Below are 51,965 nucleotides of genomic sequence, written 5' to 3' on the forward strand. Positions count from 1 at the left end.
TCGGTCGAGCCCGAGTCGTGGTCGGAGGGCGAACCGGGCGGTATCCTGCGGGAACGCATCTACCACAACTGCACAACACCGTGACAAGTAACTTTTCGCCGGGAGCGGTGGCGAGGGCGCGAAAGTGAGAGGGCGCGAAAGGAAGTGAGAGGACGCGTGAGGGTTCGGGCGGAAGGCGAAACACGGGCGAAAAACAGGAACCGGGGCCGAGTCGGCTCAGGCCGCGGGTCTGGTGCGGCGGGCGGCCGAGCGGTCGTGGAGCATGCTGCCGACCGCACCGCCGATAGCGCCGGGGATGCCCGCGAGGGCGATGATGACGACGGCCGCGGCGAACACGGTCAGGCCGAAGAACGCGCCCGCGAACAGGACGTTCATAATCACGAGGCCGATGGCGACGATAATCGCGCCCAGCGTCGTGCCGACGAGGCCGTTGAGCGCACCGTCGGCCATGCCGGTCGTGACGAGGTAGCCGGCGACGAGGCCGCCGATGATGCCCGTGAGGACGTAGCCGACCGTGGGGAGGGTGACGTTCGTGAAGGGGACCGCGAAGCCGCTGAGGATGCCGACGACTACGGTCGCGATGAACCCGTAGGCGATGGCGCGCATGTTGAACTTCATAGCGAATCTAAATACAACGCTTGAGGTAATGAATTATATTCGTCCTCGGGCGGATGATACGGCCGGCGCGAGACTCCTCGGCGACGGAGCGTCCGGTCGGTGCGACGCTCCGCCCGACGTGTTCGTCGGCGTCGGCGTCCACGTCAAGCGGGCGAAGCACTCGGGGGACGCTATCACGGCCCGCGGACGCCGGCGGTCTCGCGGGAGACCGCGGCGTTTTTGCCCGCTGACCCGGTACGTGGGATAACCGAATGGCCCGATACCACATCGAGACATACGGCTGCACCTCGAACCGCGGCGAGAGCCGCGCCATCGAGAGCGCGCTCCGCGACGCCGGTCACTACCGCGTCGACGGGCCCGAGGAGGCCGATGTCGCCATCATGAACACCTGTACGGTCGTGGAGAAGACGGAGCGGAACATGCTCCGTCGGGCCAAAGAGCTGGAGGCGGAGACGGCGGACCTCATCATCACGGGCTGTATGGCGCTCGCGCAGGGCAACGACTTCCGCGAGGAGGGTATCGACGCCCAGATTCTCCACTGGGACGACGTGCCGACCGCCGTCACCAACGGCGAGTGCCCGACTCCCGGTCCCGGCGTCGAACCCGTCTTGGACGGCGTCGTCGGCATCCTGCCAATCGCCCGCGGCTGTATGTCGAACTGCTCGTACTGCATCACGAAGTTCGCCACCGGTCGGGTCGATTCCCCCTCGGTCGACGAAAACGTCGAGAAGGCGCGGGCGCTCGTCCACGCCGGCGCGAAGGAACTCCGCATCACGGGACAGGACACCGGCGTCTACGGCTGGGACAAGGGCGACCGGAAGCTCCCCGAGCTACTGGACCGCATCTGCACCGAAATCGACGGCGAGTTCCGCGTTCGCGTCGGCATGGCCAACCCCGGCGGCGTCCACGGCATCCGCGAGGAACTCGCCGCGGTGTTCGCCGAACACGACAAGCTCTACAACTTCATCCACGCGCCGGTGCAGTCCGGCTCCGACGAGGTGCTCGAACACATGCGCCGCCAGCACCGCGTCGACAAGTTCAGGGAAATCGCCGAGACGTTCGACCGGGAGCTCGCGTACTGGACGCTCTCGACCGACTTCATCGTCGGCTACCCGACCGAGACCGACGAGGACCACGAGCGGTCGATGGAGCTGCTCCGCGAGATTCGCCCCGAGAAGGTCAACGTCACGCGCTTTTCGAAGCGCCCCGGCACCGACGCCGCCGACCTGAAGGGCCTCGGCGGGACGCTCAAAAAGGAGCGCTCCAAGGAGATGTCCGAGGCGAAGATGGACATCGTCGCCGCCGCCTACGACGAGATGGTCGGCACGGAGCGCGAGGTGCTCGTCGTCCAAGAGGGCACCGGCGACTCCGTGAAGTGCCGCGACGAGGCCTACCGCCAGATAATCGTCCAGAACGCGACCGAACACGGCCTCGAACCCGGCGACTTCGCCCGCGTGAAGGTGACCGCCCACCAGACCGTCTACGCCTTCGCCGAACCGGTCGAGTCACAGCCCGAGCCGCGCGAACCCACCGCCGCCTGAGCGGTCGGGTTCGCTTCGGACCAGCACCCCCTGAACCGACCCGACCCGACCCGAACCCCCCGAACCGGTTCTCGCTCGTTTCTCAGTTCTCGTCGCGCCCTCGGACGCCGTCCTCGCCGACCCGGAGAAACATCCCTTTCGACGCCGGCGCGGTCGGTTCGAACCCCCAGCGCTCGTAGTAGCCGTCCACGTCGGCCAGGAGGTTCACGAACGCCGACGGCGGGGCCTCGCGGTCGAGGTAGTCCACGAGCGCGTCCATCACGCGGGTGCCGAGCCCGCGGCCCTGATGGTCGGGGTGGACCGCCACGTCGACGACCTGAAAGACGGTGCCGCCGTCGCCGACGAGCCGACCCATGCCGACGACGCGCTCGTCCGAGTCGTCGCCGCCGGTCGCTCCCTCGAAGACGACGCGCACGCCGAAAATCGTGTTCGGAACGCCGCGCTCGGCGGTCGCGAGAGACCGGGGAGGCATCCCGGCGGCGTCGCGGAGAGAGACGTACGTTTCGGGGTCGGGGAACTCGGGGACGAGACGGTAGTCGTCGGTCACGAGTCGACCGTCGAGCCGCCCGGTCCTAACGGTTTCTCTCCGCCGAACCCATCAACAGATTGATAGCGACTCGCGGGGTGACAGCACCCGTGTCCGACGACAGCCCATCGGAGCCCCGAACGTTCGCGAGAGACGCGCTGGAGACGGTCGCTATCGTCGCCGCGGTCGGCGCGGTGCTCTTCGCGGTGAGCGGCGTGTGGCCCCCGATGGTCGCTATCGAGAGCGGGAGCATGCAACCGACCCTCGAACGCGGCGACCTCGTCGTCGTGACCGCGGAGGGTCGCTACGGCGGCCCCGCGGCCGACGACTACGGCGTCGTCACGGCCAACGAGAGCGAGGGCTACGGGCGGCTCGGCGGGCCGGGCGACGTCGTCGTCTACGACGCGCCGTCGCACCCCACGCCCATCATCCACCGCGCCGTCTTCTGGGTCGAGGACGGCGAGAACTGGTACGACCGGGCCAACGAGTCCTACGCGAGCGGTGCGGACTCCTGTGCGGAGCTTCTGAACTGTCCCGCGCCGCACGCCGGCTACGTCACCCGCGGCGACAACAACGACTACTACGACCAAGCGCAGGGTATCGCCTCGCCGGTCCGACCCGACTGGGTGCGGGCGAAAGGCCAGTTCCACGTGCCGCACCTCGGAGCGCTCCGACTGGAAGCGCAGAAACTGTTCTGAACACCCCCCGACGCGTCAGCGACTGTTGCCGCCGTCGGGCGAGAACATGGTGTAGCGGTCCGTCTCGTCGTCTTCCTTCCACTCGCCGAGCTCTCGCGGGTCGATGTGGACGAACACGTCGTCGACCTCGTCGATGTTCCGAATCGCCTGGACGACCCACGTCTCGATGTCGTGGGCCTCCGCGAGCGTCATGTCGCCTTCGACCTCGATGTGGAGGCTCACGTCGATTTCGGGGCCGACGTAGTGGGCGACCACGTCGTGTGCGCCGTAGACGTCGGGGTGCGACAGGGCGGTCTGGACGATGAGCGCCCGGAGATACTCCGGCGGCGCGGCCCCGACGAGGTAGTTCACGTTGTCGCGGACGATTTCGTAGCCGGTGTAGACGATGCCGATGGAGACGACCATGGCGGCCAGCGGGTCCAAGATTGGGTAGCCGAACTGGCCGCCGACCACGCCGACGAGCGCCGCGCCCGCGGTGAGGATGTCGTTTCGGTTGTCGACGCCAGCGGCGACGAGCGCGGGCGAGTTCTGCTCGCGGCCGACCGAGTAGCAGTAGCGGTAGAGGACGTACTTCCCCGCCGCCGCGACGACGAGGACGACGACGCCGAGCATCCCCGCGGACCCGCCGTAGGTTCCGGCGAGGATGCTGGACGTGCTCTGCCAGAGAATCGCCCCGCCGGCGGCGAAGATGCCGACCGCGACGAAAAGCGAGATGAACGGCTCGATGCGCTCGTGGCCGTGGGGGTGTTCCCAGTCCGGCGGCTTCGTCGTCAGGTAGAGGCCGCCGAGGATGATGGTGCTGTAGACCACGTCCGAGAGGCTGTTGACCGCCTCGGACCCGAGGGCCAGACTCCCGGTCGTCCACCACACGCCGCCCTTCCCGAGGACGAGAAGCAGGTTCGCCACGAGGACGACGAATCCGACTCGACGGATGGCCCGCTTTCGCTCCATTACCGTGGCTTTCGGGAGTGGGGTTCAAATGCGCTTCGGGCCGGAGCGGCCTATTAGACGCACTCGACGTGAGTTTTAGAGTCAGTCTAATTCGAAGCGAACCGCGTCGTCGTCGGCGTCGACGACCGCGCCGTCGAGGCCGGCGAACGCCTCGCGAAGTTGGTCGTAGGAGTCGTCGAGGGCCTGCACGAGCACTTTCGTGTCGGAGATGACCGGCATGAAGTTGGTGTCGCCGCTCCACCGCGGGACGACGTGGGTGTGGAGGTGGTCGTCGATGGAGCCGCCGGCGGCCGACCCGCCGAGGTTCTCGCCCGCGTTACAGCCGTCGGGGTCGAAGGCGGCGTCTAACGCGGCGAGCGTCTTCGATTTGAGCCGCGCGTGGTCGAGGAGTTCCGCGTCCGAGAGGGCGGCGAACTCGCCGGTGTGGCGGTACGGGATGACCATGACGTGCCCCGGCGCGTAGGGGTAGTTGTTCAGGAGGACGAACGAGTGCGGGGAGCGAGCGACGATTTTGCTCTCTCTGTCGTCGTCGCGTTCGGGGAGCGCACAGAAGGGACAGCGGTCGTCGTCCGGGTCGTCGGCATCTTGGTCGTCGTCGCGGGCGACCCACTCGATGCGCCACGGGGCGAACAGTTGGTCCATGGCGGCCCAACGGGACCGGACGTGCAAGCCGTTTCGGTCTCGGAGCGGTCGGTGTCGACCTCGATGCGGACCCCGACTTCGTCCGATTACCGCGTGAGGTTCTCGTAGCCGTCTTCGGTGACGATGATGGTGTCTTCGGCCTGTCCGACCAGCGCGCCCTCCTCTTCTTTCAGGACGGGGTAGCCGCGCAGGATGCCCTGTTGTTCGAGCCGGCGGATGGCCATCTCGGAGCGGCCGCCCTCGAACCAGCGACCCGCGAAGGGGAGCAGTTTGTACTTCTCGCGGACCTCGTCGAGCAGTTTGCGCGACATGCGGTCGCGGACCGAGCGGTCGTTGACGAGGCTGTAAATCTCGTTTTTCGAGCCCTCGGTGACCTTGCCGGAGCCGTCGGTGGCGAACGGTTCGATGGCGACCACGTCGCCGACTTCGAGTTCGACGCCGCGCTCTGCGCCGCGGTTCGGGATGGTCGGGTCGGTGTGGGCGTCCCACTGTTCGACGCCGTGGCCCGAGAGATTGAGGACGGGCGTGTAGCCGTAGCCGCGAATCACGTCCTCGATTTCCGCGCCGATTTTCCCGGTGTGTGCGCCCGCTTCGACCATGTCGAGGGCGGCGTCGAGCGCCTCTTCGGCGGACTCGACGAGTTCGTCGTTGCCCGAGAGGTCGACGGTCACGGCGGAGTCGGCGATGTAGCCGTCGACGTGGACGCCGACGTCGAGACAGACCATGTCCTCGCCGAACACGGTGTCGTCGTCGCGGCCGGGGCTGGCGTGCGAGGCCTCCTCGTTGACGCTGATGTTGACCGGGAAGGCGCAGCCGTCGGCGAGTTCGCGGATGCGACCTTCGGCGTACTCGGCGACTTCGAGGTGGGTGACGCCGGGTTCGACCATCTCGGCCGACTCGTCCAGCACCGTGCGCAGGACCTCCCCTGCCTCTCGATACTTCTCGACCGTCTCGTCGTCGAGGGGTCCGATGCTCATGGCCGCGACTTCGCGGCCGCGCCGGAAAGCGATTGCGGGATGGCCGGCGACTGAGCGCGGGCCGCCGCAGCCGACTCGGATACCGTGCGAGACAAACGCACCCACGTCTATATAGCACAACATTCCGAAACTAGCAACCCTTTCTTAGGCAGGGATGTTCTGAAATAGGAGAGAACGTTTCCAATGAGTGTCCCATCCTTCCACCCCGACGTCGCCGAGCAACACCTTCGAGTCGACATCGACGACTGGGACGACGTGTACGTCGTCGGCGACGTACACGGGTGTCTGCCGGCGCTCGAACGCCTCGTCGACCGGCTCGACCCGTCCGAGGACGACCTCGTCGTCTTCGTCGGCGACCTCGTGCGGAAGGGGCCGGACAGCAAGGGCGTCGTGGACTACGTCCGCGAGCGCGACAACTTCCTGACCGTCCGCGGCAACAACGAGGAGAAACTCATCCGCGGCACGAAGGAGATAGACGCGCTGACCGACGACGACCTCGAGTGGATTTCGAACCTCCCGGTCGCTATCACGTGGGACGGGGCCATCGTCGTCCACGGCGGCATCCACCCCGAAAAGCCGCTCGACGAACACGACGTGGACGCCCTCGAGAACACCCGGGCGATGAACCCCGGCGACAGCTACGACGGCCCGTTCTGGTTCGAGCACTACGAGGGCCCCGAGCGCGTCTTCTTCGGCCACACCGTCATGGCCCACCCCGCCGTCTTCGAGCACGCGATGGGGCTCGACACGGGCGCGGTCTACGGCGGCGCGCTCACCGCCTACGACCTCCGCGCCGACGAACTCGTCGCCGTCGAGTCCGAGGTCACCCACGAGTCCCGCAAGGACTCGAAGATTCTCGAACCGCGCCAGCCCGCGCTGGTCTGAGCCGCGCCGAGTCGGAGGCGGCGAACTAAAGGTCGCCGCCGAACCATCTCCTCTCAGCACATGTCCGACGACGAGGCTCGCGGCGGCGACTCGCAGGCCCGGCAGAGTCAGACGACCGCGCCGGTCCGCGTCCGCGAGCGCGGAGACGGCGAGTCGACCTCAGCCGACGCCGACCTCACCGACCCCGCGCTGTACCTCAACCGCGAACTCAGCGAACTCGCCTTCCACGAGCGCGTCCTCCACGAGGCGGTCGACGACCGCAACCCGCTTTTCGAGCGCGTCAAGTTCCTCTCGATTCTCACCTCGAACCTCGACGAGTTCTTCATGAAGCGCGTCGGCGGCCTGAAACAGCAGATGGCCGCCGGCGTGAGCGAACTGTCGCCCGACGGTCGGACGCCGAGCCGACAGTGGTCGCTCGTCCTCGACCGCGCCCGCGACCTGCTCGACCGGCAGTCGGCCTGCTTTCACGACCTCGTCCGACCCGCGCTCGCCGACGCGGGCATCGAAATCGTCGGCTACGACGACCTCGCGCCCGACGAGCGGGCGGCGCTCCGCGACTACTTCGAGGCCTCGGTCCTGCCGACGCTCACGCCCCTGACGTTCGACCCGGCGCACCCGTTCCCGTTCATCTCGAACCTCTCGCTGTCGCTCGCGGTCCGGACGACCGAGGGCGACGACGAGCCGACGAAGTTCTCGCGGGTCAAGGTCCCCGGCAACCGCCCGCGACTCGTCAACGTCGACGAGCGCGTCGGCGACGCGGACGGGGCGACCGTCGCCGATGCCTCCACCACCGAATCCGCCGGCTCAGCCGCTCCGGTAAGGTTCGTCCCGCTCGTGGCCGTCATCGAGCGCAACATCGACCTCCTGTTTCCGAACGTCGACGTCGTCGACACCTCGGCGTTCAGGGTGACGCGGAACGCCGAGGTCCGCCGGAACGAGGAGGTCGCCGAGGGCCTCATCGCCACGATAGAGGACGTGCTCCGCCAGCGTCGGTTCGCCACGGTCGTTCGGCTGGAAGTCCAGTCGGGCACGCCCGAGGCGGTCCGCGACCTGCTCGCGGAACAGCTCGACGTGGACGACCCCGAGGTGTTCGAGCGCGACCTGCCGCTGGACTACGGGGCGCTCACGTCGCTTTTCGACCTCGACCGCCCGGAACTCGAAGTCGAGCCGTGGACGCCGCAGCCCCACCCGCGGTTCGCCGGGCGCTCCGCCGACGACCCCGAGTCGGTGTTCGCCGAAATCGCCCGGAAGGACGTGCTCGTCCACCACCCGTACCACTCGTTTACGGGCACGGTGGGAACGTTCCTCGCGGCCGCCGCGGCCGACCCGGACGTGCTGGCCATCAAAGCCACCATCTACCGGACCGCGCCGGACTCCGAGGTCATCGAGACGCTCATCGAGGCCGCGAAGAACGGCAAGCAGGTCGCGGTGATGGTCGAACTCAAAGCGCGGTTCGACGAGGAGAACAACCTCCGGTGGGTCCGCCGCCTCGAAGAGGAGGGCATCCACGTCGCCTACGGCACTATCGGGCTGAAAACCCACTCGAAGACGGCGCTCGTCGTCCGCGAGGAAGACGACGAGGTGCGACTGTACTCCCACGTCGCCACCGGGAACTACCACTCCCAGACGGCGAAGCTCTACACCGACCTCGGGCTGTTCACGACCGACCCCGACATCGGTCACGACCTCGTGCGCCTGTTCAACTTCTTCACCGGCCACTCGCGGCAGGAGACCTACCGGAAACTGCTGGTCGCGCCGACGAACCTCCGCGAGGAGATGACTCGGCTCGTCCGCCGGGAGGCCGACCACGCCCGCGCCGGCCGCGACGCCCGCATCGTCGCCAAGATGAACTCCCTCGAGGACCCCGCGATGGTCCGCGAACTCTACGAGGCGTCGATGGCGGGCGTCGATATCGACCTCGTGGTCCGGGGCATCTGCCGGCTCAGGCCCGGCATCGAGGGGCTCTCGGAGAACGTCTCGGTGTCGAGCGTCGTCGGGCGGTTCCTCGAACACTCGCGTATCTTCTACTTCGAGAACGGGGGCGAGCCGGACTACTACGTCGGTTCCGCGGACTGGATGACGCGCAATCTCGACCGCCGGGTCGAGGCCGTCGCGCCCGTCGAAGACCCGGAACACCGCGCCGAACTCGACGCCGTCCTCGACGCGCTCCTGTCGGACAACCGCCGGCGCTGGGTGATGGACGCCGACGGTCGGTACCAGCAACTACGCCCGACAGACGACGCACAGGAAGTCGAGGCGCATACTGTCCTGATGAACCGGGCGCTGGCGGAGACCCACCGGTCGAAGAACGGCGACCACGAGTCGTAGCGTGCCCGACACGACTGGCCCGCACGTTTAGTTGGACAGAAGACATATTCTGGTCCACGTTGCAGACGAGTCTATGAACTCTCCTCACCACCGAAGACGTATCCTCCAGCGTACCGGCATCGTTCTCGTCTTCGGAATCGGTCTCGCAGGATGTCTCGCCGACACACCGACTGGTGATGGCTCACCCACCACGACACACCCCGAGACGACCGATGACCAGACGGCAACACCGGAATCCGAGACAGCAGTTCCACTCGCCGAAATTTCAGACGAGGACGCCAAAGCCCGAGCGCTCGCCGCCGAGGAAACCTATCTCGAAAACCGTCTGCAGAACGCCACCTGTCTCCTGAGTTGGGGAACGACACCGACGACGGCGAGCAAAGAAGCGATGGTCGTCGAACGCTCTGCTGACGGCGTCGTCGTCGACGTGACGCATCCGTACTGGTACGGCAAAGAAGGCGAAGAAGCGGACTCGTCCTCGGAGGCGCTCTACCTCGTGACCGAGACGGATGTCGAACGCACCAGCGGTGACGACGTCTCTCCCTGTTGACCCGAACAGCGTACCGCCGAAAAATAGCCGTCGTCAGGCGCTCGGTTGCACCCGCGCGAGCACGTCGCCGCGGTCGAAGTCGCCGCCCTCGGCGACGAGTATCTCCGTGACCGTCCCCGCGGTCGGCGCGGCCACGTCGATGCTCACCTTCTCGACCTGTATCTCGCAGAGCGTCTCTCCCTCGTCGACCGCCGACCCCTCGCGGACGAACCAGTTGGCGAGGTAGCCCTCGGCCACGTCGTCGGCGTCGTCGGGCCACGAATCGGCCGAGTTCACGTCGACCGCGTCGCTCATCGTCCGCCTCCGTCCCCGTCTGTTTCGGGCGCTCGTCTCATTCGTGGAGTTCGCGGACGGCCGCCGCGATATCGTCGGTGCCGGGGTTGACCTCGTCTTCCAGCGAGCGGGCGTAGGGAATCGGCACGTCGGGGATGGCGAGGCGCTTGACGGCCGAGAGGTCGTCCAGCGCGCCCTCGGCGGCCCGCGCGATGATTTCCCCCGTCACGCCGAACGACTGGTAGTCTTCGTCCACGACGAGGAGTTTCCCGGTCTTGCGGACCGAGTCGAGCACCGTCTCGGTGTCGAGCGGCACGAGCGTCCGGAGGTCGATGACCTCGGCGTCGATGCCGTCGTCGTCGAGCTGTTCCGCGGCCTCCATCGCCCGGTGGACGTGCAGGCCGAGGGTGACCACGGTCACGTCGTCGCCGGGGCGCTTCACGTCGGCCTCGCCGAACGGAATCGTGTAGTCGTCCTTGGGAACCCCGGTCTTCGGGCCCGAGGGCGAGGGCATCCAGCCGAGGCCCATGAGGCGCTTGTGGAACATGTAGACGACCGGGTCGTCGTCGCGGATGGCGCTGTGCATCAGGCCCTTGGCGTCGTAGGCCGTCGAGGGGACGACGACTTTCATCCCCGGCAGGTGGGCGAAGGTCCCGTAGAGCGTCTGGGAGTGCTGGCCGGCGTCGTTGTAAGTTCCGCCGACGGCCGTGGTCAGCACCATCGGGACCGAAAAGGACCCGCCGCTCATGTAGGTGTTCTTCGCCATGTTGTTGTAGATCTGGTCCATGGCGACGCCGAAGAAGTCGACGAACATCAGTTCGGCAATCGGGCGCATGCCGGCCTGTGCGGCCCCGACGGCCGCGCCGAGGTAGGCCGTCTCGCTGATGGGCACGTCCATCACGCGGTCGCGGCCGAACTCGTCCAAGAGGCCGGTCGTACTGGAGAAGATGCCGCCGTAGTCGGCGACGTCCTCGCCCATGTAGAACACCTCCTCGTTCTCGCGCATCTCCCACGCGATGGCTTCCACCATCGCCCTGCTCATGGTCAGTTCGCGGTCCGTCTCGGTCGCTTCCGTGTAGTCTCGTGATTCGGTCGCCATCAGTTGTCACCTCCCGTCTCGCCGGCGTCGTCCGGCGCGTCTGTCGCGCTCCCGCCGTCCGTCGCCGCCTGCGCCGGCGGGTTCGTAAACACGTTCTCGTACGCCTCCTCCGGGGCCGGTTCGGGCTGCTCTTTGGCCCACGAAATCGCCTCCTCGACCCGCTCGTGGGCGCGCTCTCGAATCTCGTCGAGTTCGTCGTCGGTCACGCCGTGCGAGCGGAGGTCCTCGGCGAGTCGCTCGATGGAGTCGCGCTGCTTCGCGCGGTCGATGTCGGCCTCCGGTCGATAGGCTTCGGCGTCGCCCATGAAGTGGCCCATCCGGCGGTGGACCTGTACCTCGATGAGCGTCGGCCCGTTGCCGTCGCGGGCGCGCATCACGGCCTCGCCCGCGGCCTCGTAGACCGCCGTGGCGTCGTCGGAGTCGATTCGGACGCCCGGCAGGTCGAAGCCGGCGGCGCGCTGTGCGCCGTTCTGCACGTCGGTCACGCGGTCTTTCGGCATGCTGATGGCCCAGTCGTTGTCCTCGACGACGAAGACGACCGGGAGGTCGTGGACCGCCGCGAGGTTCAGCGATTCGAGGAAGCCGCCCTGGTCGATAGCGCCCTCCCCGAGGAAGGCGACGGCCACGGCGTCGGTGTTCCGCTTTTTCGCCGCCATCGCCGCGCCGACCGCCGGCGGACAGCCCTGCGCGATGATGCCCGAACACGCGAAGTTCACGTCGGGGTCGAACAGGTGCATGTGCCCGCCCTTCCCGCGGCAGAGCCCCGTCTTCCGGCCGAAAATCTCGGCGGTCATGCGCTTGAGGTCGACGCCCTTCGCGATGGCGATGTGGTGCGGTCGGTGCGGCGCGGTCACCGTGTCGTCGTCTCGGAGGTGCATGCAGACGCCCGCTCCGGACGCCTCGTGGCCGGCCGCGAGGTGGAGCTCGCCGGGAATCGGCCCCGCCGAGATGTCGAACGCCGGCTGCTTGCCGACGAGGTACTCGTCCACCAGTCGCTCCTCGTAGTGCCGAGCGGTCACCATCTGCTCGTACATCGTCTGTAGGTCGGTAACACTCACCATAGTTGGCGTGCGGGTGTACTCCCGAGTATCTATTAACATTAATTGTGTAAGTCATGACCATCAGAACGAACGGACTGCGGATTCACGCGAAGCGACGGGTCGAGACAGGTCTAAGCCCGGTTCGAGCGTATCGTCTCGCATGAACGACACGACGACGAACCTCGTCTCGATACCCGTCGGCGACGCGGTGCTGGAGGGCGACCTCCGCGTTCCGTCCGGGGCGTCGGGGCTCGTGGTGTTCGCCCACGGCAGCGGCAGCAGTCGGAAGAGCCCGCGGAACAACTTCGTCGCCGAGGTCATCCGCGACCGCGGGCTCGGGACGCTCCTTTTCGACCTGCTCACGGAGGCGGAAGACGAGACGTACGAGACGCGGTTCGACATCCCGCTTCTGACCGAGCGACTGCTCGGCGCGACCGAGTGGCTCCGCGGCCGCGACGACGTCGCGGCCCTCGACTACGGCTACTTCGGGTCGAGCACCGGCGCGGCGGCGGCGGTCCTCGCGGCGGCCGACCTCGGCGACGACGCCGGCGCGGTCGTCTCTCGCGGCGGGCGCGTCGACCTCGCGGAGTCGCGGCTCGGCGACGTGACGGCACCGACGCTGTTCGTCGTCGGCGGTGCCGACGAGCCGGTTTTGAGCCTGAACCGCGACGCGTTCGCCCGACTGGACTGCGAGAAGTCGTTGGAAGTCGTCGCCGGCGCGGGCCACCTGTTCGAGGGGCCGGGCGAACTGGACGAGGTGGCCGACCTCGCCGCCGACTGGTTCGAGAGCCACCTCGGCTGAGGGCGTCGCCTGCGGTCGCCGGCGACCGCGGAGCGGGGGGTCGGGACGGTCAGCGCGAGAACTTGCGGTCCTTCGCGGGGTCTTCGACGACGACCCACCAGCGGACGTCCTCCTTCGGGTGGCGGCGCTCGACGTGTTCGTCGAGTCGCCCCCGGAGTCGAAACCGCGGCCGCAGCGGTTGCAGCGGTGGCGTCTGTTGGTCGTGGGTACGGATACGCCGTAGATGATACTCGACATACATGGGTGGACGCTTCCGACGCGACCGAACTGTTGTAGACGGCCTGAACCGGTACGTTTAGAACGGTTTATTCGAAAAACACCGCTCAATGACAGAACCCGAGTCGACGGAGCTCGACGAATCCGTTCGCGAGGCCGTCGAACGGTCACGAAGCGGCGCGCCGGCGGTCGGTTCGGTGGTTCGCGACCGTTTTTCGTCCGACGAGGTGTTCCAGCGCATCGTCGCGGCCGCGGACGAGGAGATAACCTCCGGGGCGCGGGAACTGTTCTTCAGCGCCCTCGCCGCGGGCTTCGCGATTACGATCACGTTCCTCCTCTACGTCTCGATGAAGGCGTCCACCGGCGGCGACCCGGTGTTAAGTGCGATGCTCTACCCGCTCGGGTTCATCTACATCATCATCGGGGGCTATCAGCTCTACACCGAGAACACGCTCCCGCCGGTCGCGTTGACGCTGGAGCGGTTGGCCAGTATCCCCGCGCTCTTGCGTAACTGGGTCGTCGTCCTCGCGGGGAACCTCTTCGGCGGGACGCTCGGTGCGGCCGCCCTCGCCTTCGGCGGCGTCCTCTCGCCGGAAGCCGCGAACGCGGCGCTCGAACTCGCTCAGAAGGGCGTCGAGACGCCATGGTGGAGTCTCTTCTTCAAGGCCGCGTTCGCCGGCCTCATCGTCGCCGGCGTCGTCTGGGTCACCTTCGCCGCCCGCGACACCATCTCTCGTCTCGTCGTCGTCTACCTCGCGTTCCTCGCGGTCCCGCTGGGTGGCCTCTTCCACGTCGTCGTCTCCTACACCGAGATGGTCTACCTCGTGATGAACGGCCAGCTGGCGTTCCTCGTCGGCCTGACCGAGTTCGTCGTCCCCGTCCTGTTGGGCAACACCTTCGGCGGCGTCGTCCTCGTCACCGTCGTCAACTACTTCCAGACGACGGAAAACCGGTTAGAATCCGCTCGTTTCGAGGGCGCGAAACGGCAGCTCTCGGTTCGCGAGTGGGTGCTGGGTGGGCTCGCGGGACGGTCGTACGTCCCGCTCATCGAGACCGAAGAGGGAACCGAAGACCACCCGGACTCCTACCGGGTCGTCGTCCCCATCGCGAACCCGCGGACCGAGTCGCACGTCGTCGAACTCGCCTGCGCGCTCGCGAAGTCGAAAGAGGACGCCATCGTCGACATCGTCCACGTGGTGCAGGTCCCCTCGCGCGTCTCGCAACGCTACGGTGCCGCACAGAACCAGCGGATTATCGCACACTCCAACGAGCAGCTCGAAGACGCCCGTGAACGCGCTGCCGGCTACGATATCGAAGCCCGCACGTCGACCGTCGTCTCACACCGCTCGTTCGAGGAGATATTCACCGTCGCCCGCCGCAAAGACGCGGACCTCGTCGTCATGGGCTGGAGCAACGACCGAATCTGGGCGGGAGGACGTGCAGAGCGGACGATGAGCGAGTTGACGAGTCGCCTGCCCTGCGACTTCCTCGTCCTCAACGACCGGAACTACGACACCAGCCGACTCCTCTTGCCGACGGTCGATAGCGCCCACTCGGCGCTGAGTGCCGAGGTCGCGAAGTCCCTCCACTCGACCGTCGGGTCGGAGGTGACGCTCCTTCACGTCGTCGACGGCCCGGACGACCGCGAACGGGGCGAGGCGTTCCTCTCCGACTGGGCGACCGAACACGGCCTGCAGGACGCGGCGCGAATCGTCGACGACTCCGGCGACATCGAACGAGCCATCGCCGACCGGGCCGACAGCCACTCGATGGTGCTGATGGGAGCGACCGAACAGGGCCTTCTCACTCGACTCCTGACCGACTCGCTGCACCTCGACGTGGTCAACGACACCGACCACGCGGTTCTCCTGGTGGAGCGCGCCACCGACCGAAGCCTCAGGCAGCGTCTGTTCGGACGCTGAGGCGGTCGGCTACTCTCCTCGCGGCCGTTCGCTCTCTGCAACTCAGTAGCGTCGGCATTCGAACTGATCGCCGGCGACCGCGCCGTTTTTGTAACCGTAGGAGAGACAAATTCGTATGAGCTCAGACGCCGACCAGGCGATAACGGTCTACTCGGACTACGTGTGTCCCTTCTGCTACCTCGGGAGGCAGTCCCTGTCGCAGTACCAAGAGACGAGAGACGAGGAACTCGACATCGACTGGCATCCGTTCGACCTGCGGAGTCAGAAGCGCCGCCCCGACGGGAGCATCGACTTCTCGGTCGACGACAGAAAAGACGAAGACTACTACGAGCAGGCGAAGCAGGGAGTCCGCCGGTTACAAGAGCGGTACGGCGTCGAGATGAACCTGGAACTCGGGACCGACGTGGACTCGCTTCCGGCGCAGGTCGTCTCGTACTACCTGAAGGGACACGCCGACTACGAGACGTGGCTCGCGTTCGACGAGTCGGTCTTCGAGGCGCTCTGGCAGGACGGCAAAGATATCGGCGACGAGGCTGTACTCGTCGAACTCGCCGAATCGGTGGGCGTCGACGGCGAGGAAGTCACGTCCGCGCTCGGCGACGAAACGCTTCGGAGCGAGGTGCGCGAACGATTCAGCGAGGCCCAGCAACACGGCGTCACCGGCGTCCCAACGTTCGCGTACGAGGGCTACGCCGCGAGAGGTGCGGTTCCGCCGGAACAGCTAGAGCGACTCGTCGAGGGCGTGTAGGGCCGGACGAGCGACCAACGAGACCGACAGCGCTCGAAGGGTCGTCGCGCCCGCCGGCGAGTCGGTTCACCCGGCGGTGTTCGTTTCGAGCATCCGACGGAGCGCGACTTCCATCTCCTCGAACTCCGAGAGTTCGAGTTCGTCGGTGGTGACGATGACGCCGCGGTCTCCGGCGACGACGCGGCCGACGAACCCGTCAGAGAAGACGCGAAGGGTGAACTCGTACTCGCCGAACTCCGGACGCTCGCCGTTCCTGCCGGCGTTGTAGGTTTCCTGCGGTCCGAACCCGGTGCGCTCGCTCTCGACGAGTTCGGATTTGGCCGCGCGCGCCGCGGCCTCGTCGCCGCCGTAGAGGTCCCGCCGGACGTACAGCACGTCGAAGTCGTCGCGGGTGAAGTGGACGACGCTTCGGAGAGCGTCCCCGAGGGTCGTTCGGCAGGTGGAGACGAGGGCGTCGGCGACGCTCCCGGTGATTGTCGGCGTTGATTCGGTCACGGGGGTAGATAGCACGCCACAGTATTTGGCCGTCTCGCCTCTCCCACCACCCGGTCGCCGCGCCGCTCGGCCCGGCGCGGTTCAGGCCAGTCGGAACCGCGTGTCGGTGAGTTCCTCCGAGACCTCCCAGAGCCGTGCGGCAGTCTCCGGGTCTCTGGCGCGGTCGCTCGACTCCGCGATGCCGGGGTTGCCGCGCATGCCGAACAGCCCCTGCGGGCCGACGTACTCCCCGCTTTCGACAGCCGGCGACGTGGCGGCGTACAGAAGCGGGAGCGCGCCCATCTCGGCCGACTGGGCGAATATCGCGTTGCCGAGTTTGCTCATCCAGTACCGGAGCGTCGACCCGGACGCCTCGGGGCCGCGGAACTGGAGGTTCGTGTCGGCGTAGCCGGGATGTGCGCCCACGCTCAGCACGTCGTCGATGCCCGCGGCGGTCAGCCGGCGGTCGAGTTCGAACGCGAAAAGCAGGTTCGCGAGCTTGCTCTGGGCGTAGGCGTCCCACTCGTCGTAGTCGCGTTCGCCCTGCAGGTCGTCGAAGTCCATCCGGCCGCGCTCGTGGAGGCCGCTCGACATCGTGACGAGCCGCGTCTCGCCGGGCGTGTCGCGGAGCGTCGGAAACAGGCGGGCGCTCAGGACGAAGTGACCGAGGTGGTTCACGCCGAACTGCGTCTCGAAGCCCTGTGCGGTCTCCCGCCGGGGAATCGCCATCACGCCGGCGTTGTTGCAGAGGGCGTGTAACGCCCCGTGCTCGGCGGCGAACTCGTCGGCGAACCCCCGGACTGAGTCGAGGTCGGCGAGGTCGAGTTCCGAGAGAGTCAGCGAGGCCGCCGGCACCGAGTCGCGGACGTCGGCCATGGCGTCCTCGCCGCGGTCGAGGCGGCAGGCCATGACGACGTGCGCGCCCTTCTCTGCGAACATGCGCGTCGCCTCGAAGCCGAGGCCGCTGTTCGCGCCGGTGACGACGACGGTCTTCCCCGAGAGGTCGGGGGCGTCGGCCGCGGTCCAATCGCTCATGGGGAACTCCAAGGACCGAACCGAGTAAACCGTGGCGGCGACCGCTGGCGCGGCCGGGCGAGCGGTCGCAGACGCCCGATTGGGACTACTTCGACGCGGTGCTGGTCTGCATCCCGTCGGAGTTGTACGCCGAGCCGAAGCCCTCGTCGTCGAGGAGGATGATGCCCGCCGACGACCCGGTGAGTTCGCCGAACTCCTCGATGGCGAGGTCGGCCGCGGTCTGGGCGTCGCAGCCGCGTTCGAGGTGGCCGACAGCGCGACGTGCGAGCGTCACGCGCGCGATGTCCTCTCCCGCTCCCGTGGTCGACGCGCCGCCCGCGGGGGAGGCGTAGAAACCCGAGCCGATTTGGGGTACGTCGCCGACACGGCCGGCGAGGGCGAACCAGCGGCCGCCGGTCGAGGTCGCGGAGGCGAACGTCTCGCCGTCGGTGGCGACCGCGCCGACCGTGTCGTGACCGGGAAGGCGAACATCGTGAGCCGAGCGGTCACTGCTTGCTGAGGTTCCCTCAGAATTGTCGTGGCCGGGAAGGCGAGCGTTGCGAGCCGGGCGGCCACTGCCTGCCGAGGTCTCCTCGCGGGCCGGCAGGTAGCCGTCACCCGCCTCGGCCGTCGGGTCGCTCGTGCTGCCGCCGAAGCGGTCCGCGAGCCACGCGAGGTGTTCCGTCGGCGACCCCTCGGGCGCGTCCGCGTTCTCCCAGCGCTCGCGGGTCTCGTCGGTGAAGAGGTCGACGCCGGTCTCGACGCCCGCGTCGGCGGCGAAGTCGACCGCCGGCTCGCCCGTCAGGAGGACGTGCGGGGTGTCTTCGAGGACCGCCCGCGCGACGGAGACGGCGTGTTCGACGCCCTCCATGCCGGAGGCCGCGCCGGCGCGTCGGTCGCTCAGCATGACGCCCGCGTCGGTGCGGACGACGCCGTCGGACTGGACCGCGCCGCCGACGCCCGCGTTGAAACGGTGGTCCGATTCGAGGACGCGGACCGCGGTCTCGACCGCCGAAAACGGGTCGGATTCGCTCGCGCCCGCGTCGGCCGCGTCGTCCAAGACGGCCTGTCTGGGTTCCGGTTCGCCGGGGATACCGCCGGCACCGCCGTGGAGGATAATTCGCATACGAGGGTGTCTTCGGAGCGTGGTCCTAAACGTATCGACCGATGAATGGAGCGATACTTGCACTTCGCCGTCGATAACGGCAGGACTTTTACACCGCACTGGAAAACCCAAATTGTTCATGAGCTACGACCAGATTGAGGTTCCGGACGACGGCGAGAAGATCACGGTCGACGAGGAGACGGGCGAGCTCTCCGTCCCCGACAACCCGATTATTCCGATCATCCACGGCGACGGAATCGGAACGGACGTCGGCCCCGCCGCACAGAAGGTCCTCGACGCCGCCGCCGAGGCGACCGGCCGCTCTGTCTCTTGGATGCGCGTCTACGCCGGTTCGTCCGCCCGCGACAAGTACGACGAGAACCTCCCGGAGGACACGGTAAGCGCCATCCGCAACCACCGCGTCGCAATCAAGGGCCCGCTCACGACGCCCGTCGGTGCCGGCTTCCGCTCGCTCAACGTCGCGCTCCGCAAGAAGCTCGACCTCTACGCGAACGTCCGCCCGACCTACCACCTCGACGGCGTCCCGTCGCCCGTGAAGAACCCCTCGGCGATGGACATGGTCACGTTCCGCGAGAACACCGAAGACGTGTACGCCGGCATCGAGTGGGAAGCCGGCACCGACGAGGTCCAGAAGGTCAAGGAGTTCGTCGAAGACGAGATGGGCGCGGACGGCGTCATCCACGACGGTCCCGTCGGCATCGGCATCAAGCCCATCACCGAGTTCGGGACGAAGCGACTCGTCCGCGAGGCCATCGAGTACGCCCTCGAAAACGACCGCGACTCCGTCACCCTCGTCCACAAGGGTAACATCATGAAGTTCACCGAGGGCGCGTTCCGCGACTGGGGCTACGAACTCGCCGAAGAGGAGTTCGGCGACGTCACCATCACGGAAGACGAGCTCTGGGAGGAGTACGACGGCGAGAAGCCCGAGGACAAGGTCGTCGTCAAGGACCGCATCGCTGACAACATGCTCCAGCAGCTTCTCACCCGCACCGCCGACTACGAGGTCATCGCCACGATGAACCTCAACGGCGACTACATGTCCGACGCCGCCGGCGCGCAGATCGGTGGTCTCGGCATCGCCCCCGGCGCGAACTTCGGCGAGGGTCTCTGTCTCGCAGAGCCCGTCCACGGCTCCGCGCCCAAGTACGCCGGCGAGGACAAGGTCAACCCGACCGCGATGATCCTCTCCGGCCGTCTCATGTTCGAGTACATGGGCTGGAAGGACGCCGGCAAGCTCATCCGCGACGCCGTCGAGAAGACCATCTCGGACGGCGACGTCACCTACGACCTCGAACGCCAGATTGAGGGCGGCAACAAGCTCGCCACGAGCGAGTACGCCGACAAGGTCGTCGAGAACATTCACGAACTCGCGTAAACGAACACACCACTTCTCTCTCGCGGCATCGACGCCGCAGTTCTTTCGCGCCGACTACAGTCGATTCGGGTCCCGCCAGCGCTGAATCCGGTTCCACAGGGGCCTGACGAACCCAAAGACGACCGCGCCGGCGGTGTCGGCGACGATGTCGACGCCCGTGTCCTCCAAGTAGACAGAGCGGGGCCACTCGACCCAGAAGCTAGTGAACAGGCGCTCGTACACCTCGAACCACGTGCCGATGGCGGCGACCGCCATCGGGAGGACGACGAGGAGCGCGACCCGCGAGTGGAGCAGGCGGGGGTTGAGGACGTAGAGGACCGCCGCGACGCCGAACCCGGAGGCGGCGTGGACGAGGATGTCCCACCACCAGATGCGGGTGTAGAGAAACAGCGCCATGCTGGTGAAGTGCGTCGCGGTGACGACGCTCCCGAACACCGCGACGGCGGCCATCTCTCGGGGGCGTTCTTCCCACCCGGCCAGCACCATCTCGTCCCAGGTGCGCCTCAGCATGCGCGGGGGAGTGCGCGAGTCGCGCCGAGTACGGTGAGGAGGGTCGGTGCCGGGCCTGCTGCGAGCGGAAGCATAGACGAGAGATAGGACATCATCGATATGTACGTTATCCCGACGGAGCAACACGTTTGGGGTTAAATTAACCCTCCCGACGGGAGCATCGCGTCCGGAGTCAGCGGTCCGATGAGGAGTCGTCGTCCGCCTTCTCGCCGCCGTCGGAGCGGAGGTGTCCGGAGGAGGGCGGCGAGTCGCCGCGGGGGCTGTCCGCCCGCGTCCGCGACCTGAGGACGCCCTCGACGAGGGCGAAAAAGCCGAGGCCGCCGACCACGTCGACCACGAGGTCTATCGCGGTGTCCTCGACGTAGTAGGCCATCGACCAGCCCCACCAGAAGTCCTTGAACAGGTACTCGTACACCTCGAACCCCGCGCCGATGGCGAGGATGATGCCACCGACGACCACCGGGGCGCGAGCGCCCCGGAAGGTCCGGGGGAACACGAGGAACAACACGCCCGCGACGCCGAAGCCCGAGAGCGAGTGGGTGAGCACGTCCCACCACCAGATACGCGTGTAGATGTCGTAGGCGAGCCCGCCGAAGTGGAGCGCGCTGACGACCGCCGCCCAGACGCCGACGAACACCCACAGCCACGGCTCGCGTGCGAGCTTCGAGTGACTCATGGTCGCCCGCTGCTCGGCGGGGTATCCGGGGTGTTCGGCGCGCCGGGCGCTATCCATGGAGGAAGTACGCGGGGGAGGGGCATAGTTAGGGACTACCGTCTACCGGATGGTGACACCGGACTGATAAATGCTTTCTCCTCATGTGTTTCGAACGAAACGTTCCGTGACTCGTTCGAGAGACCCCACCCCGACGGCCCGTAAGAGAGGTTCTAACGGGGGGTCGCACTCGGCGTCAGTCTAGCCACGGCGGATTCTCCCGCGGCGGCGAGAACACGTCGATGCCGACGACGGTCTCGTCGCCGCGGTTCTCCGCACCGTGGAGTTCGCCGCCCGCGAGCGAGTAGGCGTCGCCGGGACCGACGGCGACTTCCTCGCCCTCGTCGCCGACGAGGAACGTCAGTTCGCCGGCGACGATGTAGCCGACCTGCTCGTGCGGGTGGTCGTGAACCGGGACGGCCGCGCCGGGTTCGATGCGGAAGTGCTGGACGTTCATCTTCTCCCCGCCCGCGAGGAGCGAGAGGGAGACGCCGTCGGCCGCCTCGGCGGACGGCGCGTCGTCGAGTGAAACTCGGTCCATGGTGGCAAGCCACAGGGAACGGGGATAAATCCGCCGGGGAGGCGCGGCGGGGGTCGTCACCCGCGAGGGGCCCGCGGTCGCTCCCGCTCCCGAACGTTCAAATCCGACGCCGCGGAACATCGGCGTATGTACGCGGTCGTAGGGTGTACGGACTGCGCGAACATGTGGCTGCTTTCGGACCCCGACGGGTCGAAGACGGCGACGTGTCCGCGGTGCGGCAGGCGACACCAGACGAAGAAGCTCCGGCGCTTCTTCGAGTCCGACGACAGGGACGCCGCGCGGCAGGCGCGCTCGGCGCTGTTGGCGAAGAAACACGGCGACAGCGAGGCGTTCGCGCAGGTCGAACACGTCTCGGAACTCGACCGGCGGGCCGAGGAGTCGGGCGTCGACGACCGCGAGTACCTCGAAGGCTCGGGGCTCGACGCCGACGAGGTGTTCGAGGCGGGCGAGGCCGCCTCTCGCGGTCGGAACTCGTCGTCGGGGTCGCCCGACCGCCTGACGGTCGTTCGCGAGGCGGTTCGGGACGGCGACCGGCCGACCGAGGAGGAAATCGTCGCGACCGCGGTCGAACGCGGCGTCCCGGAGGACCGCGCCCGCGACCTGCTCGACAAACTCCGGCGGCGCGGCGAGGTGTCGGAGTCGCGGGGCCGACACCGACTGGTCTGAGCGTCGCGGCGGGCGACCGGTAGGAGGGGGCCGCGAGCGCGAGCACCTCAGAGCGCGCCGAGCAACTTCGCCACGGTCAGCGCGGAGGCGACGACGCCGAGGGCCAACTTCACCAGCCTGAGCGCGAGCGCCAACCGCCGCGCGTCGTCGTACTCGTCGGGCGATTCGGGGTCGGTACTGCGTGTAGAGAGTGGCATGGGAGGGGATGGGGTGTGGACACGCCCGCGGGTGCTGCCCGACGGACGCGTTTTCATCGTTTCCGCGGAAACGGAATAAACGCGAGCCACGGGTGCGGGGTGAAAGTGAAAGTAAACAGAGAGATGCGAATACGCTAGTATAGTGCGGGAGTGTGCTGAGAAAAGCAGTTCAGCTGTGTCCGGTGCCGGTGAAACTGAAACCCGGTTCGAGTTATCGACCGAGTTCGGCGTGGGCGCTGGAGAGGTGTCGCGAGGCGAGCGCCGAAAGGAGCGAGAGTTCGCCCGCGAGGGAGCCGACGGCGATGCACTCGGCGAGGGCGTCGGCGTTGGAGCCGGCGGGGTCGCCGCCGCCGCTGACGCCGAGGATGTCGAGGCCCTCGGACTGCGTCGGGAGCTTCGTGCCGCCGCCGACGGTGCCGACTTCGAGGGAGGCGATGGAGACCGAGACGTAGAGGTCGCCGTCCTGCACCTCGGCGGTCGTGATGGCGTTCGCGCCCTCGACGACCTGCGCCTCGTCCTGTCCGGTGGCGAGGAACATCGCGGCGACGACGTTGGCGACGTGGGCGTTGAAGCCGAGGCTCGCGGCCTTCGCGGAGCCGACGAGGTTCTTGCGGGTGTTGAGTTCGGCGACCGCTTCAGGCGTGGTGTGCAGGCGCTCTTCGACGACTTCGCGCGGGATGCGCACGTCGGCGGTGACGCTCCGGCCGCGGCCCTCGACGGCGTTGATTGCGGCGGGCTTCTTGTCGGTACAGAGGTTGCCCGAGAGGGCGACGAGCGAGGCGCTCGTCTCTTCTTCGACGACGCCGGAGGCGGCCTCGGTGGCGATGGTGGCCATGTTCATCCCCATCGCGTCCTTGGTGTCGTAGCGGAACCGCAGGTAGACCGAGTTGCCGACGACGTACGGCGTCACGTCGAGGAGTTCGCCGTGGTTCGTCGTCTCCTCGGCGGCTTCCTTCAGCGCCGCGAAGTTGTCGCGGGTCCACGAGACGAGCGCCTCGGCCTCGGCCACGTCGGCGACGCGGAACACGGGCGCGCGGGTCATCCCGGACTTGAGGACGCGGGCGGTCGCGCCGCCGGCGCTGTTGATGACCGAACAGCCGCGGTTGACCGACGCGAGGAGCGCGCCCTCGGTGGTCGCGAGCGGGAGGTACTTCTCGCCGGAGACGGAGCCGCCGTCGACGCTGACGGGGCCGGCGACGCCCATCGGCACCTGAATCGCGCCGACCATGTTCTCGATGGCCGACTCGGCGGCCTCGGCGGGGAAGCCGTAGTTCCCGACCGCATCGAGCGACGCGCCGGACTGCGATTCGACGAGCAGCCGGCGCGCCTCGGCGGCGGTGTCGGCGTCGGCGTGCGCTTCGAGTTCGTGGAGGCGGAGTTCGCCCTCCCGAACGCGGTCGGCGAGGGACGCGGCGTCTGTCATGCCCCGACGTTTCCCGCGCCGGCCCTAACGCGTTCCGGTTCTTTCAACGGTCGCCGTCTGTTCCCGTCCGAGACCACCCGGCCACCGCCCGGCCACCCCGCCGCCTCCCGAACCGTTTTGCCCTCCCGCGTCGGGGTCGAACGTATGACCGCGGCAGCGGACCTCGTACTGACGAACGCGGAGGTACACACGCTCGGCTCGCCCGACGAGACGCACGAAGCCGTCGCCGTCCGCGACGGCGAGGTCGTCCGCGTCGGCCGCGCGTTCGACGTGGAACTGCTCGTCGGCGTCGAGACGCGGGTCGTCGACTGCGGCGGCCGCGTCGTCCTCCCCGGCTTCATCGACGCCCACACGCACCTCCCGATGGTCGGCCGGTCGCTCGTCCACGCCGACCTCTCGGCCGCCGACTCCCCGGCGGAGGCGGTCGAACTGCTCCGCGAGCGAGCCGCCGAAGTCGAAGCTGACGACGGCGGAGCCGGCGGTGGTGGGGCCAGCAGCGACGGGACCGGCGACGAGACCGACTGGGTGCTCGGCTACGGCTACGACGAGAGCACGTGGGACGAATCCAGGTATCTCACCCGCGACGACCTCGACGCCGTCTCCGAGTCGCTTCCCGTGGTCGCCTTCCGCGAGGACCTCCACACCGCCGGCGTCAACTCGGTCGTCCTCGACCGCTACGCCGACGAGATGCCCGGCTCGGGCGTGCAGACCGCCGGCGGAGACGCTGCTTCCGAGGGCGTCGTCGACGGCGACGCCGCCGGCGAGCCGACGGGCGTCGTGGTCGAGGGCGCGGTCGACGTGCTCCGCGAGGCGACCGAACCGGGCCGCGAGGAGATGGCGGCGCTCGTCCGCGCCGCGCAGTCGTACGCGACCGCCCGCGGGGTCACCGGCGTCCACGACATGGTCCGCGGCTCCCGCGCGCCCGAGGTCTACCGCGACCTCGACGAAGCCGGCGAACTGGACCTCCGCGTCCGAATCAACTACTGGTCGGACCACCTCGACGCGCTCCGCGAGGTCGGTCTGCGGACGAACCACGGAGGCGGGAGCCGCGGCGACCTCGTCGCCGTCGGCGCGATAAAGACGTTCACCGACGGGAGCTTCGGCGGCCGGACCGCGAAGCTCACCGAACCGTACGCGGACGCCGCGGGTGACCCCGACGCGGCCGACGACGAGACGGGCCAGTGGGTCGTCGACCCCGAAGAACTCCGGGAACTCGTCGCCGACGCGGACGGGTCGGGCTACCAGCTCACCGCGCACGCCATCGGCGACGCGGCCATCGACGCAGTGCTCAACGCGTACGAGGAGACCGACGACCCCGACTCGGCCCGCCACCGGGTCGAACACGTCGAACTCGCCTCCGACGAGGCCATCGAACGGTTCGCCGAACTGGGCGTCGTCGCCTCGGTCCAGCCGAACTTCCTGAAGTGGGCCGACGAGGGCGGCCTCTACGACGCCCGCCTCGGCGAGCGACGCCTGCGGACCAACCGCTACCGCGACCTGCTCGACGCCGGGGTCGACCTCGCGTTCGGGAGCGACTGCATGCCGCTCGGGCCGCTTCTCGGCGTCGACCTCGCCACCGACCACCCGAACCCCGACCAGTCGCTCACCGTCACCGAGGCGCTCCGGGCGTACACGTCCGGCGCGGCCTACGCCGGCTTCGACGAAGACCGACTGGGAACCGTCGCGGTCGGCACCGCCGCGGACCTCGTCGTCCTCGACGAGTCGCCGTGGGAAACCGACTCGATTCGCGACGTCGCGGTCTCGATGACCGTCGTGGACGGTCGCGTCGTCTTCGAACGCGACTGAGCGAACAATCGCCATCGACGGGGGAGTACATTCGAAGAAAATTATTCTTCAACCGAGTAGACGGCGCTCGCGGGTTCTGAATCCAATCAGACGGAAGTACCACCGACCAATCGGAGCTGTAGAGAATCTTTACGGGTAGGTGGCGAGTATTGAAGAAAAATATTTTTCAATAAGGCCCGATGATTGGACTTCCACCGTGGTGACCAATCGTGGTTGAATTACAGTCGGTCGGGTTCGAGTCGGAGCTCAGCCTGTTCAAATACGACACGCTCGAACAGCTTCCGGAGAGCCACCGCGACCTCGACGAGGCCGCCCGCTCCCGGCGAATCGCCGCCGCCCGCGAGGAGCTCGGCGACCGAGTCATCGTGCTCGGACACAACTACCAGCGACGCGAAATCGTCGAGCACGCGGACTTCATCGGCGACTCCTACGAGCTCTCGAAGCGCGCCGCCGAGTCCGATGCCGAGTACGTCGTCTTCGCCGGCGTGACGTTCATGGCCGAGAGCGCGGACATCATCACCGACGACGACCAGACGGTGATTCTCCCGTCGATGGAGGCGTCGTGTCCGATGGCCGGGATGGCCGAGGCCGTGCAGGTCGACTCCGCGTGGGAGATGCTCGTCGAGGAGTCCGGCGGCAAGGACATCATCCCCGTGACGTACATGAACTCCTACGCAGATCTGAAGGCCTTTTGCGCCTCCCACGGCGGGCTCATCTGCACCTCCTCGAACGCCGCCGACGCCTTCGAGTGGGCCTTCGAACGGGGCGACGCCGTGCTGTTCCTGCCCGACAAGCACCTCGGGCGCAACACGGCCGACGACCTCGGCATCGACGGGGTCGTCGAGTGGGACCCGTGGGCCGGCGACGTGGCCGAGTCGATGGGCGCCGCCGGCGAGGTCGACCCCGAGATTCCCGACCTCGGCGACGCCGAGGTCATCCTCTGGGACGGCTACTGTCAGGTCCACGAGCGCTTCCGCGTCGACCACGTCGAGGAGGCGCAGGCCGACGGCGCGAAGGTCGTCGCCCACCCCGAGTGCCGCCCGAGCGTCGTCGCGGCCGCCGACGAGGTCGGCTCGACGAGCCACATCTGCGACGTCATCGAGAACGCCGACCCCGGCGAGACGTGGGCCATCGGCACCGAAGTCCACCTCGCGCGACACCTCGCGCGCTGGCACCCCGAGGTCGACGTGCGGCCGCTCTGCGGCGACGCCTGCATGGACTGCAACGCCATGCGGCAGGTCGACCCCAACTACCTGACGTGGGTGCTCGAAGAACTCGCCGCGGGCCGCGAACCCAACGTCGTCGAGGTCGCGCCCGAGGAGAAAGAACTCGCCGCGGTCGCGCTCGACCGCATGCTCGAACTATGAAGGCCGACGTGCTCGTCGTCGGCTCCGGCATCGCCGGCTGCGCCGCGGCCCTCGCCGCCGCCCGCGAGGGGGCCGACGTGCTCGTCGTCACGAAGGCGACCGAGCCCGAGGACGCCGCGTCCGACTGGGCGCAGGGCGGCATCGCCGTCACCCAGTCCGCGCCCGAGGAGTTCGCCGCCGACATCCGCCGCGCGAGCGACGACACCGCCGACCCCGAGGCGGTCGAGACGCTCGTCTCCGAGTCCCGAGCCGTCGTCGAGGACGTGCTCTTGGACACGCTCGAAGTCGAGTTCGACGCGGTGGGCGGCGGCGCCGACGGCACCGACAGCACCGACGCCGCCGACTTCGACCTCGCCCGCGAGGCGGGCCACTCCAGCCGCCGCATCCTCCACGTCGACGCCAGCACCGGCGCGCACGTCCTCCGGCCGTTCCTTCAGCACCTCTCGGCCCGCGACGGCGTGCGCATCGTCGACGACGCGACGGCGCTCGACCTCCTGACCGAGGAGGGAACCGTCCGCGGCGCGACCATCCTCGCCGACGGCGAGGTCGAACCCGTGTTCGCCGGGGCGACCGTCCTCGCCACCGGCGGCATCGGCGACTGTTACGCCCGGTCGACCAACCCCGCGGGCGCGACCGGCGACGGCGTGGCGATGGCCGCGCTCGCCGGCGCGACCGTCTCGGACATGCAGTACGTCCAGTTCCACCCGACGGCGTACGACCCCCGGACTGACCCCCAGGCCGACGACGACGCGCAACCGTTCCTCGTCAGCGAAGCCGTTCGCGGCGAGGGCGCGGCCCTGCGCGACGCCGACGGCCGCCGATTCATGCCTGACGTGCACGAAGACGCCGAACTCGCCCCCCGAGACGTGGTCGCCCGCGCCGTCTCCCGCGCTCGCGACCGAACCGGCCGCGTCGTCCTCGACGTGTCCGACCTCGACTTCCGCGAGGAGTTCCCCGACCTCGCGGCGCTCTGCGACGACCGCGGCGTCGACCTCGACGCCGGCATCCCCGTCGCGCCGAGCGAGCACTTCCTCTGCGGCGGCGTCGCCGTCGACGACCGCGGCAGGACCTCGCTGTCCCGCCTGTTCGCCGCCGGCGAGTGCGCCCGCACCGGCGTCCACGGCGCGAACCGACTCGCCTCGACCAGCCTGCTCGAAGGGCTCGTCTGGGGCGTCCGCGCCGGCGAGACCGCGGCCGACCGGGGCCGCGGCGACGCCGAGGCCGTCGAGTACGCGCCGCCGCGCGACTCCGACCCGGCGCTGCCCGACGCCTTCGCCGACACGAAGTTCGACCGCCTCGGGCGGACGATGGACGAGTTCGTCGGCATCGAACGCACCCCCGACGGGCTCGGGACCGCGCGGGCTCGGCTCCGCCGCCTGAAGGGCGAGGTCGACGCCTACGCCCGCACCCGCGTCTCGCAGTCCATCTACGAACTCCGGAACGCCTGCGTCTCGTCGCTCCTCGTCGCCCGCGCGGCCGCCGACGCGCCGTCGGCCGGCTGTCACTCGCTGGTCGACCCGGACGGAAGCGAGGAGAGCGACGACGCCGGACGGGGGGTGACCCCGCGTGCTGACGACTGAGACCGTCGAGCGCTGGCTGGCCGAGGACGTCGGCCACCGCGACGTGACGAACGACGTGCCCGGCGACACCACCGGGCGACTCGTGGCGAAGGAGCCGGCGGTCGCCGCCGGTCTCGACGCCGCCGTCGCCGTCTTCGACTACCTCGGCGTCGAGGCCGAGCGAACGGTCGAAGTCGGTGACGCGGTCGAAGCCGGGGACGAAGTGCTGCGAGTCGACGGCGACGCCCGGAGCGTCCTCCGCGGCGAGCGCGTCGCCGCCAACGTCGTCGGCCACGCCTCCGGGGTCGCGACCACGACTCGCGAGGCGGTCGCCGCCGCCCGCGAGGTCTCCGACTCGGTCCGGGTCGCCGCGACCCGCAAGACCACGCCCGGCCTCCGCGGCGTCGAAAAGCGCGCCGTCGTCGCCGGCGGCGGCGACACCCACCGCCTCACGCTCTCGGGGATGGTGATGGTCAAGGACAACCACGTCACCGAACTCGGGCTTGAGGAGGCCGTCCGCCGCTTCGCCGAGCGCAAGTCGTTCGCGACGAAGCTCGAAGTCGAAGTCGAGACGCCCGAGATGGGCGAGCGCGCCGCGGCCGCCGGAGCCGACATCGTCTTGTTCGACAACCTCCCGCCCGAGGCGGTCCGCGAGGGCGTCTCCCGGCTCCCCGAGGGCGTCATCGCCGAGGCCAGCGGCGGCATCACGCCGGAGACGCTCCCCGCCTACGCCGACACCGGCGTCGACGTGGTCTCGATGGGCTGGCTCACCCACAGCGCGCCGAGTTCGGACTTCTCCTTCCGGACCGGGTGAGCGGGCCGGTCCACCCGGAGCGAAGGGAAAACCCCTTACTGCCGGTCGTCGCACTCGCGGGCAATGGGCTTCTTCGACGACCTCCGCGACCGCATCGAGGCGACAGACAGCGTCGTCTCGGTCGGCCTCGACGCCGACATCGACCGCATCCCCGACCACCTCCTCGACAAGGACCTCCCGCGGTGGGCGTTCAACCGCCGCATCATCGACGCGACCCACGAGCACGCCGCGGCGTACAAGCCGAACGCGGCGTTCTACGAGGACGAAGACGGCTGGCGCTCCCTGCGCGAGACCGTCGCCTACGCCCACGGCAAGGGCGTGCCTGTCCTCCTCGACGCCAAGCGCGCCGACATCGGTAACACGACCCGCAAGTACGCCGACCTGCTCGACGACGCCGACGCCATCACGGTCAACCCCTACATGGGCCGCGACTCCATCCAGCCGTTCCTCGCCCGCGAGGACAAGGGCGTGTTCGTCCTCTGTCGGACCTCGAACCCCGGCGGCTCCGACCTCCAGTCGCTCGAACTCGATTCGGGCGAACCCCTCTACGAGCGCGTCGCGGCGCTCTGCGACCTCTGGAACGAACACGGGAACGTCGGTCTCGTCGTCGGCGCGACCGGTCCCGACGAACTGGAACACCTCCGCGAACAGGTGCCCGACCTGCCCTTCCTCGTCCCCGGCGTCGGGGCGCAGGGCGGCGACGCCGAGGCCGCCGTCGAGTTCGGCCTCGCCGACGGCGTCGGTCTCGTGAACTCCTCTCGCGGCATCATCTTCGCCGGCGAGGACGACGGCGAGGACTTCGACAAGGCCGCCGGACAGGCGGCCAAGCGCCTCAAAAAGCGGCTGAACCAGTACCGCTGAGTCGGCGCGGGCGCTCGATTTTCGGCGGGTGACTCTTCGGCGGGTGACTCCCCGGCGAGACGTTTACCACCGTGCGCCCCTAACTGCGCTCGTGGACCGAGACCGACTCGTCATGGGGCTCGCGGCGGTGTTCGCGGGAATCACCATGCTCCTCGTCGTGTTGGCGTTCGCCTACCGGCAGCTCCTGTTGCTGTTCGTCGCCGTCCCCTTCGGCGCGACGACGTACTTCATGTACGCCCACGTCAGCGGCCGCCTCGAAGAGCGGTTCCGCAGGACCCGCGTCCGCGCCGACGCCGGGCGCGGCGGGTTCGGCTTCCGGTCGGACCGACGGCGGGGCGACCGCCGGGAGACCGGCGGCTTCGGCGCGGGTCCCCGCGACGACCCCCAAGAGGGACCGCGAACCGGTCGATTCGGCCCGAACGCCGGCCCTGGCGGCGGATTCGACGGCGGTCGGCGGAGACGACGCGCCCGCGACGGAAGCGGGACGCGAGTCCGCCCGCCGCGGCGCGGCATGAGTCGGCAGAAAGCCCTCGAAACGCTCGACCTCGACGACGACGCCTCCGAAGACGAGGTGAAAGCGGCCTACCGGAAGCGAGTCAAGGAGACCCACCCGGACTCGAAGACCGGCGACGAGGAGGCGTTCAAGCGTGTCAACCGCGCCTACGAGCGCCTGACCGAGTAACGCGGTTTCCTTTTCACCCGCATTCGACCGGCACGAGCCTCGACGAGCGCCCCCGCGTCGGTTCCGTCTCGATTGCGGTACGTTCTCATGGCAATCGCTACCGCGGAAAGCGTTTTCACGGTCGGTTTCCTACCCGCTTCCATGAGCGCGGATCGGGCTCTCTTGGACGAGGCCCTCGAGCGCGGTGAGGAAGAAGGCGGCAACGTCGAGTTCAAAGAACGCCTCACCCGCGCCGTTCACCTGTCCGACGGCCGGATGGAGTCGCTCGCGGCTCAGCTCCGACACCGGGTGCTCTCCGGCGACGGCGTGGCGACCTACGTGGTCGGCGTCACCGACGACGGCGGCATCGCCGGCATCCCGCCGGACGACTTCTCCGAGACCATGGACGTGCTGTCGCTTCTGGCCGAGGAGGCCGGCGCACACATCGAAGACGTGGAGACGTGGGGCGTCGGCGACTCGGCCGAGCGCGGCCTCGTCGGCGTCGCGACCATCCGCGAGGGGGCGATGCTCGACGTGGACGACGACCACATCGTCGTCGGCACGGCGGGTCACGTCGACCACGGCAAATCGACGCTCGTCGGGTCGCTCGTGACCGGACAGGCCGACAACGGTAACGGCGGCACGCGGTCGTTCCTCGACGTGCAGCCCCACGAGGTCGAACGCGGCCTGTCGGCGGACCTCTCGTACGCCGTCTACGGCTTTTCCGACGACGGCCCGGTCCACATGCGAAACCCCCACCGGAAGTCCGACCGGGCGCAAATCGTTCAGGAGGCCGACCGGCTGGTCTCGTTCGTCGATACTGTGGGCCACGAGCCGTGGCTCCGGACGACGATTCGCGGCCTCGTCGGTCAGCGTCTCGACTACGGCCTGCTCGTCGTCGCCGCCGACGACGGCCCGACGCGGACGACCCGCGAACACCTCGGCATCCTGCTCGCGATGGAGCTACCGACGGTCGTCGCCATCACGAAGGTCGACGCCGTCTCCGAGGAGCGCGCGGCCGAGGTGGAACGCGAGGTCGAGCGGCTCCTCCGCGACGTGGGTCGGACGCCCCTGAGCGTCGAGCGCCACGGCGTCGACGCCGCAGTCGACGAGATAAGCGAGTCGGTCGTCCCGCTGTTCCTGACGAGCGCGGTCACGATGGACGGCCTCGACGACCTCGACCGGCTGTTCGAGTCGCTTCCGAAGCGCAGCGCCGCCGAGGGCGACTTCAAGATGTACATCGACCGGACCTACTCGGTCACTGGCGTCGGCGCGGTCGCCTCCGGCACGGTCAACTCCGGGGCGGTCGAGGCCGGTGACAAACTGCTCTTGGGACCGATGTCCGACGGCGAGTTCCGCGAGGTCGAGGTCCGCTCTATCGAGATGCACTACCACCGGGTCGACCGGGCCAACGCCGGCCGCATCGTCGGCATCGCCCTCAAGGGCGTCCGCGAGTCCGAAATCGAACGGGGGATGGTGCTCCTCCCGGCCGACTCGGAGCCCACCGCCGTCCGCGAGTTCGAGGCCGACGTGATGGTACTCAACCACCCGACGCGGATTCAGGAGGGCTACGAGCCCGTGGTCCACCTCGAAACCATCTCCGAGGCGGCCGTCTTCCACCCCGACGGGGGGCGGCTCCTGCCGGGCGACACCGGCACGACCCGCGTGGAGTTCAAGTTCCGACCGTACTTCGTCGAGGAGGGCCAGCGGTTCGTCTTCCGCGAGGGCCGGTCCAAGGGCGTCGGGACCGTGACCAAGGTCGACTAACGTAACACGGGCGGCGACGCGGGTTCGTCCCCGCCGGCGGTCAGGCTGATTCCTCGACCGCGACGTAGCCGTCCGGTTTTCTCGCCGCCGCGCCGAACAGCACCGCCCAGTCGAGCAGCCGTGCGACCCTGTTTCGCCAGCGCGATTCCCACCCGTCGGGGTCGCGGTGGCGCTCCCAGTTCGGGACGGTCGGCTCGAACGCGTCGAAGACCGCGTCCGCAGACCTCGGCTCGTCGCCGAGGGCGTCGAGGGCCTCTCTCGCGCCGAAGACGCTCGCCTCGAAGGCGGCCCGCAAGTCGTCCCGCGTCGGGTCCTCGCGGACGCGCTCGAAGCCGCGGCTCACCTCGCGGGCGAGGCCGAGCGACTGGCAGAACACGAGCCAGTCGCGGCCCTCGTCGGGCGTCACGTCGAGTCGGTTCGCCACCCGGCCGCAGCAGTCGTCTTCGGAGCCCGGAATCAGCGGGACGGCGCGGTGGGCGTCCCACAGTCGGTCGAGGGAGTCCGGCGCGGGCGGGACCGGTTTGCGCCTCACAGTCCGAACGAGTCGGCGAGCACGTCCTCGTCGGTCTCGCCGAGGGCGTACGTCGGGCCGTCGACCACGTCGACGGTGACCTGCGCGGGGCCGAACACGTCGGGGTCGACCTCGCCGAAGTCCCAGTCGGCGTCCTCGAACAGTTGTTCGAACGGCACGCCGTAGTCGGGTCCGGCCGTGGAAATCGCGCGGTCGAAGTCGTCGAAGTCCTCGCTGACGGTGACGTGGACGCGCCCGCCGTAGGCGACGGCGTCGTTCGTCCGTCCCATGGCGACGCTCTCGTCGTAGCTGACGGGGGCGAGCGGGGCGGAACCGTTGATAGAGAGGACGTTCGTCGGGTCGTAGCCCGCCTCGAAGAGGTTGAACACGGCGAGTTCGGCCGCGCGGGCCGCGCCCGTGACGCTCCCGACGAGCGAGCCGGTCGCGTAGGTCGGCAGGAAGACGGCGCTCGGTTCGAGGCCGGTCGTCTCCGCGACGTGTTCCGCGACCTCGTCGGTCGGGAGGTCGATGCTCTCGACGGAGAGGACCGTCAGGTCGAACTCGTCGTAGTAGCCGAGGTGGTGGAACTCCTCTTCCTCGCCGACCAGCGCGCGTGCGGGGCCGGAGCCGAGGCCGTCGAAGTCGTCGAAGGTGAGCTCCCAGCCGGCCTTCTGCGAGCACAGGAGGGCCAGCGCGGGGCGGTCGGTGGAGAGTTCGACGTGCGGGCGGGGCGTGCCGGCGACCTCGCCCATCCGCGTCTGTACCGTGGCGAGACCCGCGGTCTGAATCTCCGCGAGGAGCATCCCCGCCTCGACACCGCCGTCGGCGTCGACGCCGAAGTCGATGACCGTCGCGCCCGAGTCGAGTTCGTAGCCCTCGATGCCGAGTTCCCCGGCGAAATCGAGCGCCTCGTCGACCAGTTCGATGGCCATCCGATTGATGCTGTCCATGCGAGGCGATTGCGCGCCTTCGGCTAAAGGGTTTGTCAGTCACCCACCGCTCCGGGGCGCGTGGACGTGCCACGTGGGGCGCGTCGCGGGAATGCGCGGCGGGTCGCCGCACCCCCGTGCGACACTATTCGCGGTCGCTTCTCGCTTCCCGACCGAGGTGGGCTTCGACTGCGTCGACCTTGTCGGCGGCCGTCTGGTCCTTCGTGCGCTTGTCGTCTATCTTCAGGAACGTGCTCACGCGGTCGCCGTCGACCGCCTTGTGGGCCGCGCCGACCGCCGCGAGCAGTTCGTCGATGTCGTCGGCCTCGATGACCGTCCCCATCGGATTCGTCTCGTAGGACACCTCGAAGTCGTCGAGAGCCGCGACCGCCTTGGCGACCTCGCCCGACATGCTCCCTTCGACGACCGGTGCGACGCTCAGCATCGCGATGACTGTCATGGTCGAACCCACGCGCCACGCGGTAGTAAAACGGAGTGGACCGAGGCTGCCGATTCGATGACGGAACCGACGAGGCTATCTCCTCGAACAGCCACAGATTCCGATATGTTCCAGAGCGAACTCACTCGGGTGGCACTCGTCGCGGGGGCGAACGTCGTCGGCGGGGTGACCCTCGGCTCGGCCATCGGCGGAACGGTCGGCTACGCGGCGGAGTGGACCGCGACAGGAGCCATCTTGGGGCTGGCGGTCGCCGTCTTCGCCGCCCGGCGATAGCCGCCTCCGCATCCCCGACTTGGCGGCGCATCGCGCTTTTCTCGTCGGCCGACGTATCAGCGTTCATGAATCCACGTGTCACGAGAGCGCTCACGCTCGGCCGGGCCATCGTCTACGAGGTGCGAACCGAGCGGCTCACCTTCATGGCGGGAAGCATCGCTTATGGGGCGTTCGTCTCGCTGTTACCGCTGTTCCTGCTCGTCCTCGCGGCCGTCTCCGCCACCGGCGACAGCGGCCTCCGCGAGGGCGTCATCGCCGTCATCCAGTCCGTGTTGACCCCCGGCGCGGGCGACGTTATCATCGCCGAACTGGAGTCGTCGACCCAACTGGCGAGCCTCTCGGTCGTCGGGGTGCTCGTGTTGGTGTGGGGGACGCTTCGCATCTTCCGCGGCCTCGACACCGCCTTCTCGGACATCTACGAGTCCGAGGCGGCCAACACCTTCGCCGACCAACTCTCCGACGGCATCGTCGTGCTCGTCACCGTCGCCGTCGCCGTCGTCGCCGGCGCGCTCATCGAGTCCGCGCTCCCGGCGCTCGACGGGGCGCTCGGGTGGGCCGTCTACCGCGGGCTCCTCGTGGTCGTCCTGTTCGTGACGTTCTACCCGATGTACTACATCTTCCCCGACGAGGATGTGACCTACCTCGAAGTCGTTCCCGGGACCCTCGTCGCCGCCGTCGGGCTGACGACCTTCGAATCGCTGTTCCGGCTCTACGTCGAGTTCAGTAGCCGCGCGCCCGAGTCGAGCGTCGTCGCCGGCATCCTCGTCCTCCTGACGTGGCTCTACTTCAGCGGGCTCGTCATCCTCCTCGGCGCGGCCGTCAACGCGGTGCTGTCGAACCGCTCGCGCGACGTGAACGTCCGCCCGCTGTTCGGCGGCGTCCCCCTCGACTCGCAGACCGACGCGGTGACTCGCGGCGAGGTGACCGCGGCCATCGAACGACTCGACCACCTCGTGGCGGCCGCGCCGCACGAGGACCTGACGGTTCGCGTCGGCGACGAGTCCGTCACGCTCCCCCGGCCCGAACGGGTCGTCGCCGACACCGAAACCAGTCGATTCCTGCCGGAGGGGCCTGTCAGACTGGAACTCCGATGGTCCTCGTGGCCTGACAGTCAGGAGGAGTGACGACGGGCGTTATGAGGCTGGCGTGCGTATGCGACACTATGGCAATAAAGACCCCTGCCCGACCGACTCAGCCGGCGCGACCGCTCGAAGGGGACCGAACGAGGTGGGAGGCCGTGGAGACGACCGCCGAGACCGCCTCCCGCGCGGTTCGGCCTCCGACCGTCGTCGAACACCGGCGACTGCCCGAGAAGGATTTCGGCGAGGCGCTGCTCGTCTGGCGCTGTGACGACTGCGGCGAACTCGGCTCGCTGACCTCGTTCCCGTCGGGGTGTCCCGACTGCGGCGCGGGTCGCGAGGCGCTGTTTTACTTCACCGAGGACTGACGCCTCGGTCGAGCGCGGTCCGCCACCGGCCGACCGCGACCGTTTTCCCGCCGGCCGACGACCCCCGGATATGTATCTCTCTCACCCCGTCCGTCGCATGCGCGACGACCCCCTCGACGACGAGGTCGCGGAACTCCGCGTCGAACCCGCGGACGACGACGCCCGCGCCGCGCTCGAAACCCGCGTCGAGTCGCTCGGCGGCAGCCTCGAACGCGAACTCCGGTTCGGCGGCGTCGTGGTCTCGCTCGCCGAGTCGGCCGTCTCCGACCTCTGCGAACTCGACGGTATCGAGCGAATCGAGACGGTCGACACGCTCGGCTACTGATTCTTCGCCCACGCGTGCGAGGCCAGAACCGCGACTGTTGTCAACTGTTTAGTGTATTCTCTGCGGACGTTCCGTATGGTCTCCCTCCATTCCCGCGTCACGCGAGTGGTCGGCGTCGTCGCCGCCGCCGTCGGCGCGTCCGCCGCGCTCTCCGCCAGCGAGTTCGGCATCGAACTCCGTGAGAGCACCGCGCCCGCCTCGCTCATCACACGCCTCGCCACCCGGTCGCCGCTCGAATTCGGCGCGCTACTCGTCGTGTTCGCGGCCGCTATCGTCCTCGTGACGGTTCCGATCGACTCATGAGCGTGCTCGCCGAACTCGGGGGCGTTTTCCTGCTCGTCGCGTACCTGTTGCTCCTCGCGGGCACGGCCGTGCAGTACCGGCGCGGAACGCTCTCCGCTCCGCGGGCGGTTCTCCTCGTCGGGATGTGTCTCACGTGGCTCTCGTACGCCCTCTTACAGGTGACGCAGTCCGGGACCGTGCCGACGGGAACGCCGCTCAACTACGCCCTCGACGCGCTCGCCGTCGTTGTCCTCGTCGTCGGCGTGGCCGCGATGGTCTGGTGGTGGCGGGCGCGGGACGAAACGTGAGTTCTCGGGGACGCGTCGGTGACTGAGTTTCGTTCAGAGAAGTGCGTCGGCTGGGATTTGAACTCCACTCGCTCACTCGCGTTCGCTCGCTAGTTCAAATCCCAGCGTCCCGCATTCACAACTCACAGTCCGAGCGACACGCACAGCGGTCGCTCGGAAGGTAGATTCGTTGTAGAAGTGCGTCGGCTGGGATTTGAACCGAACCCAGACGTGCTCGCTCACTTCGTTCGCTGTGCGCGACTGGTCGGGTTCAGAATCCCTCTTGGCCGCACTTCTTCACTCCACGGAAACTCGGAGTCTGACGACTCCTCGTTTGGTACCGTTCAGAAAGTGCGTCGGCTGGGATTTGAACCCAGGTTGTGACCATGGCAAGGTCACGTGATACCACTACACTACCGACGCATGTGGTGGAAGTGCGCTGGCTGGGATTTGAACCCAGGTTGTGACCATGGCAAGGTCACGTGATACCACTACACTACCAGCGCATTCCGCGTGTATCGTGGCGTGCTGCTGCGTTACTCGATAGTGTCGGGTTGATAAATAAGACTTGCGAAACGGGGGAGAAATCGGGCGACGGCGCGCCACCTGCTACCACGTGAGATTCGCCTTCGCCGACCTGTCGTCGACCGTGTAATTACGTACCACGCGTCATTCGCCAATCGTCCACAAACTGGGTCGTGGGACGCTCTACCACCCCAGAACGGATTCGCTACTCTTTTAGGTAGGCCCCCGGTACAAACGCCACAGTCTAGACGAGACGAGGATGAACCCGGCATGAAACTCAGCGTACTCGTGCCGTCCTCACTCGTCCGGGAAGCCGAAGATCAACGCGAGGCAACTCGCAAACTCGGCTACGTCGCCCGCGCGGCGGCGGTCTTCCGGGCGAACGAACTCGTCGTCTTCCCCGACGAAGACGGCGAGAACAAGTGGGGCGGCGAGTTCGTCGAAACCGTACTTCGGTACGCCGCGACGCCCCCCTACCTCCGCAAGGAGGTCTGGGGTAAGCGCGACGAACTCCGCTACGCTGGTATCCTGCCGCCCGTTCTCGTGGCGTCTACGACCGCGGACGACTCTGACGAGTCGCCCGCGTTGCGAGAAGGAATCGTGACCGAGGTCGGACCTGACGACCGCGTTCGGGTCAATTGCGGAATGCAACACCCGATCTCCCTGTTCGTCCCTCCCGGGATGGACCTCACAGAGGGAGAGCGCGTCGCTGTCAGGATCTCTTCGCGAGAACCGGTCCGTGCGCGGATCGTCGACGAGCCCCTCCCGGGCTTCGACGTATCCCGCATGGACCTCACGGAAGCACTCGGCAGGCCAGATGCGGGCGTGCGAATCGCCACGTCTCGCTATGGCGAACCGCTGTCGGTCCCCACATTGGGCGACTTGACGGCCCGCATCACCGATGCCGGCGGCATGACCGTCGTCTTCGGGTCGCCGGGCCGTGGGCTTCCGGACATGCTCGGGATGTCTCCCGAGGATGTTGCAGACGTCGAACCTTCCGTTGGTCCGGGGTTCGACCTCTGGCTCAATACGATTCCGCGACAGGGCAGCGAGGTCGTGCGAACAGAAGAAGCGATGTTCGCCTCCCTCGCCTCCCTGACACTCACGGAGTGAATCCATGCCACAACCAAGCAGACCACGAAAAGGCTCGATGGGCTTCAGCCCCCGCAAGCGTGTGACCAAAGAGGTCCCGCGTATCAAGTCGTGGCCAAGTGACGACGGTTCCCCTGCACTGCAGGGATTCGCTGGCTACAAGGCCGGTATGACCCACGTCATGATGGTCAACGACGAGGCCGACTCCCCCCGCGAGGGAATGGAGGAGTCCGTCCCGGTGACCGTCGTCGAGACGCCGCCGATGCGCGCCGTCGCCCTTCGCGCCTACGAGCAGACGCCGTACGGTATGAAGCCGCAGACCGAGGTCTGGACGGACGAGTTCCACGACGAACTCGACCGCGTCCTCGACCTGCCGGCAGAGAACACGTTCGACTCGGACGCCGATGCGCTTCGCGAGGCCGTCGAGGCCGGCGAAGTCGATGACCTCCGCGTCATCACGCACACGGTGCCCGCCGAGCTCGCGAACGTGCCCAAGAAGAAGCCCGACGTGATGGAGACTCGCGTCGGTGGCGGCTCCATGGTGGAGCGCGCCGACTTCGCCCTCGACCTCGTTGCCGAGGGCGGCGAACACGAGATGTCCGACGTGTTCCGCGCCGGCGAGTACCTCGACGCCGCGGGTGTCACGAAGGGTAAGGGTACGCAGGGTCCCGTCAAGCGATGGGGCGTCCAGAAGCGTAAGGGCAAGCACGCCCGCCAGGGCTGGAGACGCCGTATTGGCAACCTCGGCCCCTGGAACCCGTCCCGTGTCCGCTCTACGGTTCCGCAGCTCGGTCAGACTGGTTACCACCAGCGCACCGAGCTCAACAAGCGCCTCATCGACCTCGGTGAGGGTGACGAGGCCTCCGTCGAAGGTGGCTTCGTCAACTACGGCGAGGTCGACGGCTCCTACGCGCTCATCAAGGGCTCGCTGCCGGGCCCCAACAAGCGCCTTCTGCGGTTCCGCCCGGCCATCCGGCCGAACGACCAGCCGCGCCTCGACCCCGAGGTGCGCTACGTCTCTACCGCATCGAACCAGGGATAATCCATGCAGGCAACTATCCGAGACCTGAACGGCGACGACGCGGGCAGCATCGACCTGCCCGAGGTCTTCGAGACGGCTTACCGTCCCGACCTCATCAAGCGTGCCGTCATCGCCGCGCAGGCAAACCGAAAACAGCCGTACGGTGCCGACCCCTACGCCGGACTTCGAACCCCGGCAGAGTCCATGGGCAGCGGCCGTGGGATGTCCCACGACCCACGCCAGAACGGCGTCGCCCGACGCGTCCCGCACGCCGTCTCCGGCCGTCGCGCTCACCCGCCGAAGGCCGAGAAGGACCAGGGGAAGGAGATCAACACGAAGGAGCGTAAGCTCGCCGTCCGCTCGGCGCTCGCCGCCACGACGGACCCCGAGCTGGTCGCCGAGCGCGGTCACCGCTTCGACGACGACGTCGAGCTCCCCCTCGTCGTCTCCGACGACTTCGAGGACCTCGTCAAGACGAAGGAGGTCGTCGACCTCCTGCAGTCGCTCGGCGTCTACGACGACATCGAGCGCTCCGAGGAGAACAAGAAGGTCAAAGGCGGCCAGGGCAAGCTCCGCGGTCGCAAGTACACCCGTCCGAAGTCCATTCTCTTCGTGACGGCCGAGGAGCCCTCGAAGGCCGCTCGCAACCTCGCCGGTGTCGACGTCGCCACCGCGGCGAACGTCTCCGCCGAGGACCTCGCGCCCGGCACCCACGCCGGTCGCCTCACGCTCTTCACCGAGAGCGCGCTCGAGGAGGTCGCAGAACGATGAGCATCATCGAACACCCGCTGGTCACGGAGAAGGCGATGAACCAGATGGACTTCGACAACAAGCTCCAGTTCATCGTCCACATCGACTCGACGAAGTCCGACGTGAAGGACGAAGTCCAGTCGCGCTACGACGTGACCGTCGAGAAGGTCAACACGCAGGTCACGATGAAAGGCAAGAAGAAAGCAACAGTTCGTCTCTCTGAAGACGACGACGCGCAGGAAGTCGCGTCGCGTATCGGGGTGTTCTAACCATGGGACGCCGAATTCAGGGCCAGCGTCGTGGTCGCGGTACGTCCACCTTCCGGGCGCCGTCGCACCGCTACAAGGCCGAACTGTCGCACAAGAAGTCCGAGGAGAAAGACACCATCACGGGCACGGTCGTCGGCATCGAGCACGACCCCGCACGCAGCGCGCCCATCGCCCTCGTCGAGTTCGAGGACGAACAGCGCATGATTCTCGCGCCCGAGGGTGTCACCGTCGGCGAAGAGCTTCAGATCGGCGTTTCCGCCGAAATCAAGCCCGGCAACACGCTGCCGCTCGCCGAGATTCCCGAGGGTGTCCCCGTCTGTAACGTCGAGCACCAGCCCGGCGACGGCGGGAAGTTCGCCCGCGCCTCCGGCGTGAGCGCGCAGCTTCTCTCGCACGACCGCAAGGTCGCCATCGTGAAGCTCCCGTCGGGCGAGGTCAAGCGCCTCAACCCCAACTGCCGAGCCACCATCGGCGTCGTCGCCGGTGGCGGCCGCACGGAGAAGCCGTTCGTCAAGGCAGGCAAGAAGTACCACAAGATGAAAGCGCGCGGTATCAAGTGGCCGCGCGTGCGTGGTGTTGCTATGAACGCCGTCGACCACCCGTTCGGTGGCGGCGGCCGGCAGCACCCCGGTCAGCCGAAGTCCGTCTCGCGGAACGCTCCGCCGGGCCGGAAGGTCGGTGACATCGCCTCCAAACGCACCGGTCGCGGTGGCAAGGGAGGTAAGTAACCATGAGTACGCAATACCGCACCGGCCGCGAAGGTGAGTTCACCTACCGCGGCTACACGCTCGACGAGCTGCAGGACATGGAGCTCGACGAGGTCGCGGAACTGCTCCCCGCTCGTCAGCGGCGAACCATCACCCGAGGCCTGTCGGCCGAGCACGAGAAACTGCTCGCGAAGGCTCAGGACAAGACGGAAGAGGAGACGGCTAACACGCCGATTCGAACGCACCTGCGTGACATGCCGATTCTCCCCGAATTCGTCGGTCTCACCTTCGCCGTCTACACCGGCCAGGAGTTCGAACGCACCCAGATTCAGCCCGAGATGATCGGTCACTACCTGGGCGAGTTCCAGCTGACCCGTAGCTCGGTCGAGCACGGTCAGGCCGGTATCGGCGCGACCCGGTCTTCGAAGTTCGTGCCCCTCAAGTAAACCATGGGAATCAACTACAGCGTCGAGGCCGACCCGGACACCACGGCCAAGGGTATGCTCCGGGACCGGCCCATCAGCATCAAGCACAGCAAGGCCATCTCCCGAGCCATCAAGGGGATGCCCGTCGCCGACGCAGAGGAGTACCTCGAAGCCGTCATCGACGGCGAGCGGTCGGTTCCGTTCAAGCAGCACAACTCCGGTGTCGGTCACCGAAGCGACATCGACGGCTGGGACGCGGGACGGTACCCCGAGAAGGCGTCCAAGGCGTTCCTCGAACTCCTCGAAAACGTTCGCAACAACGCGACCGAACAGGGGTTCGACGGACCGGCCATGGAGATCAAGCACGTCGCCGCCCACAAGGTCGGCGAACGTCAGGGTCGCAAGCCCCGTGCCTTCGGTCGGGCGGACCCGTGGAACACCCCAATCTGTGACGTCGAACTCATCATCGAAGAGGTCGAGGAATAATGGCTGACGAACACCAATTCATCGAGAACGGACTGCAGCGGTCCCAGATCGACGAGTTCTTCGCCGAAGAGCTCGGCCGAGCGGGCTACGGCGGCATGGACGTCGCCAAGACGCCGATGGGCACCCAGATCGTGCTCAAGGCCGAAAAGCCCGGGATGGTCATCGGGAAAGGCGGGAAGAACATCCGTAAGGTCACCCGCGAACTCGAAGAGCGATTCAACCTCGACGACCCCCAGATCGACGTGCAGGAAGTCGACGAGCCGGACCTCAACGCCCGGATCGTCGCCGACCGCCTCGCCAACGCGCTCGAGCGCGGCTGGTACTTCCGTAAGGCGGGCCACACGACCATCGACCGCATCATGGACGCCGGCGCCCTCGGTGCCGAAATCGTCCTCTCCGGTAAGGTCACGGGCGCTCGCTCCCGCGTCGAGAAGTTCAACCGCGGCTACATCAAGCACAACGGCGAGCCCGCACAGGAGATCGTCGACGAGGGCCAGGGCGTCGCAGTCATGAAGCTCGGCACCATCGGCGTGACGGTCAAGATCATCCCGCCGGGTGCGAAGCTCCCCGACGACTTCGAAGTCGAGGAAGACGCGAACCCCGAAGCGGTCGAACAGATCGAAGAGACCGAGAGCGTCGAGGACCTCCTCGAAGAGGAGCCGGAGGAAGTTCCGGACGTCTCCGAGGAGGCCGACGCCGAGACGGACGCAGTCGACGAAGACGTCGTCGAGGAAGCGGCCGTCGAAGCGGTCGAAGAAGAAGTCGTCGACGAAGCCGACGACGAGGACGACGAAGCGGTCGAGGAAGTCGTCGACGACGACGAAGAACTCGACGAAGACGTCGCCGAAGAGGCGGCCGACCTCGTCGCGGAGATGGAAGACGACGACGAAGAAACGGAGGAAGAATAAATGGCGATCCTCTACACCGAAGAGATTCGCGACATGACGCCCGCAGAGCGCACCGCCGAGCTCGAAGAGCTCGAGACGGAGCTGCTCAACGCGAAGGCCGTGCAGGCCGCGGGTGGCGCGCCGGAGAACCCCGGCCGCGTCTCTGAACTGAAGAAGACCATCGCCCGAATCAAGACGATTCAGGGCGAAGAAGGCGACCTCGACGAAGAATAAAATGCCACTCACACCCGAGACCCTCACGCGACACGAGCTCAACGGCCTCCACGTGGAGGTCGTCGACGCGGCGAACCCCGACCTCGTCGGGATAGCCGGTCGCATCGTCGTCGAGACGATGCACACGCTCATGGTCGACGACGGGTCCCGGGTGCGGCAGGTGCCGAAACGAGGGGCGACCTTCGAATTCGAGATTCCGCGTACAGATGAAGCCGCCGGCGCCGCGAAGGCGTCGGGGACCGCGTCCAAACTTCGGTCGGATACTACTGGCGGATTTGATGCCAGTCAGTCTGATCGGCTCGCCGACTCATCATCGGCGGCTTCCCGTCCCGGGAATTGCGAGGGCACGGCCTACGTTACGGTGGATGGCGCACAACTGCTCTCACGACCCGCCCTGCGCACCGAAACTACAGGTGACTCGAAATGGCGATAGGACTTGACGTTCCAATGCCTCCGGAACCAGACAATTCCGAGGCTTACGACTACGAAAAATGTCCGTTCTACGGCTCGCTCTCCGTCCGGGGTCAGACCCTGGAGGGGACAGTCGTCTCGACGGACATGGCAAAGACCGTCATCGTCGAGCGGGAGTACGACGTATTCGTTCCGAAGTACGACCGCTACATGAAGCGACGTTCCCGCATCCCGGCACACGTGCCGGGCGTGCTCGACGACGTCGCTGTCGGTGACGAAGTAACGATTGCGGAGACCCGACCTCTCTCGAAGACGAAATCCCACGTCGTCGTCGAGATTATCGGAGGTGACGAGTGATGGAAGCGCTCAAAGCGGACATCACCAAGGGTGTCGCCCGTGGCTCGCTGGTCACGTGCGCCGACAACACCGGCGCTCGTGAACTGAAGATTATCAGCGTCGCGGGTTACTCCGGCACGAAGAACCGCCACCCCAAGGCAGGCATCGGGAACAAGGTGACCGTCTCGGTCACCAAGGGTACCCCCGAGATGCGCCGCCAGGTGCTCGAAGCGGTCATCGTCCGCCAGCGGAAATCCATCCGCCGGCCCGATGGCACGCGTGTGAAGTTCGAGGACAACGCCGCCGTCATCATCGACGAGATGGAAGAGCCTCGCGGGACCGAAATCAAGGGTCCCGTCGCACGCGAAGTCGCCGAGCGCTTCGGGAGTATCGCATCGACGGCTACGATGATTGTATAGTATGACTCGACAACCGCGCAAACAGCGAACCCAGATTCGCGACGCGCCGCTCCACGAGCGGCAAAAGCAGGTCCGCGCACCGCTGTCGGACGACCTCAGCGAGGAGTACGGCAGCCGTAACGTCCGCGTCAACGCGGGCGACACGGTCGAGGTGCTCCGCGGCGACTTCGCCGGCGAAGAAAGCGAAGTCACCGAGGTCGACCTCACCGACGCCGTCATCTACGTCGACGGCGTCACCGTTGAGAAAGCCGACGGCGAGGAGGTCCCACGCCCCCTTCAGGCCAGTAACGTCCGCGTGACGGAACTGGACCTCGAAGACGACGTGCGCGAGGCCCGACTCAAGGAGGATAACGAATGACTCGACACCAGAAGCGACTGTCCGTACCGAAGTCCTGGCCGGTCGAGCGCAAGACAGGCACGTTCACGGTCAAGGCCGGAGCGGGTCCGCACGGCGAAGAGGGGGTTCCCCTCCTCATCGTCCTGCGCGACGTGCTCGGCTACGTGGACTCGAAGAAGGAGGCCCAGTACGCCCTCAACCACCAGAGCATTCTGGTCAACGGCGACGTGGCTTCCGACGTCCGCCGTCCCATCGGGATGTTCGACATCCTGGCGTTCGTCCAGCGAGAGGAGTACTACCGCGTCTTCCCCGACGAGGGAGGCCGCCTGGCGCTGACCCCCATCGACGCCGACTCGGCATCCAGCCGTCTCGGTAAGATCGTGAACAAGACGCAGGTCGGCGGTGGCGACTTCCAGCTGACGCTCCACGACGGGGCGACCCTCATCGTCGAGGACGCCTCGGAGTACAGCGGCAAGGACTCCATCGTCGTCGACAACGAGACGAAGGACGTCGTCGCGCACTTCCCCTACGAGGAAGGCGCGCTCGTCACGGCCGTCAACGGACGGCACTCCGGCGAAATCGGCGAAATCACCGAGATTATCGTCACGCCCGGCAGCGGGAACAACTCCGTTGTCGTCGAGACCGAAGACGGCGAGTTCGAGACGGTCGAACAGTACGTCGTCGTCATCGACGAGAACTTCACGGGTGATGACGAATGAGCGAGGCTGACTTCCACGCGATGCGCGACCCGCGCATCGAGAAGGTCGTCGTCCACATGGGCGTCGGCGAAGGTGGTCGCGAACTCGCGAAGGCCGAGGACATCCTCGAGGAGATCACCGGTCAGGAGAGCGTTCGCACGATCTCCGGCCGCGCCTCGCAGGACTTCGGCGTCCGCCGCGGCGAACCCGTCGGCGCGAAGGTCACCCTCCGTGGTGACACCGCCGTCGAGTTCCTCGAAACCGCACTCCCCATCGCGGACCTCTCCGTCTCGTCGTTCGACCAGACGGGCAACTTCGGCTTCGGCGTCGAAGAGCACACGGAGTTCCCGAGCCAGGAGTACGACCCGCAGATCGGTATCTACGGGCTGGACGTGACGGTCAACCTCGTCCGCCCCGGCTACCGAGTGAAAAAGCGCGACAAGCGTTCCCGCCAGATTCCGTCGTCCCACCGGATGACCGTCGAGGACGCCGTCGCGTTCATCGAGTCCACGTTCGACGTGGAGGTTGAAGAATGAGCGATAGCGAAACAGAACAGACGGGCGAGCACGCATCCCGCCGCACCGGCCAGGAGAACGAGTGCCGGCGCTGCGGTCGAAAGCAGGGACTTGTCAGCAAGTACGACATCAACCTGTGCCGCCAGTGCTTCCGAGAGATCGCCCGCGAGATGGGATTCAAGAAGTACCGATAAGCAATGGCTGACAACGACCCACTCAGTAGCGCTCTCTCCGGTGTGGACAACGCCGAGAGCGTCGGACATCTGTCCCACGAGATCCAGCCCGCCTCCAACATCATCGGCTCCGTCCTCGAGGTCTTCTACGACCGCGGGTACATCGACGGCTTCGAGTTCGTCGACGACGGCAAGGCCGGTCTGTTCGAGGTCGAACTGAAAGGCGCAATCAACGATTGTGGCGTCGTCAAGCCCCGGTATTCCGCCGGAGCCGACGACTTCGAGAAATGGGAGAAGCGGTTCCTCCCCGCCCGTGACTACGGCGCGCTCATCGTCACGACGAGCCACGGCGTCATGAGCCATTACGAGGCCCGCGAGAAGGGCATCGGTGGCCAGATCATCGCCTACGTCTACTAGAACAATGAGCCGAATAGAAATCGAAATCCCGGACGAGGTATCCGCCGAGGTCAAAAACCTCGAGCTCACCATCGAGGGCCCCAACGGAAGCGTCACCAAGCGCCTCTGGTACCCGAACGTCTCGGTCTCCGCCGAAGACGACGCAATCGTCATCGAGAGCGACGTCGAGAACGCGAAGACCAACGCGACCATCGGTACCTTCGAGAGCCACGTGAACAACATGCTTCACGGCGCGACCGAGGGGTGGGAGTACAAGATGGAAGTCCACTACGCTCACTTCCCGATGCAGGTTAGTGTCGAAGGGAGCGACGTGGTCATCAAGAACTTCCTCGGCGAGAAGTCCCCGCGACGAGCGCAGATTCGCGGCGACACGGACGTACAGGTCGACGGCGAAGAACTCACCCTGACGGGCTCCAACAAGGAGGACGTCGGGCAGACCGCCGCCGACATCGAACAACTCACCCGCGTCAAGGACAAGGACACTCGCGTGTTCACCGACGGCGTGTACATCACCCAGAAACCGCAGACTGGTGATGCCTAATGTCGGAAGAAATCACCGAACTCGAAGACATCAGCGGCGTCGGCCCGTCGAAGGCCGACGCACTCCGCGAAGCCGGCTTCGAGAGCGTCGACGACGTACAGGCCGCGAGCCAGTCCGAACTGGCCGAGGTCGACGGCATCGGTAACGCGCTCGCCGCGCGTATCAAAGCCGACGTCGGTGGCCTCGAGGTCTCCGACGAGGCCGAGGCCGAAGTCGAAGACGAGTCCGAAGCCGAGCCAGAGGAAGAGGAAGCCGAAGAGGTCGAGACGGAGCTTCAGCCCCGCGGTCACGCGGACAAGAAGCCCCAGCTCGACGAGGAAACCGCGGAAGCCCTGGCGCAGAAGCGCCGCGAGGGCAAGCCGCAGTTCAACCGGCAGGACCACCACAAGAAGAAGCGCACGCCCACGTCGTGGCGTCGCCCCCGTGGTGGGCTCTCCAAACAGCGTATCGGCATCAAGGGCAAGGGCCCCAAGGTCGAGGCGGGCTACCGCACGCCGAAGGCCGCCCGCGGCCTGCACCCGTCGGGCTTCGAGGAGGTCCGCGTGTTCAACACGGACGACCTCGAAGGCATCGACGGCGATACGCAGGCAGTTCGCATCGCCTCCTCGGTCGGCGCGCGCAAGCGCGAGCGCATCGAGGAAGCGTGTGAGGACCGCGAGATTCGCGTCCTCAACCCCACCTACGTCGAAGTCGAGGTGGACAACTGATGACGGACCTCAAAGCGCAGAAGCGAATGGCGGCCGACGTCCTCGACGTCGGCAAGGGTCGAGTTTGGTTCGACCCAGAGGAACAGGCCGAAATCGCGGAGGCCATCACGCGCGAAGACATCCGTGAACTCGTCGACGAGGGCACGATTCGCGCCAAGGACGCCAAGGGCAACTCGAAGGGTCGCGCACGCGAGCGCGCCGCCAAGCGTTCCTACGGTCACCGCAAGGGTGCCGGCTCCCGCAAGGGCCGTTCCGGCGCTCGACAGAACAAGAAAGACGCATGGGTCAGCCGAATCCGCGCCCAGCGCCGTCGCCTGAAGGAGCTTCGCGAGGACGGAACGCTCGACCGTTCCCAGTACCGCACGCTCTACAACAAGGCGTCCGGTGGCGAATTCGATAGCGTGGACCGGCTCGAAGCGTACATTCAGAACAACTACCAGGTGGAGATTCAATAATGGCGACCGGACCACGATACAAGGTTCCGATGCGGCGTCGCCGCGAAGTCCGGACCGATTACCATCAAAGGTTGCGCCTGCTGAAATCGGGCAAGCCCCGCCTCGTTGCTCGCGTGAGCAACAAGCACGTCAGGGCGCAGCTGGTCACTCCGGGCCCGCAGGGCGACGAGACCCACGCTGCAGCGACCTCTGCCGACCTCGACGAGTACGGCTGGGAAGCCCCCACGGGCAACCTCCCGAGCGCGTACCTCACGGGGTATCTGGCAGGTAAGCGGGCGCTGGCCGCCGGCGTCGAGGAAGCGGTCCTCGACATCGGCCTCAACACGGCCACGCCCGGAAACAAGGTCTTCGCGGTGCAGGAGGGTGCTATCGACGCTGGCCTCGAAATCCCCCACAACGATGCAGTACTCGCTGACTGGGACCGCAACCGCGGTGTCCACATCGCCGAGTACGCAGAGCAGCTCGACGAGCCGCTCTACAGTGGAGACTTCGATGCCACGAACCTCCCCGACCACTTCGACGAAGTGCTCGGGAACCTTCAGGAGGACGAATGAGCAGAAATAACAACGGCTGGGAGCCGCGAACGCGGCTCGGCCGCATGGTGCAGAACGGCGACGTCACGTCGATGGACCAGGCGCTCGAGACGGGACTTCCGCTCAAGGAACCCCAGCTCGTCGACCAGCTCCTTCCCGGACTGGACGACGAGGTGCTCGACATCAACATGGTCCAGCGCATGACCGACTCCGGCCGCCGGGTGAAGTTCCGGTGTGTCGTCGCAGTCGGGAACCGTGACGGCTACCTCGGCTACGCTGAGGCCCGCGACGACCAGGTCGGCGGTGCCATCCAGAAAGCCATCGAGGTGGCGAAACTGAACATCATCAAGGTAGACCGCGGCTCGGGGTCGTGGGAAGACCGCGCAGGCGGCCTCAACTCCCTCTCGCGCAAGGCAGAGGGCAAGGCCGGCTCCGTGACGGTCCGCATCATCCCCGCCCCGCAGGGTCTCGGCCTCGCGGCCGCAGAGACCGTCCGGAACATCCTCGAACTCGCCGGCATCCAGGACGCCTGGACCAAGAGCGACGGGAACACCCGGACCACGGTCAACCTCGCGAAGGCGACCTACAACGCGCTCAAGAACGCGTCGCAGTCTCGTACGCCGCAGCGCGCTCGTGAAGTGCGTCAGGAGGTGCGCGAATAATGCAGGCTATCGTTCAGCTTCGCGGTGAGGTCAACATCGCACAGGACGTCCGCGACACGCTCTCGATGCTCAACATCCACCGCGTGAACCACGCGACGTTCGTGCCGGAAACGGACGCCTACCGCGGGATGATCTCGAAGGTCAACGACTTCGTCGCGCACGGCGAGCCGAGCGTCGACGTCGTCGAGACCCTCATCAGCACGCGCGCCGAGCCCGAGCAGGGCGACGGCGACATCACCGACGAGTGGGTCTCCGAGAACACCGACTACGACGACGTGGCCGCGCTCGCGCAGGCCATCGTCGACGAGGAGACGACGCTGCGAAAGCAGGGCGTCTCCCCCGTGCTCCGTCTGCACCCGCCGCGCGGCGGTCACCGCGGACAGAAGCACGTCACCAAGGAAGGTGGCCAACTCGGAAAGCACAGCACCGAACAGATCGACGAGCTCCTGGAGGACATGCGATGACGTCCAAGAAGCGACGCCAACGCGGTTCCCGCACGCACAGCGGCGGTACGCACAAGAACCGACGCGGTGCCGGTCACCGCGGCGGTCGCGGCCGCGCCGGACGCGACAAACACGAGTTCCACAACTACGAGCCGCTCGGCAAGCACGGCTTCAAGCGACCGGACGTCCTGCAGGACGACGTCGCCGAAGTCAAGATCCAGAAGCTCGACGAGGACGCGGCGCTCCTCGCGGCCGACGGAGTCGCCGAGAAGGACGGCGACACCTACACCATCGACGCCCGCGACGTGGCCGAGGACGGCTGGGAAGCGGACGTCGTGAAGGTGCTCGGTGGCGGGCAGGTTCGTAACGAACTGCACGTCGTCGCCGACGCCTTCACCGCCGGTGCCGTCGAACTCATCGAAGAGGCGGGCGGCAACGCCGAACTCTCCGAACGCGCCGAAGAAGCGGCGGAGGCCGAGGAATCGGCCGACGCCGACGAGGACGACGAGGAATAAATCATGGGATGGAAGGACGCCGCCGAACCAGTGCTGGCGCGGATGCCCGCAGTCGCCCGACCGGAGGGACACGTACCGTTCCGCCGGAAGCTCGGGTGGACTGGCGGTATCCTCGTTCTGTACTTCTTCCTGACGAACGTGACGCTGTTCGGCGTCGACGCCGCGACCGCGAACGACCTGTTCGGTCAGTTCCGGTCCATCTTGGCCGGCCAGCAGGGCTCGGTGCTCCAACTGGGTATCGGTCCAATCGTCACGGCGAGCATCGTCCTACAACTGCTTGGCGGTGCTGACCTGCTCGGGCTCGACACGGACAACAACCCGCGCGACCAGATCCTCTATCAGGGTCTGCAGAAGCTGCTCGTCGGGGTCATGATCGTCCTGACGGGTCTACCGATGGTGTTCGCCGGCAACTTCCTGCCGGCCGACCAGGCCGTAGCGGCGTCGCTCGGCATCGGTACGCTCGGCGTGAAGGGACTCATCTTCGCGCAGATCGCCGTCGGTGGTGTCCTCATCCTGTTCATGGACGAGATCGTCAGCAAGTGGGGCGTCGGCTCCGGGGTCGGCCTGTTCATTATCGCCGGCGTCAGCCAGCAGCTCGTCGGTGGGCTGTTCAGCTGGGAGGGCCTCGGCGGCGCGTCCGGGTTCTTCCCGACGTGGATCGGCATCGTCACCGGTGCCATCGAACTGCCGGCCTCGCCGACCGACCTGCTGTCGACGATATTCCTCGGTCAGGGACAGCTGCTCGCGCTCGTCACGACGGTGCTCATCTTCGGCATCGTCGTCTACGCCGAGAGCGTCCGCGTCGAGATTCCTCTCTCGCACGCCCGCGTGAAGGGTGCCCGCGGTCGCTTCCCGGTCAAGCTCATCTACGCGAGCGTCCTGCCGATGATCCTCGTCCGCGCCCTGCAGGCGAACATCCAGTTCCTCGGGCGCATCCTCAACAACTCGTGGGCCGCCATGCCAGCGTGGCTCGGCCAGTACACGAGCGGGCAGGTCACCGGTGGCCTGTTCTACTACCTCGCGCCCATCCAGTCGCGGTCCGACTGGATGTGGTTCCTCGGGCTCACGTCGGCCGACCCGCTCGACATCGCCATCCGCGTGCTCATCGACCTGGTCTTCATGATCGTCGGTGGCGCGGTGTTCGCGATATTCTGGGTCGAGACGACGGGCATGGGTCCGGAATCGACCGCGCGACAGATTC

General features: G+C 67.4%; 69 protein-coding genes and 2 tRNA genes (2 of these 71 only partly in view). 48 read left to right on the forward strand and 23 right to left on the reverse strand.

Annotated elements, in window-relative coordinates:
• Together C454_RS09220 and C454_RS09225 are read right to left on the reverse strand one after the other, a co-directional pair.
• Positions 1-59, reverse strand: partial view of a PQQ-like beta-propeller repeat protein gene (locus C454_RS09220; RefSeq protein WP_004974824.1) — the beginning only. 1,297 nt of this gene lie to the left of the window's left edge; 59 of the gene's 1,356 nt are visible here — the first part of the coding sequence; its start codon is at positions 57-59; its stop codon lies off the left edge, out of view.
• A gap of 157 nt (positions 60-216) precedes the next feature.
• Positions 217-618, reverse strand: coding sequence for a DUF5518 domain-containing protein (locus tag C454_RS09225; protein ID WP_004974825.1), 402 nt, complete (start codon positions 616-618; stop codon positions 217-219).
• 251 nt (positions 619-869) lie between these two features.
• Between C454_RS09225 and C454_RS09230 the strand changes: the two genes are divergently transcribed.
• Positions 870-2,159 (forward strand): tRNA (N(6)-L-threonylcarbamoyladenosine(37)-C(2))-methylthiotransferase, encoded by a 1,290-nt coding sequence (locus tag C454_RS09230; RefSeq protein ID WP_004974826.1) that lies wholly within the window; start codon positions 870-872, stop codon positions 2,157-2,159.
• 82 nt (positions 2,160-2,241) lie between these two features.
• On the opposite strand, the gene C454_RS09235 is transcribed toward C454_RS09230, so the two are convergent.
• The gene (locus C454_RS09235) at positions 2,242-2,706 is read right to left on the reverse strand and encodes a GNAT family N-acetyltransferase (protein WP_004974828.1); all 465 of its coding nucleotides are present in this window, start codon (positions 2,704-2,706) and stop codon (positions 2,242-2,244) included.
• 89 nt (positions 2,707-2,795) lie between these two features.
• On the opposite strand from C454_RS09235, the gene C454_RS09240 reads away from it, so the two are divergent.
• Positions 2,796-3,383, forward strand: coding sequence for a S26 family signal peptidase (locus tag C454_RS09240; protein WP_004974830.1), 588 nt, complete (start codon positions 2,796-2,798; stop codon positions 3,381-3,383).
• A gap of 15 nt (positions 3,384-3,398) precedes the next feature.
• Here the strand turns inward: C454_RS09240 and C454_RS09245 are convergent, their stop codons facing one another.
• The 3 genes from C454_RS09245 to map all read right to left on the reverse strand — a co-directional run bounded on the left by C454_RS09245 (position 3,399) and on the right by map (position 5,953).
• On the reverse strand, positions 3,399-4,334 hold the full coding sequence (locus C454_RS09245) for a cation diffusion facilitator family transporter (protein WP_004974833.1): 936 nt from the start codon (positions 4,332-4,334) through the stop codon (positions 3,399-3,401).
• Between the two features lie 81 nt (positions 4,335-4,415).
• Positions 4,416-4,976: an HIT family protein gene (locus tag C454_RS09250; RefSeq protein ID WP_004974834.1), complete on the reverse strand. Its 561-nt coding sequence runs from the start codon at positions 4,974-4,976 to the stop codon at positions 4,416-4,418.
• 86 nt (positions 4,977-5,062) lie between these two features.
• Positions 5,063-5,953, reverse strand: a complete 891-nt coding sequence (gene map / locus C454_RS09255; RefSeq protein WP_004974836.1) for a type II methionyl aminopeptidase — start codon at positions 5,951-5,953, stop codon at positions 5,063-5,065.
• A gap of 183 nt (positions 5,954-6,136) precedes the next feature.
• On the opposite strand from map, the gene C454_RS09260 reads away from it, so the two are divergent.
• The 3 genes from C454_RS09260 to C454_RS20310 all read left to right on the forward strand — a co-directional run bounded on the left by C454_RS09260 (position 6,137) and on the right by C454_RS20310 (position 9,716).
• Positions 6,137-6,838: a metallophosphoesterase family protein gene (locus C454_RS09260; protein WP_004974838.1), complete on the forward strand. Its 702-nt coding sequence runs from the start codon at positions 6,137-6,139 to the stop codon at positions 6,836-6,838.
• Positions 6,839-6,898: 60 nt separating this feature from the next.
• A complete protein-coding gene (gene ppk1 / locus C454_RS09265) occupies positions 6,899-9,166 on the forward strand; it encodes a polyphosphate kinase 1 (protein WP_004974840.1) in 2,268 nt (755 codons plus the stop codon).
• Between the two features lie 73 nt (positions 9,167-9,239).
• Positions 9,240-9,716 (forward strand): hypothetical protein, encoded by a 477-nt coding sequence (locus C454_RS20310; protein ID WP_115820708.1) that lies wholly within the window; start codon positions 9,240-9,242, stop codon positions 9,714-9,716.
• A 33-nt stretch (positions 9,717-9,749) separates the two neighbouring features.
• Here the strand turns inward: C454_RS20310 and C454_RS09270 are convergent, their stop codons facing one another.
• From C454_RS09270 to C454_RS09280, 3 genes are read right to left on the reverse strand one after another with little or no spacing between them, the layout of a single operon-like run.
• Complete coding sequence (locus C454_RS09270; RefSeq protein ID WP_004974848.1) at positions 9,750-10,010, reverse strand: lipoyl domain-containing protein; 261 nt, start codon at positions 10,008-10,010, stop codon at positions 9,750-9,752.
• Positions 10,011-10,047: 37 nt separating this feature from the next.
• A complete protein-coding gene (locus C454_RS09275; protein WP_004974849.1) occupies positions 10,048-11,088 on the reverse strand; it encodes an alpha-ketoacid dehydrogenase subunit beta in 1,041 nt (346 codons plus the stop codon).
• Positions 11,088-12,122, reverse strand: coding sequence for a thiamine pyrophosphate-dependent dehydrogenase E1 component subunit alpha (locus tag C454_RS09280; protein WP_004974850.1), 1,035 nt, complete (start codon positions 12,120-12,122; stop codon positions 11,088-11,090). The genes C454_RS09275 and C454_RS09280 overlap by 1 nt, the downstream gene beginning before the upstream one ends.
• A 166-nt stretch (positions 12,123-12,288) precedes the next feature.
• Here C454_RS09280 and C454_RS09285 point away from each other — a divergent pair, with 166 nt between their 5' ends.
• Positions 12,289-12,930 (forward strand): dienelactone hydrolase family protein, encoded by a 642-nt coding sequence (locus C454_RS09285; RefSeq protein ID WP_004974852.1) that lies wholly within the window; start codon positions 12,289-12,291, stop codon positions 12,928-12,930.
• A gap of 49 nt (positions 12,931-12,979) precedes the next feature.
• Here C454_RS09285 and C454_RS09290 read toward each other — a convergent pair whose 3' ends face one another.
• Complete coding sequence (locus C454_RS09290) at positions 12,980-13,171, reverse strand: hypothetical protein (protein ID WP_004974854.1); 192 nt, start codon at positions 13,169-13,171, stop codon at positions 12,980-12,982.
• Positions 13,172-13,256: 85 nt separating this feature from the next.
• Between C454_RS09290 and C454_RS09295 the strand changes: the two genes are divergently transcribed.
• Positions 13,257-15,068, forward strand: coding sequence for a formate/nitrite transporter family protein (locus C454_RS09295; protein ID WP_004974857.1), 1,812 nt, complete (start codon positions 13,257-13,259; stop codon positions 15,066-15,068).
• 115 nt (positions 15,069-15,183) lie between these two features.
• On the forward strand, positions 15,184-15,816 hold the full coding sequence (locus C454_RS09300) for a DsbA family oxidoreductase (RefSeq protein WP_004974858.1): 633 nt from the start codon (positions 15,184-15,186) through the stop codon (positions 15,814-15,816).
• A 66-nt stretch (positions 15,817-15,882) separates the two neighbouring features.
• On the opposite strand, the gene C454_RS09305 is transcribed toward C454_RS09300, so the two are convergent.
• The 3 genes from C454_RS09305 to C454_RS09315 form a co-directional block, all read right to left on the reverse strand.
• Positions 15,883-16,311, reverse strand: coding sequence for a DUF7522 family protein (locus tag C454_RS09305; RefSeq protein ID WP_004974860.1), 429 nt, complete (start codon positions 16,309-16,311; stop codon positions 15,883-15,885).
• Between the two features lie 81 nt (positions 16,312-16,392).
• On the reverse strand, positions 16,393-17,325 hold the full coding sequence (locus C454_RS09310) for an oxidoreductase (protein ID WP_049905061.1): 933 nt from the start codon (positions 17,323-17,325) through the stop codon (positions 16,393-16,395).
• A gap of 85 nt (positions 17,326-17,410) precedes the next feature.
• Positions 17,411-18,430: an isoaspartyl peptidase/L-asparaginase gene (locus tag C454_RS09315; protein WP_004974864.1), complete on the reverse strand. Its 1,020-nt coding sequence runs from the start codon at positions 18,428-18,430 to the stop codon at positions 17,411-17,413.
• 118 nt (positions 18,431-18,548) lie between these two features.
• Between C454_RS09315 and icd the strand changes: the two genes are divergently transcribed.
• Positions 18,549-19,808 (forward strand): isocitrate dehydrogenase (NADP(+)), encoded by a 1,260-nt coding sequence (gene icd / locus C454_RS09320; protein ID WP_004974870.1) that lies wholly within the window; start codon positions 18,549-18,551, stop codon positions 19,806-19,808.
• A 54-nt stretch (positions 19,809-19,862) separates the two neighbouring features.
• Here the strand turns inward: icd and C454_RS09325 are convergent, their stop codons facing one another.
• The 3 genes from C454_RS09325 to C454_RS09335 all read right to left on the reverse strand — a co-directional run bounded on the left by C454_RS09325 (position 19,863) and on the right by C454_RS09335 (position 21,571).
• Entirely contained in the window at positions 19,863-20,318 is a 456-nt protein-coding gene (locus tag C454_RS09325) for a hypothetical protein (RefSeq protein WP_049905062.1), read from the reverse strand.
• Positions 20,319-20,490: 172 nt separating this feature from the next.
• Positions 20,491-20,994, reverse strand: a complete 504-nt coding sequence (locus C454_RS09330; RefSeq protein WP_081605199.1) for a hypothetical protein — start codon at positions 20,992-20,994, stop codon at positions 20,491-20,493.
• A 232-nt stretch (positions 20,995-21,226) separates the two neighbouring features.
• Positions 21,227-21,571, reverse strand: coding sequence for a cupin domain-containing protein (locus tag C454_RS09335; RefSeq protein WP_004974876.1), 345 nt, complete (start codon positions 21,569-21,571; stop codon positions 21,227-21,229).
• A 126-nt stretch (positions 21,572-21,697) separates the two neighbouring features.
• Between C454_RS09335 and C454_RS09340 the strand changes: the two genes are divergently transcribed.
• On the forward strand, positions 21,698-22,237 hold the full coding sequence (locus tag C454_RS09340; RefSeq protein ID WP_004974877.1) for a DUF5817 domain-containing protein: 540 nt from the start codon (positions 21,698-21,700) through the stop codon (positions 22,235-22,237).
• Positions 22,238-22,284: 47 nt separating this feature from the next.
• Here the strand turns inward: C454_RS09340 and C454_RS20530 are convergent, their stop codons facing one another.
• On the reverse strand, positions 22,285-22,434 hold the full coding sequence (locus C454_RS20530; RefSeq protein WP_156224407.1) for a hypothetical protein: 150 nt from the start codon (positions 22,432-22,434) through the stop codon (positions 22,285-22,287).
• A gap of 211 nt (positions 22,435-22,645) precedes the next feature.
• Positions 22,646-23,857 carry a hydroxymethylglutaryl-CoA reductase (NADPH) gene (gene hmgA, locus C454_RS09345; RefSeq protein ID WP_004974879.1) on the reverse strand — a complete coding sequence of 404 codons (1,212 nt, stop codon included), beginning with the start codon at positions 23,855-23,857 and terminating at the stop codon, positions 22,646-22,648.
• Positions 23,858-24,001: 144 nt separating this feature from the next.
• On the opposite strand from hmgA, the gene C454_RS09350 reads away from it, so the two are divergent.
• The 7 genes from C454_RS09350 to C454_RS09380 all read left to right on the forward strand — a co-directional run bounded on the left by C454_RS09350 (position 24,002) and on the right by C454_RS09380 (position 32,692).
• A complete protein-coding gene (locus tag C454_RS09350; RefSeq protein WP_004974882.1) occupies positions 24,002-25,663 on the forward strand; it encodes an amidohydrolase in 1,662 nt (553 codons plus the stop codon).
• 209 nt (positions 25,664-25,872) lie between these two features.
• Positions 25,873-27,030, forward strand: a complete 1,158-nt coding sequence (gene nadA / locus C454_RS09355) for a quinolinate synthase NadA (RefSeq protein WP_004974884.1) — start codon at positions 25,873-25,875, stop codon at positions 27,028-27,030.
• The gene (locus C454_RS09360) at positions 27,027-28,610 is read left to right on the forward strand and encodes an L-aspartate oxidase (protein WP_004974886.1); all 1,584 of its coding nucleotides are present in this window, start codon (positions 27,027-27,029) and stop codon (positions 28,608-28,610) included. The genes nadA and C454_RS09360 overlap by 4 nt, the downstream gene beginning before the upstream one ends.
• On the forward strand, positions 28,597-29,403 hold the full coding sequence (gene nadC / locus C454_RS09365) for a carboxylating nicotinate-nucleotide diphosphorylase (protein WP_004974892.1): 807 nt from the start codon (positions 28,597-28,599) through the stop codon (positions 29,401-29,403). The genes C454_RS09360 and nadC overlap by 14 nt, the downstream gene beginning before the upstream one ends.
• A gap of 63 nt (positions 29,404-29,466) precedes the next feature.
• On the forward strand, positions 29,467-30,264 hold the full coding sequence (gene pyrF, locus C454_RS09370; protein ID WP_004974893.1) for an orotidine-5'-phosphate decarboxylase: 798 nt from the start codon (positions 29,467-29,469) through the stop codon (positions 30,262-30,264).
• A 91-nt stretch (positions 30,265-30,355) separates the two neighbouring features.
• Positions 30,356-30,946 carry a J domain-containing protein gene (locus C454_RS09375; protein WP_004974895.1) on the forward strand — a complete coding sequence of 197 codons (591 nt, stop codon included), beginning with the start codon at positions 30,356-30,358 and terminating at the stop codon, positions 30,944-30,946.
• 141 nt (positions 30,947-31,087) lie between these two features.
• The gene (locus C454_RS09380; RefSeq protein WP_004974896.1) at positions 31,088-32,692 is read left to right on the forward strand and encodes a GTPBP1 family GTP-binding protein; all 1,605 of its coding nucleotides are present in this window, start codon (positions 31,088-31,090) and stop codon (positions 32,690-32,692) included.
• A gap of 40 nt (positions 32,693-32,732) precedes the next feature.
• On the opposite strand, the gene C454_RS09385 is transcribed toward C454_RS09380, so the two are convergent.
• The 3 genes from C454_RS09385 to C454_RS09395 form a co-directional block, all read right to left on the reverse strand.
• Complete coding sequence (locus tag C454_RS09385) at positions 32,733-33,224, reverse strand: hypothetical protein (RefSeq protein ID WP_004974898.1); 492 nt, start codon at positions 33,222-33,224, stop codon at positions 32,733-32,735.
• The gene (mch, locus tag C454_RS09390) at positions 33,221-34,153 is read right to left on the reverse strand and encodes a methenyltetrahydromethanopterin cyclohydrolase (protein ID WP_004974899.1); all 933 of its coding nucleotides are present in this window, start codon (positions 34,151-34,153) and stop codon (positions 33,221-33,223) included. Before mch ends, C454_RS09385 begins: the two co-directional genes overlap by 4 nt.
• 124 nt (positions 34,154-34,277) lie before the next feature.
• Entirely contained in the window at positions 34,278-34,592 is a 315-nt protein-coding gene (locus C454_RS09395) for an MTH1187 family thiamine-binding protein (protein ID WP_004062408.1), read from the reverse strand.
• Positions 34,593-34,697: 105 nt separating this feature from the next.
• On the opposite strand from C454_RS09395, the gene C454_RS09400 reads away from it, so the two are divergent.
• The 6 genes from C454_RS09400 to C454_RS09425 all read left to right on the forward strand — a co-directional run bounded on the left by C454_RS09400 (position 34,698) and on the right by C454_RS09425 (position 37,227).
• On the forward strand, positions 34,698-34,865 hold the full coding sequence (locus C454_RS09400) for a hypothetical protein (RefSeq protein ID WP_231608287.1): 168 nt from the start codon (positions 34,698-34,700) through the stop codon (positions 34,863-34,865).
• Positions 34,866-34,930: 65 nt separating this feature from the next.
• Entirely contained in the window at positions 34,931-35,989 is a 1,059-nt protein-coding gene (locus C454_RS09405) for a YihY/virulence factor BrkB family protein (protein ID WP_004974900.1), read from the forward strand.
• Positions 35,990-36,027: 38 nt separating this feature from the next.
• Complete coding sequence (locus C454_RS09410) at positions 36,028-36,312, forward strand: DUF7130 family rubredoxin-like protein (RefSeq protein WP_049905064.1); 285 nt, start codon at positions 36,028-36,030, stop codon at positions 36,310-36,312.
• A 70-nt stretch (positions 36,313-36,382) separates the two neighbouring features.
• Positions 36,383-36,637, forward strand: coding sequence for a hypothetical protein (locus C454_RS09415; protein ID WP_004974905.1), 255 nt, complete (start codon positions 36,383-36,385; stop codon positions 36,635-36,637).
• Positions 36,638-36,712: 75 nt separating this feature from the next.
• Complete coding sequence (locus tag C454_RS09420) at positions 36,713-36,940, forward strand: hypothetical protein (RefSeq protein WP_004974906.1); 228 nt, start codon at positions 36,713-36,715, stop codon at positions 36,938-36,940.
• Positions 36,937-37,227, forward strand: coding sequence for a hypothetical protein (locus tag C454_RS09425; RefSeq protein WP_004974907.1), 291 nt, complete (start codon positions 36,937-36,939; stop codon positions 37,225-37,227). Before C454_RS09420 ends, C454_RS09425 begins: the two co-directional genes overlap by 4 nt.
• Positions 37,228-37,558: 331 nt before the next feature.
• Here the strand turns inward: C454_RS09425 and C454_RS09430 are convergent.
• Positions 37,559-37,629, reverse strand: a tRNA-Gly gene (locus C454_RS09430).
• Positions 37,630-37,641: 12 nt separating this feature from the next.
• Positions 37,642-37,712: transfer RNA gene (locus C454_RS09435), tRNA-Gly, on the reverse strand.
• Between the two features lie 289 nt (positions 37,713-38,001).
• On the opposite strand from C454_RS09435, the gene C454_RS09440 reads away from it, so the two are divergent.
• The 25 genes in view from C454_RS09440 to secY are tightly spaced (at most 4 nt apart) and all read left to right on the forward strand, a layout consistent with a single transcriptional unit that may run on beyond the window.
• Positions 38,002-38,844, forward strand: a complete 843-nt coding sequence (locus C454_RS09440; RefSeq protein ID WP_004974908.1) for a putative RNA uridine N3 methyltransferase — start codon at positions 38,002-38,004, stop codon at positions 38,842-38,844.
• Positions 38,845-38,848: 4 nt separating this feature from the next.
• Positions 38,849-39,865 carry a 50S ribosomal protein L3 gene (locus C454_RS09445; RefSeq protein ID WP_004974909.1) on the forward strand — a complete coding sequence of 339 codons (1,017 nt, stop codon included), beginning with the start codon at positions 38,849-38,851 and terminating at the stop codon, positions 39,863-39,865.
• Between the two features lie 3 nt (positions 39,866-39,868).
• Complete coding sequence (rpl4p, locus tag C454_RS09450) at positions 39,869-40,615, forward strand: 50S ribosomal protein L4 (protein WP_004974910.1); 747 nt, start codon at positions 39,869-39,871, stop codon at positions 40,613-40,615.
• Entirely contained in the window at positions 40,612-40,863 is a 252-nt protein-coding gene (locus C454_RS09455; protein WP_004974911.1) for a 50S ribosomal protein L23, read from the forward strand. The genes rpl4p and C454_RS09455 overlap by 4 nt, the downstream gene beginning before the upstream one ends.
• Before the next feature lie 2 nt (positions 40,864-40,865).
• Positions 40,866-41,591, forward strand: a complete 726-nt coding sequence (locus C454_RS09460) for a 50S ribosomal protein L2 (RefSeq protein ID WP_004974912.1) — start codon at positions 40,866-40,868, stop codon at positions 41,589-41,591.
• Between the two features lie 2 nt (positions 41,592-41,593).
• Positions 41,594-42,016 (forward strand): 30S ribosomal protein S19, encoded by a 423-nt coding sequence (locus C454_RS09465; RefSeq protein WP_004974913.1) that lies wholly within the window; start codon positions 41,594-41,596, stop codon positions 42,014-42,016.
• 3 nt (positions 42,017-42,019) lie between these two features.
• Complete coding sequence (locus C454_RS09470; RefSeq protein ID WP_004042608.1) at positions 42,020-42,481, forward strand: 50S ribosomal protein L22; 462 nt, start codon at positions 42,020-42,022, stop codon at positions 42,479-42,481.
• Positions 42,481-43,389: a 30S ribosomal protein S3 gene (locus C454_RS09475; protein WP_004974914.1), complete on the forward strand. Its 909-nt coding sequence runs from the start codon at positions 42,481-42,483 to the stop codon at positions 43,387-43,389. The genes C454_RS09470 and C454_RS09475 overlap by 1 nt, the downstream gene beginning before the upstream one ends.
• Positions 43,390-43,602 carry a 50S ribosomal protein L29 gene (gene rpmC, locus C454_RS09480; protein ID WP_004062417.1) on the forward strand — a complete coding sequence of 71 codons (213 nt, stop codon included), beginning with the start codon at positions 43,390-43,392 and terminating at the stop codon, positions 43,600-43,602.
• Between the two features lies 1 nt (position 43,603).
• Positions 43,604-44,035 carry a ribonuclease P protein component 1 gene (locus tag C454_RS09485; RefSeq protein WP_004974915.1) on the forward strand — a complete coding sequence of 144 codons (432 nt, stop codon included), beginning with the start codon at positions 43,604-43,606 and terminating at the stop codon, positions 44,033-44,035.
• Entirely contained in the window at positions 44,026-44,370 is a 345-nt protein-coding gene (locus C454_RS09490; protein WP_049905065.1) for a 30S ribosomal protein S17, read from the forward strand. Before C454_RS09485 ends, C454_RS09490 begins: the two co-directional genes overlap by 10 nt.
• Positions 44,370-44,768: a 50S ribosomal protein L14 gene (locus tag C454_RS09495; protein ID WP_004974917.1), complete on the forward strand. Its 399-nt coding sequence runs from the start codon at positions 44,370-44,372 to the stop codon at positions 44,766-44,768. The genes C454_RS09490 and C454_RS09495 overlap by 1 nt, the downstream gene beginning before the upstream one ends.
• A gap of 1 nt (position 44,769) precedes the next feature.
• Positions 44,770-45,126 (forward strand): 50S ribosomal protein L24, encoded by a 357-nt coding sequence (gene rplX / locus C454_RS09500; RefSeq protein ID WP_004974918.1) that lies wholly within the window; start codon positions 44,770-44,772, stop codon positions 45,124-45,126.
• Positions 45,123-45,824, forward strand: coding sequence for a 30S ribosomal protein S4e (locus C454_RS09505; RefSeq protein ID WP_004974919.1), 702 nt, complete (start codon positions 45,123-45,125; stop codon positions 45,822-45,824). Before rplX ends, C454_RS09505 begins: the two co-directional genes overlap by 4 nt.
• Complete coding sequence (locus tag C454_RS09510; RefSeq protein WP_004974920.1) at positions 45,821-46,339, forward strand: 50S ribosomal protein L5; 519 nt, start codon at positions 45,821-45,823, stop codon at positions 46,337-46,339. The genes C454_RS09505 and C454_RS09510 overlap by 4 nt, the downstream gene beginning before the upstream one ends.
• On the forward strand, positions 46,336-46,512 hold the full coding sequence (locus C454_RS09515; RefSeq protein WP_004042587.1) for a 30S ribosomal protein S14: 177 nt from the start codon (positions 46,336-46,338) through the stop codon (positions 46,510-46,512). Before C454_RS09510 ends, C454_RS09515 begins: the two co-directional genes overlap by 4 nt.
• Positions 46,513-46,515: 3 nt before the next feature.
• A complete protein-coding gene (locus C454_RS09520; protein ID WP_004042581.1) occupies positions 46,516-46,908 on the forward strand; it encodes a 30S ribosomal protein S8 in 393 nt (130 codons plus the stop codon).
• A gap of 4 nt (positions 46,909-46,912) precedes the next feature.
• Positions 46,913-47,449 carry a 50S ribosomal protein L6 gene (locus C454_RS09525; protein WP_004974940.1) on the forward strand — a complete coding sequence of 179 codons (537 nt, stop codon included), beginning with the start codon at positions 46,913-46,915 and terminating at the stop codon, positions 47,447-47,449.
• Entirely contained in the window at positions 47,449-48,156 is a 708-nt protein-coding gene (locus C454_RS09530) for a 50S ribosomal protein L32e (protein ID WP_004974943.1), read from the forward strand. The genes C454_RS09525 and C454_RS09530 overlap by 1 nt, the downstream gene beginning before the upstream one ends.
• Positions 48,156-48,611, forward strand: coding sequence for a 50S ribosomal protein L19e (locus C454_RS09535; RefSeq protein WP_004974946.1), 456 nt, complete (start codon positions 48,156-48,158; stop codon positions 48,609-48,611). The genes C454_RS09530 and C454_RS09535 overlap by 1 nt, the downstream gene beginning before the upstream one ends.
• Complete coding sequence (locus C454_RS09540) at positions 48,611-49,165, forward strand: 50S ribosomal protein L18 (protein ID WP_004969595.1); 555 nt, start codon at positions 48,611-48,613, stop codon at positions 49,163-49,165. Before C454_RS09535 ends, C454_RS09540 begins: the two co-directional genes overlap by 1 nt.
• The gene (locus C454_RS09545; protein ID WP_049905066.1) at positions 49,162-49,806 is read left to right on the forward strand and encodes a 30S ribosomal protein S5; all 645 of its coding nucleotides are present in this window, start codon (positions 49,162-49,164) and stop codon (positions 49,804-49,806) included. Before C454_RS09540 ends, C454_RS09545 begins: the two co-directional genes overlap by 4 nt.
• Positions 49,806-50,270 carry a 50S ribosomal protein L30 gene (locus C454_RS09550; RefSeq protein WP_004974952.1) on the forward strand — a complete coding sequence of 155 codons (465 nt, stop codon included), beginning with the start codon at positions 49,806-49,808 and terminating at the stop codon, positions 50,268-50,270. The genes C454_RS09545 and C454_RS09550 overlap by 1 nt, the downstream gene beginning before the upstream one ends.
• Positions 50,267-50,764 (forward strand): uL15m family ribosomal protein, encoded by a 498-nt coding sequence (locus C454_RS09555; RefSeq protein WP_004974953.1) that lies wholly within the window; start codon positions 50,267-50,269, stop codon positions 50,762-50,764. Before C454_RS09550 ends, C454_RS09555 begins: the two co-directional genes overlap by 4 nt.
• 3 nt (positions 50,765-50,767) lie before the next feature.
• On the forward strand, positions 50,768-51,965 hold the 5' portion of the coding sequence (gene secY, locus C454_RS09560) for a preprotein translocase subunit SecY (protein ID WP_004974957.1). The gene runs 272 nt beyond the window's last position; 1,198 of the gene's 1,470 nt are visible here — the first part of the coding sequence; it begins with the start codon at positions 50,768-50,770; the stop codon falls past the right edge of the window.

It is taken from the genome of Haloferax gibbonsii ATCC 33959, from assembly GCF_000336775.1.
Lineage (GTDB): Archaea > Halobacteriota > Halobacteria > Halobacteriales > Haloferacaceae > Haloferax > Haloferax gibbonsii.

Bases quoted from the DNA above. Each gene is read 5' to 3' on its own strand.
- C454_RS09225 (WP_004974825.1), bottom strand. From the start codon at position 618: ATGAAGTTCAACATGCGCGCCATCGCCTACGGGTTCATCGCGACCGTA.
- C454_RS09230 (WP_004974826.1), top strand. From the start codon at position 870: ATGGCCCGATACCACATCGAGACATACGGCTGCACCTCGAACCGCGGC.
- C454_RS09245 (WP_004974833.1), bottom strand. From the start codon at position 4,334: ATGGAGCGAAAGCGGGCCATCCGTCGAGTCGGATTCGTCGTCCTCGTG.
- C454_RS09250 (WP_004974834.1), bottom strand. From the start codon at position 4,976: ATGGACCAACTGTTCGCCCCGTGGCGCATCGAGTGGGTCGCCCGCGAC.
- map (WP_004974836.1), bottom strand. From the start codon at position 5,953: ATGAGCATCGGACCCCTCGACGACGAGACGGTCGAGAAGTATCGAGAG.
- C454_RS09260 (WP_004974838.1), top strand. From the start codon at position 6,137: ATGAGTGTCCCATCCTTCCACCCCGACGTCGCCGAGCAACACCTTCGA.
- ppk1 (WP_004974840.1), top strand. From the start codon at position 6,899: ATGTCCGACGACGAGGCTCGCGGCGGCGACTCGCAGGCCCGGCAGAGT.
- C454_RS20310 (WP_115820708.1), top strand. From the start codon at position 9,240: ATGAACTCTCCTCACCACCGAAGACGTATCCTCCAGCGTACCGGCATC.
- C454_RS09270 (WP_004974848.1), bottom strand. From the start codon at position 10,010: ATGAGCGACGCGGTCGACGTGAACTCGGCCGATTCGTGGCCCGACGAC.
- C454_RS09275 (WP_004974849.1), bottom strand. From the start codon at position 11,088: ATGGCGACCGAATCACGAGACTACACGGAAGCGACCGAGACGGACCGC.
- C454_RS09280 (WP_004974850.1), bottom strand. From the start codon at position 12,122: ATGTACGAGCAGATGGTGACCGCTCGGCACTACGAGGAGCGACTGGTG.
- C454_RS09285 (WP_004974852.1), top strand. From the start codon at position 12,289: ATGAACGACACGACGACGAACCTCGTCTCGATACCCGTCGGCGACGCG.
- C454_RS09290 (WP_004974854.1), bottom strand. From the start codon at position 13,171: ATGTATGTCGAGTATCATCTACGGCGTATCCGTACCCACGACCAACAG.
- C454_RS09295 (WP_004974857.1), top strand. From the start codon at position 13,257: ATGACAGAACCCGAGTCGACGGAGCTCGACGAATCCGTTCGCGAGGCC.
- C454_RS09300 (WP_004974858.1), top strand. From the start codon at position 15,184: ATGAGCTCAGACGCCGACCAGGCGATAACGGTCTACTCGGACTACGTG.
- C454_RS09310 (WP_049905061.1), bottom strand. From the start codon at position 17,325: ATGAGCGATTGGACCGCGGCCGACGCCCCCGACCTCTCGGGGAAGACC.
- C454_RS09315 (WP_004974864.1), bottom strand. From the start codon at position 18,430: ATGCGAATTATCCTCCACGGCGGTGCCGGCGGTATCCCCGGCGAACCG.
- icd (WP_004974870.1), top strand. From the start codon at position 18,549: ATGAGCTACGACCAGATTGAGGTTCCGGACGACGGCGAGAAGATCACG.
- C454_RS09325 (WP_049905062.1), bottom strand. From the start codon at position 20,318: ATGCTGAGGCGCACCTGGGACGAGATGGTGCTGGCCGGGTGGGAAGAA.
- C454_RS09330 (WP_081605199.1), bottom strand. From the start codon at position 20,994: ATGAGTCACTCGAAGCTCGCACGCGAGCCGTGGCTGTGGGTGTTCGTC.
- C454_RS09335 (WP_004974876.1), bottom strand. From the start codon at position 21,571: ATGGACCGAGTTTCACTCGACGACGCGCCGTCCGCCGAGGCGGCCGAC.
- C454_RS09340 (WP_004974877.1), top strand. From the start codon at position 21,698: ATGTACGCGGTCGTAGGGTGTACGGACTGCGCGAACATGTGGCTGCTT.
- C454_RS20530 (WP_156224407.1), bottom strand. From the start codon at position 22,434: ATGCCACTCTCTACACGCAGTACCGACCCCGAATCGCCCGACGAGTAC.
- hmgA (WP_004974879.1), bottom strand. From the start codon at position 23,857: ATGACAGACGCCGCGTCCCTCGCCGACCGCGTTCGGGAGGGCGAACTC.
- C454_RS09350 (WP_004974882.1), top strand. From the start codon at position 24,002: ATGACCGCGGCAGCGGACCTCGTACTGACGAACGCGGAGGTACACACG.
- C454_RS09360 (WP_004974886.1), top strand. From the start codon at position 27,027: ATGAAGGCCGACGTGCTCGTCGTCGGCTCCGGCATCGCCGGCTGCGCC.
- pyrF (WP_004974893.1), top strand. From the start codon at position 29,467: ATGGGCTTCTTCGACGACCTCCGCGACCGCATCGAGGCGACAGACAGC.
- C454_RS09380 (WP_004974896.1), top strand. From the start codon at position 31,088: ATGAGCGCGGATCGGGCTCTCTTGGACGAGGCCCTCGAGCGCGGTGAG.
- mch (WP_004974899.1), bottom strand. From the start codon at position 34,153: ATGGACAGCATCAATCGGATGGCCATCGAACTGGTCGACGAGGCGCTC.
- C454_RS09395 (WP_004062408.1), bottom strand. From the start codon at position 34,592: ATGACAGTCATCGCGATGCTGAGCGTCGCACCGGTCGTCGAAGGGAGC.
- C454_RS09400 (WP_231608287.1), top strand. From the start codon at position 34,698: ATGTTCCAGAGCGAACTCACTCGGGTGGCACTCGTCGCGGGGGCGAAC.
- C454_RS09405 (WP_004974900.1), top strand. From the start codon at position 34,931: ATGAATCCACGTGTCACGAGAGCGCTCACGCTCGGCCGGGCCATCGTC.
- C454_RS09410 (WP_049905064.1), top strand. From the start codon at position 36,028: ATGGCAATAAAGACCCCTGCCCGACCGACTCAGCCGGCGCGACCGCTC.
- C454_RS09415 (WP_004974905.1), top strand. From the start codon at position 36,383: ATGTATCTCTCTCACCCCGTCCGTCGCATGCGCGACGACCCCCTCGAC.
- C454_RS09420 (WP_004974906.1), top strand. From the start codon at position 36,713: ATGGTCTCCCTCCATTCCCGCGTCACGCGAGTGGTCGGCGTCGTCGCC.
- C454_RS09425 (WP_004974907.1), top strand. From the start codon at position 36,937: ATGAGCGTGCTCGCCGAACTCGGGGGCGTTTTCCTGCTCGTCGCGTAC.
- C454_RS09440 (WP_004974908.1), top strand. From the start codon at position 38,002: ATGAAACTCAGCGTACTCGTGCCGTCCTCACTCGTCCGGGAAGCCGAA.
- C454_RS09445 (WP_004974909.1), top strand. From the start codon at position 38,849: ATGCCACAACCAAGCAGACCACGAAAAGGCTCGATGGGCTTCAGCCCC.
- rpl4p (WP_004974910.1), top strand. From the start codon at position 39,869: ATGCAGGCAACTATCCGAGACCTGAACGGCGACGACGCGGGCAGCATC.
- C454_RS09455 (WP_004974911.1), top strand. From the start codon at position 40,612: ATGAGCATCATCGAACACCCGCTGGTCACGGAGAAGGCGATGAACCAG.
- C454_RS09460 (WP_004974912.1), top strand. From the start codon at position 40,866: ATGGGACGCCGAATTCAGGGCCAGCGTCGTGGTCGCGGTACGTCCACC.
- C454_RS09465 (WP_004974913.1), top strand. From the start codon at position 41,594: ATGAGTACGCAATACCGCACCGGCCGCGAAGGTGAGTTCACCTACCGC.
- C454_RS09470 (WP_004042608.1), top strand. From the start codon at position 42,020: ATGGGAATCAACTACAGCGTCGAGGCCGACCCGGACACCACGGCCAAG.
- C454_RS09475 (WP_004974914.1), top strand. From the start codon at position 42,481: ATGGCTGACGAACACCAATTCATCGAGAACGGACTGCAGCGGTCCCAG.
- rpmC (WP_004062417.1), top strand. From the start codon at position 43,390: ATGGCGATCCTCTACACCGAAGAGATTCGCGACATGACGCCCGCAGAG.
- C454_RS09485 (WP_004974915.1), top strand. From the start codon at position 43,604: ATGCCACTCACACCCGAGACCCTCACGCGACACGAGCTCAACGGCCTC.
- C454_RS09490 (WP_049905065.1), top strand. From the start codon at position 44,026: ATGGCGATAGGACTTGACGTTCCAATGCCTCCGGAACCAGACAATTCC.
- C454_RS09495 (WP_004974917.1), top strand. From the start codon at position 44,370: ATGGAAGCGCTCAAAGCGGACATCACCAAGGGTGTCGCCCGTGGCTCG.
- rplX (WP_004974918.1), top strand. From the start codon at position 44,770: ATGACTCGACAACCGCGCAAACAGCGAACCCAGATTCGCGACGCGCCG.
- C454_RS09505 (WP_004974919.1), top strand. From the start codon at position 45,123: ATGACTCGACACCAGAAGCGACTGTCCGTACCGAAGTCCTGGCCGGTC.
- C454_RS09510 (WP_004974920.1), top strand. From the start codon at position 45,821: ATGAGCGAGGCTGACTTCCACGCGATGCGCGACCCGCGCATCGAGAAG.
- C454_RS09515 (WP_004042587.1), top strand. From the start codon at position 46,336: ATGAGCGATAGCGAAACAGAACAGACGGGCGAGCACGCATCCCGCCGC.
- C454_RS09520 (WP_004042581.1), top strand. From the start codon at position 46,516: ATGGCTGACAACGACCCACTCAGTAGCGCTCTCTCCGGTGTGGACAAC.
- C454_RS09525 (WP_004974940.1), top strand. From the start codon at position 46,913: ATGAGCCGAATAGAAATCGAAATCCCGGACGAGGTATCCGCCGAGGTC.
- C454_RS09530 (WP_004974943.1), top strand. From the start codon at position 47,449: ATGTCGGAAGAAATCACCGAACTCGAAGACATCAGCGGCGTCGGCCCG.
- C454_RS09535 (WP_004974946.1), top strand. From the start codon at position 48,156: ATGACGGACCTCAAAGCGCAGAAGCGAATGGCGGCCGACGTCCTCGAC.
- C454_RS09540 (WP_004969595.1), top strand. From the start codon at position 48,611: ATGGCGACCGGACCACGATACAAGGTTCCGATGCGGCGTCGCCGCGAA.
- C454_RS09545 (WP_049905066.1), top strand. From the start codon at position 49,162: ATGAGCAGAAATAACAACGGCTGGGAGCCGCGAACGCGGCTCGGCCGC.
- C454_RS09550 (WP_004974952.1), top strand. From the start codon at position 49,806: ATGCAGGCTATCGTTCAGCTTCGCGGTGAGGTCAACATCGCACAGGAC.
- C454_RS09555 (WP_004974953.1), top strand. From the start codon at position 50,267: ATGACGTCCAAGAAGCGACGCCAACGCGGTTCCCGCACGCACAGCGGC.